This window comes from Flavobacterium sp. NG2 (assembly GCF_034119845.1).
Taxonomy (GTDB): domain Bacteria; phylum Bacteroidota; class Bacteroidia; order Flavobacteriales; family Flavobacteriaceae; genus Flavobacterium.
This window is the reverse complement of the sequence record NZ_CP139420.1, coordinates 1481788-1539458: the sequence shown is the minus strand read 5'-3', so window position 1 is coordinate 1539458 and position 57671 is coordinate 1481788. Positions and strand designations below refer to the sequence as shown.

At 35.0% G+C, this 57671-nt stretch carries 50 protein-coding genes and 4 tRNA genes (2 of these 54 only partly in view); 26 read left to right on the top strand and 28 right to left on the bottom strand.

Going from position 1 to position 57671, the window contains the following annotated elements; all coding sequences use genetic code 11:
• Nucleotides 1–1219, bottom strand: partial view of a ribosome biogenesis GTPase Der gene (gene der / locus SLW70_RS06580; RefSeq protein WP_320891278.1) — the 5' portion only. The gene continues 92 nt to the left of window position 1, outside the view; the window shows 1219 of its 1311 coding nt (coding positions 1–1219); it begins with the start codon at nucleotides 1217–1219; its stop codon lies off the left edge, out of view.
• 249 nt (nucleotides 1220–1468) lie between these two features.
• Nucleotides 1469–2350 (bottom strand): GTPase Era, encoded by an 882-nt coding sequence (era, locus tag SLW70_RS06575; protein WP_320891277.1) that lies wholly within the window; start codon nucleotides 2348–2350, stop codon nucleotides 1469–1471.
• Between the two features lie 118 nt (nucleotides 2351–2468).
• On the opposite strand from era, the gene SLW70_RS06570 reads away from it, so the two are divergent.
• The 4 genes from SLW70_RS06570 to SLW70_RS06555 all read left to right on the top strand — a co-directional run bounded on the left by SLW70_RS06570 (nucleotide 2469) and on the right by SLW70_RS06555 (nucleotide 3989).
• A tRNA-Met gene (locus SLW70_RS06570) sits at nucleotides 2469–2541 on the top strand.
• Nucleotides 2542–2658: 117 nt separating this feature from the next.
• Nucleotides 2659–2731 (top strand) — tRNA-Met (locus SLW70_RS06565).
• 135 nt (nucleotides 2732–2866) lie between these two features.
• Nucleotides 2867–3565: a pseudouridine synthase gene (locus tag SLW70_RS06560; protein WP_320891275.1), complete on the top strand. Its 699-nt coding sequence runs from the start codon at nucleotides 2867–2869 to the stop codon at nucleotides 3563–3565.
• 196 nt (nucleotides 3566–3761) lie between these two features.
• Nucleotides 3762–3989 (top strand): (4Fe-4S)-binding protein, encoded by a 228-nt coding sequence (locus SLW70_RS06555; protein ID WP_320891274.1) that lies wholly within the window; start codon nucleotides 3762–3764, stop codon nucleotides 3987–3989.
• 83 nt (nucleotides 3990–4072) lie between these two features.
• Here the strand turns inward: SLW70_RS06555 and SLW70_RS06550 are convergent, their stop codons facing one another.
• Nucleotides 4073–5230, bottom strand: a complete 1158-nt coding sequence (locus SLW70_RS06550; RefSeq protein WP_320890227.1) for an IS110 family transposase — start codon at nucleotides 5228–5230, stop codon at nucleotides 4073–4075.
• A gap of 450 nt (nucleotides 5231–5680) precedes the next feature.
• Between SLW70_RS06550 and fabD the strand changes: the two genes are divergently transcribed.
• The 3 genes from fabD (at nucleotide 5681) to SLW70_RS06535 (ending at nucleotide 8739) form a co-directional block, all read left to right on the top strand.
• Nucleotides 5681–6556 (top strand): ACP S-malonyltransferase, encoded by an 876-nt coding sequence (gene fabD, locus SLW70_RS06545; RefSeq protein ID WP_320891273.1) that lies wholly within the window; start codon nucleotides 5681–5683, stop codon nucleotides 6554–6556.
• Nucleotides 6557–6751: 195 nt separating this feature from the next.
• On the top strand, nucleotides 6752–7642 hold the full coding sequence (locus SLW70_RS06540; RefSeq protein ID WP_320891272.1) for an alpha/beta hydrolase: 891 nt from the start codon (nucleotides 6752–6754) through the stop codon (nucleotides 7640–7642).
• Between the two features lie 2 nt (nucleotides 7643–7644).
• Nucleotides 7645–8739 (top strand): T9SS type A sorting domain-containing protein, encoded by a 1095-nt coding sequence (locus tag SLW70_RS06535; RefSeq protein ID WP_320891271.1) that lies wholly within the window; start codon nucleotides 7645–7647, stop codon nucleotides 8737–8739.
• A 60-nt stretch (nucleotides 8740–8799) separates the two neighbouring features.
• Here the strand turns inward: SLW70_RS06535 and SLW70_RS06530 are convergent, their stop codons facing one another.
• Nucleotides 8800–9930, bottom strand: coding sequence for a DegT/DnrJ/EryC1/StrS family aminotransferase (locus SLW70_RS06530; RefSeq protein WP_320891270.1), 1131 nt, complete (start codon nucleotides 9928–9930; stop codon nucleotides 8800–8802).
• A 152-nt stretch (nucleotides 9931–10082) separates the two neighbouring features.
• On the opposite strand from SLW70_RS06530, the gene SLW70_RS06525 reads away from it, so the two are divergent.
• Nucleotides 10083–11324, top strand: a complete 1242-nt coding sequence (locus SLW70_RS06525) for a 3-deoxy-D-manno-octulosonic acid transferase (RefSeq protein WP_320891269.1) — start codon at nucleotides 10083–10085, stop codon at nucleotides 11322–11324.
• Nucleotides 11325–11706: 382 nt separating this feature from the next.
• Nucleotides 11707–11910 (top strand): hypothetical protein, encoded by a 204-nt coding sequence (locus SLW70_RS06520; protein WP_320891268.1) that lies wholly within the window; start codon nucleotides 11707–11709, stop codon nucleotides 11908–11910.
• 150 nt (nucleotides 11911–12060) lie between these two features.
• On the opposite strand, the gene SLW70_RS06515 is transcribed toward SLW70_RS06520, so the two are convergent.
• The 4 genes from SLW70_RS06515 to mutS all read right to left on the bottom strand — a co-directional run bounded on the left by SLW70_RS06515 (nucleotide 12061) and on the right by mutS (nucleotide 15564).
• Nucleotides 12061–12408, bottom strand: coding sequence for a DUF1508 domain-containing protein (locus SLW70_RS06515; RefSeq protein WP_320891267.1), 348 nt, complete (start codon nucleotides 12406–12408; stop codon nucleotides 12061–12063).
• Between the two features lie 113 nt (nucleotides 12409–12521).
• Nucleotides 12522–12607 (bottom strand) — tRNA-Leu (locus SLW70_RS06510).
• Between the two features lie 132 nt (nucleotides 12608–12739).
• Nucleotides 12740–12812: transfer RNA gene (locus tag SLW70_RS06505), tRNA-Gly, on the bottom strand.
• Nucleotides 12813–12957: 145 nt separating this feature from the next.
• On the bottom strand, nucleotides 12958–15564 hold the full coding sequence (mutS, locus tag SLW70_RS06500; RefSeq protein WP_320891265.1) for a DNA mismatch repair protein MutS: 2607 nt from the start codon (nucleotides 15562–15564) through the stop codon (nucleotides 12958–12960).
• 165 nt (nucleotides 15565–15729) lie between these two features.
• Here mutS and SLW70_RS06495 point away from each other — a divergent pair, with 165 nt between their 5' ends.
• Both SLW70_RS06495 and SLW70_RS06490 read left to right on the top strand, forming a co-directional pair.
• The gene (locus SLW70_RS06495; protein WP_320891263.1) at nucleotides 15730–16185 is read left to right on the top strand and encodes a DUF1573 domain-containing protein; all 456 of its coding nucleotides are present in this window, start codon (nucleotides 15730–15732) and stop codon (nucleotides 16183–16185) included.
• 68 nt (nucleotides 16186–16253) lie between these two features.
• The gene (locus SLW70_RS06490; RefSeq protein ID WP_320891262.1) at nucleotides 16254–16790 is read left to right on the top strand and encodes an RNA methyltransferase; all 537 of its coding nucleotides are present in this window, start codon (nucleotides 16254–16256) and stop codon (nucleotides 16788–16790) included.
• On the opposite strand, the gene folK is transcribed toward SLW70_RS06490, so the two are convergent.
• Nucleotides 16787–17296: a 2-amino-4-hydroxy-6-hydroxymethyldihydropteridine diphosphokinase gene (folK, locus tag SLW70_RS06485; RefSeq protein ID WP_320891261.1), complete on the bottom strand. Its 510-nt coding sequence runs from the start codon at nucleotides 17294–17296 to the stop codon at nucleotides 16787–16789. The genes SLW70_RS06490 and folK overlap by 4 nt on opposite strands.
• A 117-nt stretch (nucleotides 17297–17413) precedes the next feature.
• Here folK and sppA point away from each other — a divergent pair, with 117 nt between their 5' ends.
• Both sppA and SLW70_RS06475 read left to right on the top strand, forming a co-directional pair.
• Nucleotides 17414–19174 carry a signal peptide peptidase SppA gene (gene sppA, locus SLW70_RS06480; RefSeq protein WP_320891260.1) on the top strand — a complete coding sequence of 587 codons (1761 nt, stop codon included), beginning with the start codon at nucleotides 17414–17416 and terminating at the stop codon, nucleotides 19172–19174.
• Between the two features lie 333 nt (nucleotides 19175–19507).
• Entirely contained in the window at nucleotides 19508–22141 is a 2634-nt protein-coding gene (locus SLW70_RS06475) for an AsmA-like C-terminal region-containing protein (RefSeq protein WP_320891259.1), read from the top strand.
• Between the two features lie 48 nt (nucleotides 22142–22189).
• Here SLW70_RS06475 and SLW70_RS06470 read toward each other — a convergent pair whose 3' ends face one another.
• Nucleotides 22190–22984 (bottom strand): DUF2797 domain-containing protein, encoded by a 795-nt coding sequence (locus SLW70_RS06470; protein WP_320891764.1) that lies wholly within the window; start codon nucleotides 22982–22984, stop codon nucleotides 22190–22192.
• A gap of 86 nt (nucleotides 22985–23070) precedes the next feature.
• On the opposite strand from SLW70_RS06470, the gene SLW70_RS06465 reads away from it, so the two are divergent.
• Both SLW70_RS06465 and SLW70_RS06460 read left to right on the top strand, forming a co-directional pair.
• A complete protein-coding gene (locus tag SLW70_RS06465; RefSeq protein WP_320891258.1) occupies nucleotides 23071–24597 on the top strand; it encodes a GH3 auxin-responsive promoter family protein in 1527 nt (508 codons plus the stop codon).
• Entirely contained in the window at nucleotides 24597–24737 is a 141-nt protein-coding gene (locus SLW70_RS06460; protein WP_320891256.1) for a hypothetical protein, read from the top strand. The genes SLW70_RS06465 and SLW70_RS06460 overlap by 1 nt, the downstream gene beginning before the upstream one ends.
• A 92-nt stretch (nucleotides 24738–24829) precedes the next feature.
• On the opposite strand, the gene serB is transcribed toward SLW70_RS06460, so the two are convergent.
• A complete protein-coding gene (gene serB / locus SLW70_RS06455) occupies nucleotides 24830–26068 on the bottom strand; it encodes a phosphoserine phosphatase SerB (protein ID WP_320891254.1) in 1239 nt (412 codons plus the stop codon).
• A gap of 361 nt (nucleotides 26069–26429) precedes the next feature.
• On the opposite strand from serB, the gene SLW70_RS06450 reads away from it, so the two are divergent.
• On the top strand, nucleotides 26430–27245 hold the full coding sequence (locus tag SLW70_RS06450) for a KilA-N domain-containing protein (protein WP_320891253.1): 816 nt from the start codon (nucleotides 26430–26432) through the stop codon (nucleotides 27243–27245).
• Nucleotides 27246–27378: 133 nt separating this feature from the next.
• Here SLW70_RS06450 and clpX read toward each other — a convergent pair whose 3' ends face one another.
• The 3 genes from clpX to SLW70_RS06435 all read right to left on the bottom strand — a co-directional run bounded on the left by clpX (nucleotide 27379) and on the right by SLW70_RS06435 (nucleotide 30926).
• A complete protein-coding gene (clpX, locus tag SLW70_RS06445) occupies nucleotides 27379–28611 on the bottom strand; it encodes an ATP-dependent Clp protease ATP-binding subunit ClpX (protein WP_320891252.1) in 1233 nt (410 codons plus the stop codon).
• 84 nt (nucleotides 28612–28695) lie between these two features.
• Entirely contained in the window at nucleotides 28696–29370 is a 675-nt protein-coding gene (gene clpP, locus SLW70_RS06440; RefSeq protein ID WP_320891251.1) for an ATP-dependent Clp endopeptidase proteolytic subunit ClpP, read from the bottom strand.
• Between the two features lie 230 nt (nucleotides 29371–29600).
• A complete protein-coding gene (locus SLW70_RS06435; protein WP_320891250.1) occupies nucleotides 29601–30926 on the bottom strand; it encodes a trigger factor in 1326 nt (441 codons plus the stop codon).
• A 496-nt stretch (nucleotides 30927–31422) separates the two neighbouring features.
• On the opposite strand from SLW70_RS06435, the gene SLW70_RS06430 reads away from it, so the two are divergent.
• Nucleotides 31423–33834 (top strand): PAS domain S-box protein, encoded by a 2412-nt coding sequence (locus SLW70_RS06430; RefSeq protein WP_320891249.1) that lies wholly within the window; start codon nucleotides 31423–31425, stop codon nucleotides 33832–33834.
• Nucleotides 33821–34219: a response regulator gene (locus SLW70_RS06425; RefSeq protein WP_320891247.1), complete on the top strand. Its 399-nt coding sequence runs from the start codon at nucleotides 33821–33823 to the stop codon at nucleotides 34217–34219. The genes SLW70_RS06430 and SLW70_RS06425 overlap by 14 nt, the downstream gene beginning before the upstream one ends.
• Nucleotides 34220–34234: 15 nt before the next feature.
• Here SLW70_RS06425 and SLW70_RS06420 read toward each other — a convergent pair whose 3' ends face one another.
• The 14 genes from SLW70_RS06420 to SLW70_RS06355 all read right to left on the bottom strand — a co-directional run bounded on the left by SLW70_RS06420 (nucleotide 34235) and on the right by SLW70_RS06355 (nucleotide 48986).
• Nucleotides 34235–35071, bottom strand: a complete 837-nt coding sequence (locus SLW70_RS06420) for an MOSC domain-containing protein (protein WP_320891246.1) — start codon at nucleotides 35069–35071, stop codon at nucleotides 34235–34237.
• 133 nt (nucleotides 35072–35204) lie between these two features.
• A complete protein-coding gene (locus SLW70_RS06415; protein WP_320891763.1) occupies nucleotides 35205–37739 on the bottom strand; it encodes a heavy metal translocating P-type ATPase in 2535 nt (844 codons plus the stop codon).
• Between the two features lie 290 nt (nucleotides 37740–38029).
• Nucleotides 38030–38590, bottom strand: a complete 561-nt coding sequence (locus SLW70_RS06410) for an AraC family transcriptional regulator (RefSeq protein ID WP_320891244.1) — start codon at nucleotides 38588–38590, stop codon at nucleotides 38030–38032.
• A gap of 6 nt (nucleotides 38591–38596) precedes the next feature.
• The gene (locus SLW70_RS06405) at nucleotides 38597–39814 is read right to left on the bottom strand and encodes an efflux RND transporter periplasmic adaptor subunit (protein ID WP_320891243.1); all 1218 of its coding nucleotides are present in this window, start codon (nucleotides 39812–39814) and stop codon (nucleotides 38597–38599) included.
• A 144-nt stretch (nucleotides 39815–39958) separates the two neighbouring features.
• Entirely contained in the window at nucleotides 39959–41326 is a 1368-nt protein-coding gene (locus tag SLW70_RS06400) for an efflux RND transporter periplasmic adaptor subunit (RefSeq protein WP_320891241.1), read from the bottom strand.
• 2 nt (nucleotides 41327–41328) lie between these two features.
• Complete coding sequence (locus SLW70_RS06395) at nucleotides 41329–42582, bottom strand: TolC family protein (protein WP_320891240.1); 1254 nt, start codon at nucleotides 42580–42582, stop codon at nucleotides 41329–41331.
• On the bottom strand, nucleotides 42569–44506 hold the full coding sequence (locus tag SLW70_RS06390) for an efflux RND transporter permease subunit (RefSeq protein ID WP_320891239.1): 1938 nt from the start codon (nucleotides 44504–44506) through the stop codon (nucleotides 42569–42571). The genes SLW70_RS06395 and SLW70_RS06390 overlap by 14 nt, the downstream gene beginning before the upstream one ends.
• Nucleotides 44503–45795 carry an efflux RND transporter permease subunit gene (locus tag SLW70_RS06385; protein ID WP_320891238.1) on the bottom strand — a complete coding sequence of 431 codons (1293 nt, stop codon included), beginning with the start codon at nucleotides 45793–45795 and terminating at the stop codon, nucleotides 44503–44505. The genes SLW70_RS06390 and SLW70_RS06385 overlap by 4 nt, the downstream gene beginning before the upstream one ends.
• A 6-nt stretch (nucleotides 45796–45801) precedes the next feature.
• Nucleotides 45802–46008 (bottom strand): heavy metal-binding domain-containing protein, encoded by a 207-nt coding sequence (locus SLW70_RS06380; RefSeq protein ID WP_320891237.1) that lies wholly within the window; start codon nucleotides 46006–46008, stop codon nucleotides 45802–45804.
• 19 nt (nucleotides 46009–46027) lie between these two features.
• Nucleotides 46028–46387, bottom strand: coding sequence for a heavy-metal-associated domain-containing protein (locus SLW70_RS06375; protein WP_320891235.1), 360 nt, complete (start codon nucleotides 46385–46387; stop codon nucleotides 46028–46030).
• A 150-nt stretch (nucleotides 46388–46537) separates the two neighbouring features.
• Nucleotides 46538–46912, bottom strand: coding sequence for a hypothetical protein (locus tag SLW70_RS06370; protein WP_320891234.1), 375 nt, complete (start codon nucleotides 46910–46912; stop codon nucleotides 46538–46540).
• A 71-nt stretch (nucleotides 46913–46983) separates the two neighbouring features.
• Nucleotides 46984–47325: a phage holin family protein gene (locus tag SLW70_RS06365; protein WP_320891233.1), complete on the bottom strand. Its 342-nt coding sequence runs from the start codon at nucleotides 47323–47325 to the stop codon at nucleotides 46984–46986.
• A 46-nt stretch (nucleotides 47326–47371) separates the two neighbouring features.
• Nucleotides 47372–48136: an alpha/beta fold hydrolase gene (locus SLW70_RS06360; RefSeq protein WP_320891232.1), complete on the bottom strand. Its 765-nt coding sequence runs from the start codon at nucleotides 48134–48136 to the stop codon at nucleotides 47372–47374.
• Nucleotides 48137–48272: 136 nt separating this feature from the next.
• On the bottom strand, nucleotides 48273–48986 hold the full coding sequence (locus SLW70_RS06355; RefSeq protein WP_320891231.1) for a pyridoxine 5'-phosphate synthase: 714 nt from the start codon (nucleotides 48984–48986) through the stop codon (nucleotides 48273–48275).
• A 118-nt stretch (nucleotides 48987–49104) separates the two neighbouring features.
• Here SLW70_RS06355 and SLW70_RS06350 point away from each other — a divergent pair, with 118 nt between their 5' ends.
• The 8 genes from SLW70_RS06350 to murI all read left to right on the top strand — a co-directional run.
• Nucleotides 49105–49761 (top strand): CBS domain-containing protein, encoded by a 657-nt coding sequence (locus SLW70_RS06350; protein WP_320891230.1) that lies wholly within the window; start codon nucleotides 49105–49107, stop codon nucleotides 49759–49761.
• A 53-nt stretch (nucleotides 49762–49814) separates the two neighbouring features.
• Nucleotides 49815–50699 (top strand): NAD kinase, encoded by an 885-nt coding sequence (locus SLW70_RS06345; RefSeq protein ID WP_320891229.1) that lies wholly within the window; start codon nucleotides 49815–49817, stop codon nucleotides 50697–50699.
• 83 nt (nucleotides 50700–50782) lie between these two features.
• The gene (locus SLW70_RS06340) at nucleotides 50783–51562 is read left to right on the top strand and encodes a DUF6089 family protein (protein WP_320891228.1); all 780 of its coding nucleotides are present in this window, start codon (nucleotides 50783–50785) and stop codon (nucleotides 51560–51562) included.
• A gap of 6 nt (nucleotides 51563–51568) precedes the next feature.
• Nucleotides 51569–52309, top strand: coding sequence for an isoprenyl transferase (locus SLW70_RS06335; RefSeq protein WP_320891227.1), 741 nt, complete (start codon nucleotides 51569–51571; stop codon nucleotides 52307–52309).
• The gene (locus SLW70_RS06330) at nucleotides 52242–54974 is read left to right on the top strand and encodes an outer membrane protein assembly factor (protein WP_320891226.1); all 2733 of its coding nucleotides are present in this window, start codon (nucleotides 52242–52244) and stop codon (nucleotides 54972–54974) included. The genes SLW70_RS06335 and SLW70_RS06330 overlap by 68 nt, the downstream gene beginning before the upstream one ends.
• Before the next feature lie 33 nt (nucleotides 54975–55007).
• Nucleotides 55008–56408 carry an OmpH family outer membrane protein gene (locus tag SLW70_RS06325; RefSeq protein WP_320891225.1) on the top strand — a complete coding sequence of 467 codons (1401 nt, stop codon included), beginning with the start codon at nucleotides 55008–55010 and terminating at the stop codon, nucleotides 56406–56408.
• 25 nt (nucleotides 56409–56433) lie between these two features.
• A complete protein-coding gene (locus SLW70_RS06320) occupies nucleotides 56434–56934 on the top strand; it encodes an OmpH family outer membrane protein (protein WP_320891224.1) in 501 nt (166 codons plus the stop codon).
• Between the two features lie 113 nt (nucleotides 56935–57047).
• Nucleotides 57048–57671, top strand: partial view of a glutamate racemase gene (gene murI, locus SLW70_RS06315; protein ID WP_320891223.1) — the 5' portion only. It continues 153 nt past the right edge of the window; the window shows 624 of its 777 coding nt (coding positions 1–624); its start codon is at nucleotides 57048–57050; its stop codon lies beyond the right edge, outside the window.

Sequence of the window (57671 nt, the reverse complement as noted above, 5' to 3'; positions counted from 1 at the left end):
TAACATACTGCGGCAAGTTGGCAAAAAACACAAACTGAGGTGTTGGTGATGGCAATTGCATACAATATTTTATTTTCACATACTTCCCTTTAGTCGCTGGCGGCGGATAAGCTTCTATTATTTTCAACATATACTCATTGAATTTTGAAGTTGCAATACGCTGTTGACGGTTTTCATATACTTTTACTGTAGCCTCAAGCGCTTTCAATAAACGTTGTTTGGTTAATGCCGAAACAAACAAAATAGGCACATCGGTAAAAGGCATCAATTCTTTTCGGATTTTCTCTTCGTAATCACGTGTTGACATGGTGTCTTTTTCGACCAAATCCCATTTGTTTACCAAAATCACTACTCCTTTTCGGTTTTTTTCGGCCAACCAAAAAATACTTTGATCCTGTCCTTCAAAACCACGAGTCGCATCGATAATCAAAATACAAATATCCGCATGCTCAATAGCACGCACAGAACGCATCACCGAGTAAAACTCTAAGTCTTCTTTTACCTTAGCCTTACGACGAATTCCCGCTGTATCCACTAAGTTAAATTCAAACCCAAAACGGTCAAACTTTGTATCAATCGCATCACGAGTTGTTCCTGCAATATCAGTAACAATATATCTGTCTTTACCAATCAATGCATTGATAAAACTAGATTTCCCAGCATTCGGACGTCCTACAACGGCAAAACGTGGCAAGTCTGACACATCTTCTACCTCTGGTTTTTCAGGAAAAGCTTCGATTAAAGCATCTAATAAATCCCCTGTTCCACTTCCTGAAATACTCGCAAAAGTGTAATATTCACCTAAACCAAGATTATAAAATTCTACCGCGTCTTTTTCACGCATCGCATTATCTACTTTGTTCACGGCTAACAACACTGGCTTGGTTACTTTACGCAACAACTTCGCTACAGCATCATCCATTGGAGTAATTCCTTCCTCAACATCCACCACAAAAATAATCACATCAGCTTCGTCAATGGCCAATTCTACCTGCTTGCGAATCTCTCCTTCAAACACATCGTCAGAACCACGTACATATCCACCCGTATCAATTACAGAGAATTCCTTTCCGTTCCACTCACTTTTTCCGTAATTTCTATCACGTGTAACCCCCGAAACCGAGTCAACAATCGCCTCTCTTCTTTGAATCAAACGATTAAAAAGAGTCGATTTCCCTACATTTGGTCTTCCTACTATGGCAACAATATTATTTGTCATGCTTATTTTAACTTTTTGCAAAGGTAGTCAAAAAAGTGGCTAAGTCACTAAGCTACGCAATTGCTAGATTTTTTAAATTTATTTTGGAGCTAATCCTGCTATCCGCTCTATCTTTTATGTTCGCTAAGGCGAAACATAAAAGGATGCCGCTTCTATCAGGGCTAGGGCATTTCGTTACAAATCCCATCTGTACGGACAGGTCGCATTTTTCATCTGTACGGACAGGTCGCGACCTGTCCCTACGGCAAATTATTGATTATACCCAAAACGCTTCAACATATTCGCGTTACTTCTCCAGTTTTTATTCACTTTCACATACAATTCGATGTGAATTTGTTTACCAAAGAATTTTTCTAAATCCTCACGAGCCTCCATTCCTACTTTTTTCAAAGCCGCTCCTTTATGTCCAATGATGATTCCTTTTTGGGTATCGCGCTCTACCATAATAAGAGAACGAATACGGATAATCGCATCTGTTTCTACAAATTCCTCAGTTACAATCTCTACTGCATACGGAATCTCTTTACTGTAGTTCAATAAGATTTTCTCACGAATGGTTTCATTAACAAAAAAACGTTCTGGTTTATCTGTCAACTGGTCTTTAGGATAATAAGGAGGTGATTCAGGCAACAATTCCAAAATACGTCCAAAAACTTCTGGCACATTGAAATTCTTTAAGGCTGATATTGGGAAAATCTCGGCATTAGGCACTTTTTCAGCCCAAAAAGCCACTTGCTCTTCTAACTGTTCTTGATTTGAATTATCAATTTTATTCAACAATAACAACACAGGAATTTTAGCATAGATGATTTTATTAAAAAAAGCTTCGTCTTTCAAATCCTGCTCCCCTATTTCCACCATATAGATTAAAACGTCAGCATCCTCAAAAGCCGATTTGACAAAGTTCATCATCGATTCTTGCATCTCATAAGCAGGTTTGATGATTCCAGGAGTATCAGACAATACCATCTGAAAATCTTCTCCATTGACAATTCCAAGGATTCTATGACGAGTTGTTTGTGCTTTAGAGGTGATAATAGACAACCTTTCCCCCACAAAGGCATTCATCAATGTTGATTTCCCAACATTCGGATTCCCAATAATATTTACAAAACCTGCTTTATGTGACATTTACTTTAATTTTAATGCCGCAAAGGTAGTCATATCAAGTGAATAGACGAAATAAAACATTTTTTAAAATTACGTATTGTAAATCTAAGATTTATGTGTATCTTTGCACCCGAAACAACGCGGGATAGAGCAGTAGGCAGCTCGTCGGGCTCATAACCCGAAGGTCACAGGTTCGAGTCCTGTTCCCGCTACTAAGTTAATTCTATTGAGATTACAAACGCACATCGCGGGATAGAGCAGTAGGCAGCTCGTCGGGCTCATATCCGCCACGGCGGACACAGGTTCAACCAAGATTGCAAAACACACAGCGCGGGATAGAGCAGTAGGCAGCTCGTCGGGCTCATAACCCGAAGGTCACAGGTTCGAGTCCTGTTCCCGCTACTAAGAAAGCTTCAGAGAAATCTGGAGCTTTTTTTTTGCTATGCAGTTAGGACTTTTATGGATCAATTTATAAAGTTGAGGATTATATAAAAAAAGAATACAATTAATTGTTAACGTATCTTTTACTTTTGCCAAATGTTAGAAATTCTATACCAAGACGAATATATTATTGCCATTAATAAACCAAGCGGATTATTGGTTCACAAATCATTTTATGCGCGCGACGCCAAAGTGTATGCCATCCAAGAATTGAGAAATCAAATAGGTGGACAACACGTATACCCTATTCATCGGTTAGATCGCAAAACATCTGGTGTTTTGTTATTTGCATTGGATAAAGAGGTTTTAAAAATTATGAATGATCGTTTTGCCACACGCGAAGTCGAAAAAAAGTATTTAGCCATTTTACGTGGTTGGTCACCCGAAGAACTAACGATAGATTATGATCTAACCAATGATGATGATATTAAACAAAATGCAATAACCTACTTTCATCGTTTGCAAAATACTGAAATCGAACTAGAATTCAACAGCAAACCAACGTCACGATATTGTTTGGTAGAAGCGATTCCTGAAACAGGTCGTATGCATCAATTACGGAAACATTTCAAACATATTTTTCATCCTATTCTAGGAAGTCGCCCACATGGTTGCAACAAACAAAATAAATTATGGCTGGAGAATTATGACCTAAAAGGAATGATGCTTCATGCACATCAGTTAATTTTTAACCATCCTATAAATAACGAACAACTCATCTTGAATGCAAAGATTAATGAAGAGTTTAGCAGAGTAGGCACTATTCTTAATCTAGATTTGAGCACATATAAATAGAATAATAATCCTCAAAAAAGAAGGTAGTTATTTCAACATCTCCCGCCACTAGAAAAGCTTCATAGAAATATGGAGCTTTTTTTATGGATTTATTTTTCGCCTAGCGACACCAAAACTTGCAATTCTTATTTTATATCCCGAACTTAGTTTGCGCTTAAAACGCTAAAAAACAAACCATTAACCAAAACTACAAATCATGAATTCAAAAGACATTAAAAAAGAATATACCAACGGAGAAGTAACCGTCGTATGGCAATCTGGGAAATGCATTCACTCTGGGAATTGTGTCCGCAACAATCCTGACGTTTTCCAACCTAAAGAAACTCCTTGGATTAAAATCAATGCTTCGGCAACCGAAAAAATCATTGAAACGGTGCAAAAATGCCCTTCAGGAGCACTTTCATTTTACAAAAACGATAAATAATTTTCTTTAAAATACCACTCGTGATTCATAGGTACTATCTTTAAAACCTAATTTATTTTGATTAATTTTTCAATATATTTGTTTTAGCAGAGAGGAAGCATACTGCGATTTTTCGTTGAATGTTTACCTTGTTTAGCCTCAACTTGTTTGGGGCTAATTTTTTTATCCATTTTTGCGTTTGTGCCTTTTTCAAAGGCAAGCAGAGAAGAAAGCTCCTGTTCCTTTTCTTGAATATTTATTCGATAATTAGTATCGTATCGTTTATTTTTCTTCCACAAATGATAGACCATTACTAATAATTTTTTCTGTACCGCTACATAACTTTTCATTTTTATGGCGTGTTTTTCAAAAGTCCTATTATACAAATCTAAAAACGGTTTTTCTTTACATGTTATAACTATTAAAGACGGCATATGAAGAGCTCTTCTTATTCTTGAATTCCCTTTTTTAGATATCTTAGTCTTTCCAACCCTAGTTCCTGATTGAGCTTCAACAACATCATAACCAGCATAAGAAACTAATTGCTTATAGTTTTTAAATAGCTCAAAACCATTAGTTTCTGCTATTAGAGTTGCTATAGTTAAGTATCCTATTCCTTTAATTGCCAAGATATTTAAGCATTTATTATAAACTACAGCATCAGATTTAAGATGTAATTTCATTTTTTTATCTAATTCTTTCAACTGAGCATCAAACAGAGTTATAGTGCTTTTAAGTTGATCAATCAATAAATCGGAACGATACATCGAGTGTTCTAATGCATGGATTTGATTACTTATGACCGTTTTTAATTCTTGTATATTTTGATGCTGTCTGGTGTAGTGACGTAATTCATAATAGTAGCGTCCTAATGGCTCCCAAAGGCTTAAGCATTGTTCAGCTCCCATTTGTGCCAATCCTCTAGCGTCAATACTATCATTCTTAGATTTTAAACCCAAACATTCTAAGTATTTCTTTGCCTTATTAGGTAAAACTATAGATAGTTTATATCCTTTTTCAAATAAATATAACGCACAATTTTCATGATAGACACCTGTGGCTTCCATACAAACAACCAAAGGCAAATCCATCTCTTTATGCCATTTTGTTATCCAAGAGTCTAAACTTTCAAAACCAGAAACAGTGTTGTTAAAGGTTATTTTAGACTTAAACTGAACTTGTTGGTTCTCATCAATGACACAAATTGATCCATCAATTTTGCTACTAGAAACATCTAATCCCACAGAATACTTTAAAATCATAACTTTTTGATTTTTAGATAAACAAAAAACTACATGGGTCTTGGCTCATTAGTTATACTGCATCTAAATTAAAAACCTAGTGCTTAAGTACTATTGCGACTTGAAATGTAATTAAAATGAAGTTGATTAACCTAGCTTACAATATCGTATTAAACGTATCTGGCCCCGATAGAATTTTGCAACTTCATTTTGTTTATCAATTATTACTATTTTAAAGATACGTATTTTATCATTTTGTAACTATAACAAAGATATGAGCCCCGATGGAGCCGATATCCTCGTAGCGGAGCGAAGAGATAAAGGCGAGAGCGGGACGAGGCGTTATTAAATGTACTAGGTTTATGCTCCTAAACCCAATTTTAGTTACTATTAAAAAAAATAGTATTTTTGCCCACGGTTTTACATTCAAACAATTCAGAATTTAAAATCTTAAACTTTAAACTTTAAAAGATGAAGGCATACGTATTTCCTGGTCAAGGAGCACAATTTACAGGTATGGGAAAAGACTTGTACGAGAACTCGGCTTTGGCCAAAGATTTATTCGAAAAAGCAAATGAAATATTGGGTTTCAGAATCACAGACATCATGTTTGAGGGTACTGCTGAGGAATTGAAAGAAACCAAAGTTACCCAACCAGCAGTGTTCTTGCATTCGGTAATATTAGCCAAAACACTAGGTGACGACTTTAAACCAGAAATGGTGGCAGGTCACTCATTAGGAGAATTCTCTGCTTTAGTAGCCAATGGTGCTTTGAGTTTTGAAGACGGCTTGAAACTAGTCTCACAACGTGCTTTAGCCATGCAAAAAGCCTGCGAAATCAAGCCATCAACGATGGCTGCTGTTTTAGGGTTAGCAGACAACATTGTGGAGGAGGTTTGTGCTTCAGTTGACGGAGTTGTTGTTGCAGCAAACTACAACTGCCCTGGTCAATTAGTAATTTCAGGAGAATTTAAAGCGGTAGAATTAGCTTGTGAAAAAATGAAAGAAGCGGGTGCCAAACGCGCTTTATTACTACCGGTTGGTGGTGCTTTTCACTCGCCTATGATGGAACCTGCACGGGAGGAATTAGCAGCTGCAATAGAAGCGACTACCTTTTCTACTCCTATTTGCCCAGTATATCAAAACGTGACAGCATCGGCAGTGTCTGACGCTAACGAAATCAAGAAAAACTTAATCATTCAGTTGACGGCTCCAGTAAAATGGACACAATCCGTTCAACAAATGATTGCTGATGGAGCGACTTTATTTACTGAAGTAGGTCCTGGAAAAGTTTTGGCTGGATTAATTGGAAAAATTAATAAAGAGGCAGCGACCGCGAATGCATAATTAGTATTCCGTTTCAAGTCGCAGTTTTCAGTTGTAACAACAAATAGAGTCCTCATAAACAAGTTGTTTATGAGGACTTTTTCTTATCTAAACTTCTCGTTTTTAAGATATTTCGGTTGAAATTATTTATATCCTAAAAAAGTAATTATATTTGGTTTCCCAATTTGGTTTTCCAAATAATAAAAATTCACTATTATGAATAAATTGATTTTAACTATAATATTTCTATGCTTAACTCTGACTGGATTCTCACAAACAGACGAAAGCACCACTTACAAACCAGTTGAGTATCCTAAAACGCATACTGCAAAAATTGACGTTATCTACACCAAAGTAGGCGACTGGGAAGGTAGAGCTGATTTATACTTTAACCTTAATACACCAAAACCCACACCTATTGTCATTAATATTCACGGTGGTGGATGGAACAAAGGCGTCAAAGAATCTCAAACAGGCTACAATACATTTTTTAAAGCAGGTTTTGCCGTAGCCAATATGGAATACCGCTTATCCCAACAAGCCACTGCACCCGCTGCTGTCGAAGATACCCGATGCATGCTTATTTATCTAATTCAACACGCCAAAGAACTCAACATCGACACCGACAAAATTGTTATCATGGGTGGAAGTGCTGGTGGACATTTGGCATTAATGGGTGGACTCTTAGCAAATGACTCCCGTTTTGACACCAATTGCAAAGGAACTCCCAATGTAAAAGTAGCCGCTATCATTGACAAATACGGAATTACAGATGTATCCGATTGGTCTTTTGGAAAGCTAAAAAGCAAATCGGCCTTACAATGGCTAGGGGATAAAGTAACTGATAAAAGTTTCATACAATCCGTTTCACCAATTCACTATGTTACTAAAAACAGCCCTCCTACTTTTATAGTTCATGGTGATGCCGACCCAACCGTTCCTTACCAACAATCTGTTGACTTATATAAAAAACTACAAGAAATGGGAGTGAAATCCGAATTCATAACCGTACCAGGCGGTGTTCATGGCAAATTTGAAAAAGAAAAAAATGATGAGATTTATAAAGCCATGATAAAATTCTTGACTGATATCAATATAATTAATTAACAATGAAAACCACACCAACTATAAAAACTGTTCTAACTCTACTTTTAAGTTTTCCTATTCTTAGTTATGGACAAACCGTACTCAGTGCCGACACGTCCAAAGACACCTATGCTCATATCAATAGTGTTTTGGCCCCTGGAAATGACGCCATAGAAGTACCCGATGCTATTCATAACAATATGCGTCATATTACTCAAAAATTTGACTCACAACTAAACAAAGATGTTTTTGAATTTAGCATTCACGTCACTCCCGACAATGATATTTCAACAACATCAACAGATCGTCAACGTAACGAAATTAAAACTTACAGTCCCTCACCTGCGAATCTAAAAGGCACATTAGGTGAAATTGTACAATACAAATGGAAGTTTAGAATCCCTGTAGGGTTTCAACCTTCCTCAAATTTCACTCATATCCACCAGATAAAAGCTGTGGGCGGCGATGAAAGCAATCCCATTTTTGCTATTACCTTACGAAAAGCAACCAGCTCAGGAGCGACAAGCAAATTAGAACTTAATTATTACCCCCCAGCAACCTCCTCCGCTACTAAACTCTTAAATTTAGAAATGGCTGCTTTTGAAGGGCATTGGGTCGAAGCAACCGAAACAATAACTTATGGATCGGCCGCTACAAGTACTTACGACTTTGTAATAAAAAAAATAAGTGATAATTCTATTTTGGCAACTTATAGTGACAACACACTGATCACCTTCAGACCAGACAATACTTTTGCAAGACCTAAATGGGGTATTTATAGAAGTATTGCGACACAATCTGCATTACGTGATGAAAGCATGTTATTCGCAGATTTTAGCATTCAAGAACTACCATCATTAGGCGTAGATGAATTTGAAAATGCATTTAAGAATGTAAATATATTTCCAAATCCTGTTAATGAATATTTATCTTTCACAGAATCAATACTCAATAAACTGGATGCCTATAAAATTATTGAACCTACTGGAAAAGTATTAATTTATGAAAAAATAAAAATGGACAAAGTTGATGTTTCTTTTCTAAAACCAGGATCTTACTTCATTCAATTATACCAAGGAAAGGTAAAAGCAAAAACAATTCAATTCCTGAAAAAATAACAAAAGCCTCGAAAACAACATTAGTTAATTTCGAGGCTTTTAATTTATATTAAAATCTTTTTATTTCAAGAACTCCAATACACTATCTGTAATAAACTGGATTTGTTCATCTTCTAGTTCCGTATGCATAGGCAAAGCAATAACTTCGTTTACCAACTGATTCGTAACTGGAAAATCTTCCTCTTTGTACCTTGAATCCAAATATGCTTTTTGAGAGTGTAACGGAATTGGATAATAGATTGCACATGGTATCCCTTTGTCTAGCAAATGTTTCATTAATCCATCTCTGTCAGCATTAATAATACGCAACACATATTGATGAAAAACATGATTATTTTGGTCAAAATCAAATGAAGGAGTAACAATCTTTGTATGTGCCGAAAGTGCAGTATTGTATTTAGCTGCTGCTTCACGACGCGCATGGTTATACTCATTCAACAAAGGTAATTTTGCATTTAAAACAGCCGCTTGAACACTATCCAAACGAGAATTCACCCCTACCACATCATGGTGGTAACGCTCGTACATTCCGTGATTTACTATTCCACGAATAGTATGTGCTAGAGCATCATCATTAGTAAAAATAGCACCACCATCACCATAACAACCTAAATTTTTTGATGGAAAGAAAGAGGTAGCCCCCACATGACCAATTGTTCCTACTTTACTTTTGGCACCCGTAGTTGAAATAAAATCGGCCCCAATAGCTTGTGCATTGTCTTCAATAACAAACAAATTATGAGCTGCCGCTAATTCCATTATCGCATCCATATTGGCCGCACGACCAAATAAATGCACTGGGACAATAGCCTTGGTCTTTGGAGTAATTGCTTGTTTTATCCTTTCGATAGAAATATTCATATTATGCATATCCACATCCACTAAAACTGGAGTCAACTGCAACAAAGCAATTACCTCAACTGTAGCTGCAAAAGTAAAATCAGCAGTGATAACTTCATCACCAGGCTTTAAACCTAATCCCATCATGGCGATTTGCAAAGCATCAGTTCCATTAGCACAAGGAATAACATGTTTTACTCCCAAATAATCTTCTAATGATTTTTGAAATTGATGCACTTGAGGCCCGTTTATATAGGTGTTTGTATCCAAAACTTCTTGAATAGAAGCATTAACTGTTGTAGCGATTTTATCGTATTGACTTTTTAAGTCAACCATTTGAATTTTCTTCATTTATCCAGAAATTTATAATTAGAAAGATGTCGATTATTTGTTGCTCATAAAGACGCTTCTTTCATAAAAAGAAAACAAAAATAGGTATTATTGGTTTCAAACCAACACATTTAAACCAAAGAAAATGTATTTTAGCCCCAAAAAACAGACCGATGCGCTTTCTATACAATTTCACCCTTTATCTAGCTGAATTTATTCTAAAACTTATCGCCCTATTTAATCCTAAAATAAAACTTTTTGTATCAGGAAGGACAACCGTTTTTGATACACTTTCTAAAAATATAAAATCCTCAGATAAAACCATTTGGTTCCACGCCGCTTCTTTAGGTGAATACGAACAAGGACTACCTGTGATGGAAAAAATAAAATCAGAATTCCCATCTCATAAAATAATCCTAACGTTCTTCTCTCCTTCTGGTTTTGAAGTTCGAAAAAACAATACCGTTGCCGACATCACTGTTTATCTACCTTTGGATACTAAAAAAAATGCGAAACGTTTTATCGCTTTAACGCATCCTGAAATGGTGTTTTTTATTAAATATGAATTTTGGATTAATTATTTAGCCGTTTTAAAGATGAATAACACCCCAACCTATTTAATATCTGGCATCTTTCGTGAGAACCAATTATTCTTTAAATGGTATGGTGAATTTTACAGAAAAGCACTAAATACCTTCACTTATTTCTTCGTTCAAAACGAAAAATCTAAAGAACTTGTTCAACAATTAGAAAAAACAAATGTAATTGTTTCGGGAGATACACGTTTTGATCGAGTAGTCGCTATTTTAGAAAAAAACAATACTTTGGATTTTATAGCACAATTTAAAAACAATACTACAACCATTGTAATAGGCAGTTCTTGGCCCAAAGACGAAGAATTACTTGTTAACTACATTAATACAACCAATCAAAAGATTAAATTCATCATTGCACCACACAACATAAAACCCGAACAAATAGCACAATTGAAAAATGGATTATCGAAGAAAACCGTTTTGTTTTCAGAGATGGAAGGCAAAACCCTAGCCGATTATGATGTTTTCATTATCGACACGATTGGAATTCTAACTAAAATATATAGCTATGCTAACATTGCATACGTGGGTGGTGGCTTTGGAAACCCAGGTGTTCATAATATTTTAGAACCAGCTACTTTTGGTGTCCCTATAGTAATTGGAAGCAACTATTCACACTTTGCAGAAGCAACAACATTAGTTGATTTAGGAGGATGTATCTCTATTTCAAACCTAGTAGAACTAGAAACAACTTTTGACAATCTCATAACAAACTCCAATTCGCAAAAAGAAAAAGGACTAATTTGTAGTGACTTTGTGTTCACAAATAAAGGAGCCACAAATACTATTATGGAACATATTTTAAAAGGCACAAATTAAAGAAGTATCGACTAGTAATTATCTTAAGTCTATTATATATGTTTTTACCAAATAATCCGTAAATAGAAAACAGATTTAGTAGTTTTCATTTAAAAGTTACCACACCTTTCTCTGCCCAAAAAACAACAAATAAAGGGAAAAACATTCAAAAGCTAGCTTTATTTAAAAACCACACAATGCTTTTAATATCAAACGATTAAAAATCTAAAAAAAATAATATTCTTCAAAAGCCTTATCAACACTACCTATCTACCCCCTATAAATACTGACAAAAACATAAATCGAATAATATTTTTAAAAAAAAATTGAAAAAATAATTTACATATCAAAAATTTTATATCTTTGCTCCGAATTAATAATTAACCTTTTATATTAAAGTAAGATGAAAAAAGTATTTTTAAGTTTAGCTGTAGTTGCTGTTTTAACTGTTGTATCTTGTAAAAAAGCTGACGCTGCTGCTGAAGAAGTTGTAGCTGTTGATTCAACTGCTGTTGCTGTTGATACTGTAGCTGTTGATACTGCTGCTGTAGCTGTTGATTCTGCTGCTGCTGAAGCTCCTGCTGCTGAAGCTCCTGCTGCTCACTAATCAAGAATTTATTCTAGACAAAATCAAAGCCATCCTTAGGATGGCTTTTTTTATACCTTATCTTTTTTTTACCTCAACCCAAAATTGCACAAAAAAAGCCTTAACATTTTCACATCAAGACCTTAATCGTTTTTAGCAAGAATCACCAAGCTAATCATCAAAAATAACCTCACTAGCGGCAAAGTCTAATATCTCTGCCCTAGAGCCATATTTTACAATTTCATCAATTCCTTTTTGCGTCATCAACGCAGTAGAATACTTTCTACTAGTAGCCACTACAGCATCATTCAATACTACCCTAAAAAAGAACTTCCCTTTTGAAGTCTTAAACTTCACAAAAGAACACTTATCAAACAACGAACGCAACAACTCCGCATCCGCTTCGCAATCCATTCGTAATTCATACGTATTACTCGTGAAAATAGGCTTTCCCTTCCTAGAAGTATATTCAAACTTATAATCACCACTAAATCGCTTACTAATCACAAAAGATCCCATATCTCTATATTCCTATTTAAAAATTTAAAAATACAATCTTTAACAATTTTCACCATACGAAAAACCATATAGTTATAAACAAAAAAAAGCCTCTTCAAAAGAAGAGGCTTTAGTACTCAGAGCGGGACTTGAACCCGCACGAACATTGCTGTTCACTGGATTTTAAGTCCAGCGTGTCTACCAATTTCACCATCCGAGCGTTACGCTTTAAAAGAATGATTTTTAAATTTTTATAAAAAATTAATTAAACCAAACCCATACGAGCGTTATATTTTTCAAAGATACTGTTTAATTTTAAAAAACAAAATCTTTCGAGCTTTTTACGCTTTTGAGCGAAAAACGGGGCTCGAACCCGCGACCTCGACCTTGGCAAGGTCGCGCTCTACCAACTGAGCTATTTTCGCATTTTCAATTCTTAAAAAGAACCGCGATACTTGTTCTGTATTGCGGATGCAAATTTAGGACATTTATTGAATAAAACAAGGGCTTTTTGAAACTTTTTTTGAATTATTTTATAACCTTCTGATAACCTAAACTTTAAATATAAAATTATTTTCGAGTCAGCATTCTTTTTATCTCATTTAGCTTCATCAAAGCCTCCACAGGGGTTACCGTATTAATATCTAAATTTAATATTTCCTCTTTTATTTCTTCTAACAATGGATCATCAAGATTGAAAAAACTCATTTGCATCTCATCTTTCTCTGATTTTATTCCGTTTAAAGCATCGCTTGAATGATCTTTTTCTAGCTTCTTTAAGAGTTTCTGTGCTTTTTGAATCACAATTTGAGGCATCCCAGCCATTTTCGCCACATGAATTCCAAAACTATGCGCACTTCCTCCTTTAACTAGCTTTCGAATAAACAACACAGAATCCTTCAACTCCTTTACCGAAACATTGTAATTTTGAATTCTTGGCAACAATTCATTCATCTCATTCAACTCATGATAATGGGTTGCAAAAAGCGTTTTAGTCTTGGACGGATGTTCGTGCAAATATTCTGCTATAGCCCAAGCAATCGAAATTCCATCATAAGTACTCGTACCACGTCCAATTTCATCCAACAACACCAAACTCCTATCTGATAAATTATTCAAGATTGAAGCCGTTTCATTCATCTCAACCATAAAAGTCGATTCTCCCATCGAGATATTATCACTCGCTCCTACTCTAGTAAAGATTTTATCGATAATTCCCATTCGAACGCTATCTGCCGGAACAAAACTCCCCATTTGAGCCAATAACACAATCAAAGCCGTTTGACGTAAAATAGCCGACTTACCAGACATGTTAGGACCAGTAATCATAATCAATTGTTGCGTTTCTCTATCTAAGAACACATCATTAGCGATATAAGGTGTCCCAACCGGCAATTGTTTTTCAATTACAGGATGTCTTCCATTTTGAATTTCAAGTTCGAAACTTTCGTCTAATTGTGGACAAACATATTTATTCTCGATCGCTAATTGTGTAAACGAACACAAACAATCCAGTTGCGCTACCAAATTAGCATTCAACTGCACTGGTTTTATATAGGTAGTAATCCAAGCCACTAATTGCTCAAACAGTTCCGATTCGATTTTTTGAATCTTTTCTTCAGCTCCTAAAATCTTAGATTCGTATTCTTTTAACTCTTCTGTAATATAACGTTCCGCATTCACTAAAGTTTGCTTACGAATCCACTCTGCAGGTACTTTATCTTTATGCGTATTTCGAACTTCGATATAATATCCAAAAACATTATTAAAGGATATTTTCAACGACGTAATTCCCGTGCGCTGAGATTCCCTTGCCTCAATTCCTTCCAAGAATTCTTTTCCAGAAGTTGATATAGCACGCAACTCATCTAATTCTGCACTTACCCCTTTAGCAATCGCATTTCCTTTTGAAATAGCAACTGGTGCATCTTGATTTAATGTTGATTTTATCTTTTCACGCAACAACTCGCAACTATGAAAGCTGTCACCAATAACTTTTACAGCTTCTTGTGGACTTTCTAATGCTAATGTTTTTATTGGAATAATAGCATCCAATGATTCTTTTAAATACACCACTTCACGAGGTGATACTTTACCTGCTGCAATTTTAGAAATTAATCGCTCCAAATCAGATATTTGTTTGATTTGGTACTGCATTTTCTGCAAGACTTCTTGATTATCTCTCAAATAAGACACCACCTGATGACGGTTTCTAATTTTATTGGCATCCTTTAAAGGCAAAGCCAACCAACGTTTTAGCAAACGACCTCCCATTGGCGAAAGCGTGCGATCAATAACATCCAAAAGGGTCACCGCATTTGGATTGTAACTGTGATATAATTCTAAATTTCTAATTGTAAAACGATCCATCCACACATAGGCATCTTCGGCTATACGTTGAATTGAAGTTATATGCTGAACTCTATTATGTTGGGTTTCGGACAAATAATATAAAATTGCACCTGAAGCAATAATCCCTTCTTTTAAATCTTCGACACCAAATCCTTTTAAGGAAACGGTTTGAAAATGCTTGGTTAAGGTTTCAAAAGCATAATCTTCTTTGTAAATCCAATCTTCGAGATAAAAACAATGAAAGTCATTCCCGAAATTCTCTTTAAAATCATTCTTATTGTTTTTTTGAATTAAAACTTCCGAAGGATTGAAATTTTGCAGCAACTTATCTATGTATTCAGCATTTCCTTGAGCGGTCAAAAACTCTCCTGTTGAAACATCCAAAAAGGACACACCAATCATCTTATTGGTAAAATAAACCGATGCCAAGAAATTATTGGATTTCGAATTCAAAACCTCATCATTCATCGAAACTCCAGGCGTCACTAGCTCAGTCACCCCTCTTTTAACAATGGTTTTGGTCATCTTAGGGTCTTCCAATTGATCACAAATAGCTACTCGCAATCCTGCTTTGACCAATTTAGGCAAATAGGTATTTATCGAATGATGCGGAAAACCTGCCAATGCAGTTTCACTATCAGAACCTGCACCGCGTTTGGTCAAGGTAATCCCTAAAATTTTTGAAGCTCTAATCGCATCCTCACCAAAAGTTTCGTAAAAATCACCTACCCTAAACAACAAACAAGCATCAGGATATTTCCTTTTGATTTCGTTGTACTGCTTCATTAACGGGGTTTCTTTTACTACTTTTTCTTTTGCTGCCAAAATATATTTGTTTATTTTATGAATAATTGGAAATTAGAGCGAATTTATAGATTTAAAAGCGAAAATGGAATTAGTTAAAAAAATAAAAGTCAGTTTTAAGGAAATTTTATGGTATTGGCATGATTTTTTCTTTAGTTTTGTTAATCAATTTAAAAATGGGAAAAAATGAAAAAAATAATTTTACTTGCCGCATTAACTGTGTTTGGAATTACTACTTCTAACGCACAAGAAACTTCAAAAAAATTAAAAGCTGCTAAAACAGCTGTTACTTCAAAACTTCCTAAAGTTGAAGGAGCTGGAATGGTTTTTGAAAATGAAACTATTGATTATGGAACAATTGCACATAATTCAGATGGAAATCGCCAATTCGTATTTACAAATAACGGTACAAAACCATTAATCATCACAAACACTCAAGGATCATGTGGTTGTACGGTTCCTACTACACCTAAAGAACCTATTGCACCTGGAGCAAAAGGAGTGATTGGAGTAAAATATGCTACTGACAGAGTAGGTCCTTTTACAAAAACGGTTACGGTTACTTCAAATGCGGAAGGACAAGCTACTAAAACATTAACTATCAAAGGTACTGTTTTAGCTGATGATGCAAAAAAGAGCTAAAATTTTATATTCAATTAAAAAGCTTCCTTTATTTTGGAAGCTTTTTTTTTACGATTAATCCCCAACGAATGAGAAAGCTAGAAAACAGCGAACTAGAAAGAAAATCCATTGAAGATTTTAAAAAATCCGAGAAAACACCTTTAATTTTAATCTTGGACGACATCCGAAGTTTACATAATATTGGTTCAGTATTTAGAACAGCCGATGCTTTTTTGATTGAAAAAATCTATTTGTGTGGAATAACTGCAACACCGCCCAACAAAGAAATACACAAAACAGCCTTGGGCGCTACCGAAACCGTTAGTTGGGAACACCATGAAAATGTATTGGAAGTCATTAGTCAATTAAAAAAAGAAAACATCACAACACTTGCTATTGAACAAGTTGAAAGTGCCACTTTTCTTCAAGATTTTCAAGTAGAAAAAGGTCAAAAATATGCACTTGTTTTTGGGAATGAAGTTTTCGGAGTTTCACAAGAAGCCGTTGCCCTTTGTGATGGATGCATCGAAATTCCGCAATTAGGAACCAAACATTCATTGAATATCTCAGTCAGTGCTGGAATTGTAGTATGGGATTTATTTCAAAAACTACATTGGCCTAGTTAATGTATAACAATATCCTGAACCACCACACAATTACTATCATCAGAACAGTTTTCTAATAAATCAGCCATTGTTTGATTTAAAATAGGATGTCTCCAAGGAATATCTAAATCCAAAAGAGGCATTAAAACAAACTTTCGTTCCTGTAATAATGGGTGTGGAATTTGTAAGGTATCGGTATCTAATATTTTGTCTTCAAAGAAAATCAAATCGATATCAATACTACGAGCTTGATATCCTAGCTGCTCTTTCCTGATACGCCCCATTTCTTGCTCTATCATTAAAGCCAATTCTAAAACATGAGTTGGCTCATGAGTCGTAAGTACTGATAAGGCACAATTATAAAAAGGATCACTTTCAAAACCCCAAGAAGGTGTTTGATACAACTTAGAAACCTGAATAACTACTCCTATTCTTTCAGTGATTAACTGAATACAATGCAAAATGTTTTCAAGTTTATCTCCTTGATTGGTGCCTAACGACAAAATAACTTGGTACTGTTGTTTCATATTAAGCACAAATTAACTAAAACAATTTTAGAATTAAGAATATATTTGCATAAAGTATGCCTGCCAAACCGTAACATTGTATGTTTTTATTTATTAGGTATTAAAAAATTTATAAGTATGAAATTTTTAGGAAATGTAGTTGCCACTATAGTAGGATTATTTATTTTTTGCCTATTGTTTATTTTAGGAATCTTTCTTATTGCAGGAGTCTTTGGTGGCGAATCTGAGATTGGTAGTATTGAAAAGAATTCGGTTATTGAATTAGACTTGTCTGAAATTGAATATGATTATGCTGGTAAATATAAAGACCCATGGGTATCCATTTTCTCTGATGACAATGGAGTAGGTTTAAGCGATATCATCGATGCAATTGAAGCTGCAAAAACAGATGATAAAATCAAAGGAATTTCTATCTTAAACAACCATTCAAATTTAGGAATGGCTCAAAGTAAAGAAGTACGTGATGCTTTGGAAAACTTCAAAGAATCTGGGAAATTTGTGATGGCCTATGCAGATACTTATTCGCAAAAAGAATATTATTTAAATTCGGTTGCTAATAAAATTTACCTAAACCCTGTTGGAGATATGGACTTTAAGGGATTATCTTCTGAAATCATGTTCTTCAAAGACTTACAAGAAAAAACAGGAGTAAAGATGGAAGTCATTCGCCATGGCAAATACAAAAGTGCCGTAGAACCCTTTTTAGAAAATAAAATGAGTGATGCCAATAGGGAACAAATCACAGCTTTACTTCAGTCTGTTTGGAATTCTGTAATTACTGATATAGCCAAAAGCAGAAACATTTCAGCAACCAAGCTAAATGAAATTGCCAACGGACTTTTAGCACGCACACCAGCAATGGCTAAACAACATAAATTAGTTGATTTTGTTGCTTATGAAGATCAATACCATGAGGCTATTAAAAAATTACTTCAAGTAAAAGAAGACAAAGAATACAAAACTATTTCTATCGTTGATTATACCCGAAAGTTACTCTTAGATAATGAATTTATTCAAGCCGATAATCAAATTGCGGTGATTTACGCTCAAGGCGAAATTCAATCTGGTGAGGGAGACGTCAATACCATTGGTGAAGGCTCCATAAAACGCTCTTTAAAAGAAGCTCGAAAAGACAAAAAAATCAAAGCCATAGTATTGCGTATTGACAGTCCGGGTGGAAATGCTTTAACCTCTGATTTGATTTGGAGAGAAGTTGAGCTGACTAAAAAAGTAAAACCAGTCGTGGTCTCTATGGGGAATTATGCCGCTTCTGGCGGATATTACATTGCTTGTAATGCCAATCAAATTTTTGCAGAGAAAAATACGATAACGGGCTCGATTGGAGTATTTGGAATCTTACCTAATTTCAGCCAGTTAACTTCAAAAATAGGCATCAACGTTGAACAAGTGAAAACGCATGAAAACGCTCCAAACTACAGTCCATTTGTCCCTATTGACGAGAACTTTAAAGCCGTGACGCTAGAAAGTGTTGAACATATTTACAAAACCTTTGTAACGAATGTAGCACAAGGACGTAAAATGACTTTTGCACAGGTAGATTCCATTGCGCAAGGTCGTGTTTGGACTGGCTCTGAAGCCCTAAAAATTGGATTAGTTGATAAAATTGGAAACTTAAACGACGCTATCAAAGCGGCAGCACAACTTGCAAAGACAAATGACTATTCAACAAAAAACTTCCCTGTCTATGAGAAAAATTTTGATGACCTATTAGCTAAAATCCCTTTCGGACAAACTAAAGCCGCTTTAATAAAAGAAGAAATAGGGATTGAAAATTATAAAATCATCGAACAAGTCAAACGACTTCAAGCACGTAAAGGCATTCAAGCTATTATGCCTTATGAAATTGATATTCGATAAAATATGAATACTAGATTCTACCACAAATTACACTAATTAGCACAAATTAATTGGCGAAAATAATTTCACTATTTTGTTAAAAACCAACTATTACCAACATTAAGTATTGGCTCATTTCAACGCATAGGTTTAATTAAAAGATTTGTGTTAATTTGTGTAATTCGTGGTAAAAAAAATCACAGTAAAAAGAAATACAACATCGGTTTGAATAAATTTCAAACCGATTTTTTTTATAAAAACTTTACAATTTAACTGTTTGATAAAATTGTATTTTTACACAACCATAACGGCAACATTTTTGCTGTTATTTCTTAATAATTTAAACTAGAATTTATGATAAAGAAAATCGGACTTATATTCGGAGGACTATTATTGCTCCTTACAGGAAGTTTATTTGCCATTCCTTATTTTTTTAAAGATCAAATAAAAGCTAAAATTGCACAAGCGATCAACGAAAAAGTGGATGCTAAAGTAAGTTTTAAAGATGCAGATTTAAGTTTATTTAAAAGTTTCCCTAATGCTACTGTGACTTTAGACTCTCTTGTCATTATTAACAAAGCACCATTTGAGGGCGACACTCTTGTGGCTTTGGGTGAATTGAACTTAAAAATGTCTGTCAAAGAACTTTTTAAAGAAAAAAACGAGTCGATTGCTATTCAAGGTATCACTTCCAAAAACGGTTTAATCAACATCATCTTCAACAAAGACGGTATAGGCAACTACGATATTGCTTTGAAAGACGACAAACCCAAGGACGATAGTAAAAGCGAGCCTTTGGCACTAAAAATTCAAGAATACAAAATAGAAAATTTCCAATTTCGCTATACCGACCAAGCTTCGAAAATTAAAATGGTAATTGACAGTTTGAATCATGAAGGAACAGGAGATTTTGCTGCCTCTAAATTAGATTTAGATACCAAATCAACGGCCAAAATATCGCTAGACATGGACAAAGTGAACTACATGAAAAATGTAGCTTTGACTTTGGATGCTGTTCTGGGAATTGATTTAGACCAAAGCAAATACACTTTTAAAGAAAACAAAGCCTTAATCAACCAGTTGCCTTTAGAATTTGATGGTTATATCCAAATGGTAGAAGCTGGACAAGAATATGACTTGAAATTCAAAACACCTACCTCTTCTTTCAAAAACTTCTTAGGCCTGATTCCTGCTGCCTATTCCTCAAGTCTTGACAATGTAAAAACAACTGGTGATTTTAGCGTGGTAGGTTTTGCAAAAGGAACTTATACCGATACTACCGTTCCTAAATTCAATATCGAAATCGCATCCAATAATGCTTCTTTTCAATATCCTAACTTACCTAAGTCAGTTCAAAACATTATTATTGACACCAAAATCATCAACGAAACTGGGATTTTGAATGACACCTATGTCAACTTAGACAAACTCTCTTTCAGAATAGACCAAGATGTTTTCAATGCTAAAGCGAATATTCGAAACGTTACCCAAAATGCTTTGGTAAATGCCGATTTAAAAGGAACCATCAACTTAGGAAATCTGTCCAAAGCGTATCCTATCAAATTAGACAAACCTTTATCGGGAATCTTAAAGGCTGATGTCACCACTAAATTCGATATGGAGTCGGTAGAAAAAAGCGAATACCAAAACATTTACAATGCTGGTAGTATGAGTCTTTCTGGATTCAACTATACGGATGAAAATGGTAAAGCACTGAAAATTGCTATGGCAATGGTACAATTTAATCCAAGTCAAGTGAATTTGAAGCAATTTAATGCTTCGACTGGAAAAAGCGACATTAGCGTAACTGGGGTTTTAGATAACTTCTATGGTTTTATCTTTAAAAACCAAGAGCTAAAAGGTAACTTTAGTTTAAACTCGAATCAGTTAGCGATTAGTGATTTTATGACTGCTGAAGAACCAGCAAAAACAGCAACCGAGAACAAGAAACCAGCGGATGCTATGAAGATTCCTGCTTTCTTAAATTGTACGCTTACCGCCAAAGCCAATACGGTTTTGTATGATAATTTAACACTAAAAGATGTTTCGGGAAAACTAATCGTCAAAGATGAAAAAGTAACCATGGAGAATGTTAAAACTTCGATTTTTGGAGGAAATATTGGATTGAACGGTTCAGTATCTACCAAAGGAAAAACTCCTGTATTTGACATGAATTTAGGCTTGAATCAAGTTGACATCGCTCAATCGTTTACGCAACTGGAGATGTTGAAAAAAATCGCTCCTATTGCTGGAATTATCAACGGAAAATTGAACTCAACTATTAAATTAAACGGAAATTTAACGGACGAAATGAGTCCTGATTTGAAAACACTAACAGGAGACTTACTAGGACAGTTACTTTCGACGACTGTTAATTCTAAGAATTCTACTTTGTTAACTGCTCTTACTACAAATCTTAACTTTTTAGATCTAAGCAAGATTAATTTGAATGATTTGAAAGCTGCAATTAGTTTTGATAATGGTAAAGTAAACGTAAAACCTTTTGATATCAAATACCAAGACATTAAAGCAACCATAGGTGGTTCACATGGTTTTGACCAAAGTATGAACTATACCTTAAAATTTGATGTGCCAGCAAAATATCTTGGCACACAAGCTAATGCCTTAATAGCCAAATTAACGCCTGCCGATGCCGCCAAACTAGAAAGCATTCCGATTAATGCTGTGATGACAGGTAATTTTTCGAATCCTAAAATATCAACCGATATGAAAACGGCAGTAAGTAATTTGACCAATCAACTCGTTCAACAACAAAAAGAAAAACTAATCAGCCAAGGAACTTCTAAATTGACGGATTTAATCAATAAAAATAAAAAACATGGAGACACTACCAAAACCGTTATTCCAGTTACAAAAGAAGAAGTAAAAGAAAAGGCAAAAGAGGAAGTAAAAGCCAAAGCAACCGACTTACTAAAAGGGTTCTTAAATAAGAAAAAGCCAGCAGAAGAAACCAAACCTGCTGAATAACATAAAAGACAAAGCCTAAAAGCAAATCACTTTTAGGCTTTGTTATTTTTAAACAGTAATCTGAACAATATATCCTTCAGACCCTCGAATATTAAAAACAGTATTATCTTCAAAAATGAGATACTGCCCTTTTACCCCCATCAGCTTTCCTCGAAAGGAAGGGGTTTTATCCAAATTTAAACTCTTCACTTTCGTTGGATACTCTAGCACTGGATAAATCATTTGGTACAAGTCATTTTTATCCAAAATAAAATAGTCCCGAACTTCATCTGGTATTAAACTTTCTAATTTTAAACGTTCAGCAATTAAATCGATAGGCTCAATAGAATTAGTTAGCATTTTGCGCCAATTGGTTTTATCTGCATAATGATTTTTAAGGGCTACCTCTGTTATCCCTGCTAGATAACGATTAGGAACTTCTACAATCGTAATTGCCTCATTAGCTCCTTGATCAATCCAACGCGTTGGGACTTGCGTTTTACGAGTCACTCCCACTTTGATCTCACTTGACAAGGCTAAATAGACAATATGGGGTTGTAACTGTACTTTTTGTTCGTATTCTAAATCCCTATCGGCAATACCTAAATGAGCCGTACTTAATTCGGGTCTCATAATCCAATCCCCTACTGCGGCACTGGAATAAAAACATTCATAACAAAAGCCTTGACGATAAATCGTCTTCTTTTTTTGACAATTAAGACATTGATACCCAACAAAATCAATCGTAATTTCATTTCCTACCATCTGATTCACATTCAAGAAACTATCTTCAAAAACCAAATAATATTGTATTGGATTTCCAAATTCAGTTTGCATTTTTGTGAGCACTCCTTCGTATTGCATTCGTTTAATGTTTGATGTTTGACATTTTTTGCTATTTTTGGTAAAGTTATCATTCATAATGCATAATTCATAATTACTATTACATAATGCCACTAACCATTATTAATTCATTTGCTTCATGGGTTCTCAAACAACGAATCCATCAAATTGAACTTTTCTTGAAATACCCTAATGAGGTTCAAGAGGAGTTACTTATGAATTTGATTCAATCGGCAAAATATACGAGTCTTGGCAGACAATATGATTTTGATTCCATCCTTTCATATAACAGTTTTTGCAACCGAGTTCCAATTACTAGTTATGAAGAAATTCAACCAATGATAGAAAGGACTCGTAATGGAGAGCAAAATTTATTTTGGAACAGCCCAATCAAATGGTTTGCAAAATCTAGCGGTACAACTAATGCTAAAAGTAAATTTATTCCTGTCAGTAACGAGGCCCTAGAAGATTGTCATTATAAAGGCAGCAAAGATTTGTTATGTATGTATTTGAACAATAACGAAAACTCTGAAATGTTTTTAGGCAAAAGCCTTCGATTAGGAGGAAGTTCTCAAATATACGAAGACAACAATAGTTACTTTGGAGACCTATCCGCTATTTTGATTGAAAATATGCCGATTTGGGCAGAATTTAGTAGCACCCCTAATAACCGTATCTCCTTGATGAGTCATTGGGAATCAAAAATTGCAGCCATCATCAATGAAACAAAAAGAGAAAATGTCACTAGCTTTGCAGGAGTCCCTTCTTGGATGTTGGTGTTGATGAATAAAATGCTCGAAGAAACTGGCAAAGGAAACTTACTTGAAATCTGGCCTAATCTCGAAGTCTATTTTCATGGTGGTGTGAGTTTTGAACCTTATCGTGAACAATACAAAAACATTTTACCTCAAAAAGATTTTAAATACTACGAAATATACAACGCTTCTGAAGGCTTTTTTGCCATTCAGGATTTGAATTATTCTGATGATTTACTATTGATGCTAGATTACGGCATCTTTTATGAATTTATTCCAATGGATACTTTTGGAACCGAGAATCAAAAAGCCATTCGTTTAGCTGATGTTGAATTAGACAAAAATTACGCTATTGTAATCACTACTAATTCAGGATTATGGCGTTATTTGATAGGCGACACCGTTCGTTTTACTTCATTAAACCCGTACCGAATTAGAGTTACAGGAAGAACGAAACATCACATCAATGTTTTTGGCGAGGAGTTAATGATTGAAAACACCGACAAAGCACTTGCTGAAGCTTGCAAGCTTACAAATTCTGAAATCATCGATTATACAGTAGCTCCTATTTTTATGAAAGATAAAGAAAAAGGGGCTCACGAATGGATGATTGAATTTAAAACACTTCCTTATGACATGGAGTTGTTCCGTAAGATTCTAGACGAAACTTTACAATCAATCAATTCAGATTACGAAGCCAAACGTCATAACAATATGACTTTGAATCCGCTTATTATCAATGTGGCACGTCCTAATTTATTTTATGACTGGCTTAAAGACCGTGACAAACTAGGTGGACAACACAAAATTCCAAGACTATCTAACAGCAGGGATTATTTAGAGCAATTGAAAACCATGCAGATTAAAATTACTGCCTAATGAAAATTATTATCTTTAGTGTTCTTGTTTTATTATTACAATCCTGTGCGGTTAACGGTAGAGTTTGTGGTGGCTCAGGAGGAAAACGTTGTGTGGAAATTCAAGAACAAGTTGCCAAACTCAATCTTAAAAACGTTTGAAACATTAATAGTTTTCAAATAATGACTAACGATTTTTGATTTTGATTGGCGTTCAATCTGCAATCAAAAATCGTTAATCAAAAATCTTAAATCTATATTTCGTCCATCATATCGATGTGTCTATCGTGATAGCCTAAAAGATATAAAACTCCGTCCAGACCCAGACTAGAAATAGAAGTCGACGCACTTTCTTTCACCTTTGGCTTAGCGTGAAATGCAATTCCAAGACCTGCCAAATTCAACATTGGTAAATCATTAGCTCCATCACCAACTGCAATAGTTTGATTAATATGTATGCCTTCTTTATCTGCAATGGCTTTTAGATGTTCGGCTTTCTTTTGACCATCTACAATATCACCTAAATACTTCCCAGTTAATTTACCGTCTTTAATTTCTAATTGGTTCGCGTGAACGTAATCAATACCTAATTCTTTTTGTAAATACTCTCCAAAATAGGTAAATCCACCTGATAAAATAGCGGTTTTATAACCATAATATTTCAAAGCTTTCATTAAACGGTGTGCCCCTTTAGTGATTGGCAAATTAACAGCTACATTATGCAACACCTCTTCACTAAGCCCTTCCAATAAAGCCATGCGTTGTTTGAAACTTTCGTTGAAATCAATCTCACCATTCATCGCTGATTCGGTAATTGCTCGAACTTGTTCCCCAACACCATTCAACTCCGCCAATTCATCGATAACTTCGGTTTGAATCAAGGTCGAATCCATATCAAAACACACTAAACGACGGTTTCGACGATACATATTGTCTTCTTGAAAAGAGATATCAACATCTAACGTTCTTGAAATTTCCATAAAACTAGCCGTCATTAGTGTTTTATCATCAATTTCACCCGTTACAGATAACTGAACACAAGAACGAGGGTATTCTTCTTTTTCCACTACCGAAGTACGTCCCGTTAAACGTACAATTGAATCAATATTCAAATTTTGGTTCGACATTATTTTGGTCACCGCAGATAATTGAGCTGCAGTTAAATGCTCCCCTAAAATATTGATGATATAACGTTGCTTTGATTGTGCCTTTACCCAAGTTTCATAATCTTCAATTGAAATAGGAATAAACTTCACTTTAATCCCTAACTCATAGGCTTTGAACAATAAATCCTTTAAAACAGGTGCCGACAAAGAACCTCTTTTTATTTCGAATAAAATACCTAAAGATAAAGTATCGTGAATATCAGCCTGTCCTATATCTAAAATCAAGGCATCATAGGTAGCCAATATGGAAGTCAATCCTGCGGTTACCCCTGGTTTATCCTGACCCGAAACTTTTAATAAAATGATTTCTTTATCTTCTATTGCCATATTGTTTTTATGTTGGTTTTCAGTGGGCAAAAATCGGTAATCTAATGTTGATATAAAAGAATAATGAAGATTTTTTTATAAAGTAGAGATTCCCGTTTTTTTTTTTAATATATAAGTCATTTAAACTTCACATCGTGACATTGTCTACTAGGATAACTATATTGCCTTTTACCACATTAAAGTTGTCCTACTACAATATTGATGAATAATAAAAGAATAACTTCAAACAAATGATATTTTACTACATTTATATTTCAGAAAAAACAATGAGCATTTCTGAACTATTGGAAGCTTTATTTCACTGTAGTTCTCAAATAAAAATTGAGACACCATTCTAGAATAGGATTAATATAAACAAATAATGGCAAAAAACAAGAAAATAGAAGTTCAAGGCAAAGAGATAAGAATCATTGTCGATAATGAAAACGAATTTATTTCAATAACTGATATGCTTAAAGCAAAAGATGGTGATTTTTTTGTTTCTGATTGGTTACGAAACAGAAATACGGTAGAATATCTCGGGATTTGGGAATCAGTTTACAATCCTAATTTTAATTATGGCGAATTTGCCATAATTAAAAGTCAAGCTGGACTTAACAGTTACAAATTAAGCGTAAAAGATTGGGTTGAAAAAACAAATGCCATTGGATTAAAAGCAACTACAGGTCGATATGGTGGTACTTTTGCTCATCCAGATATTGCTTTTGAATTTGGAATGTGGATTAGTCCTCAATTTAAAATTTACCTAATCAAAGAATTTCAAAGATTAAAAGCAGACGAAAACAATCGCCTTCAATTAGAATGGAACTTACAACGTACTATTTCAAAAATCAATTACCGAATTCACACTGATGCTATTAAAGAAAATTTAATCCCTAAAGAAATCACAAATCACCAATCGAACTTGGTCTATGCCAATGAAGCAGACCTATTAAATGTAGCACTATTTGGCATTACTGCAAAAGAATGGAGAGAAGCCAATAGTGAAAAAAAAGGAAACATTAGAGACTTTACAAGCCTAGAACAACTAGTAGTATTAAGCAACCTAGAAAGTATAAATGCTTTGCTTATTCAGCAAGGTTTATCACAATCAGACCGACTATTACAATTAAACAAAGTCGCCATTGCTCAAATGAAATCACTCATCGAAAGTAGTAGCATCAAAAAGCTTAAATAACTAAAGCATATCATTCAAGCACTATTTCATAAACCTAAAGACTTTATAGAACCTAAGAACAAACAATGTTCGACATAAAAAAACCTGTCCAAATCAATGAACAGGTTGCTAATTATTTAAAAATACCGAAACGTTACGAAGCAATCTCCAAACGTTTCAATAAGTTTTTATTCAAAGTTTCTTGGGCGTATTCTTTGTCAATTTCCAATACTTTATCATCAGAACTTGGCAATTCATACATCGCATCAGTCAAAATTGCTTCGCATAACGAACGCAATCCACGTGCACCCAATTTGTATTCTAAGGCTTTATCAACAATAAAATCCAAAGCTTCATTGGTTATAGTGAATTCAACATCATCCATTAGGAATAACTTTTGATATTGCTTGATTAATGCATTTTTAGGTTGCGTTAAAATTGCTCTTAACGTTTCTCTATCCAATGGATCCATATGCGTCAATACAGGCAAACGACCGATGATTTCAGGAATCAATCCAAAATCTTTGATATCTTTTGGGATAATGTACTGTAATAAATTTTCTTTATCTATGTTATCCGCATTTTTAGAAGTCGAATACCCTACAGCTTGACGGTTCAAACGTTTCGAAATCACTTTTTCAATTCCGTCAAAAGCACCACCAGCGATAAATAAAATATTTTGCGTATTTACCTCTACAAATTTTTGGTCTGGATGTTTACGTCCTCCTTTTGGTGGAACGTTTACCACTGTTCCTTCCAATAATTTCAACAAGGCCTGTTGTACTCCTTCACCAGATACATCACGCGTAATCGATGGATTGTCACTTTTACGAGCAATTTTATCAATCTCATCAATAAAAACGATTCCTCTTTCTGCTTTAGTAACATCGTAATCTGCAGCTTGTAAAAGACGTGTCAAAATACTTTCCACATCTTCTCCTACATAACCTGCTTCTGTAAGCACCGTTGCATCAACGATAGCCAAAGGCACATCTAACATCTTCGCAATAGTTTTAGCTACTAATGTTTTTCCTGTACCTGTTTGCCCCACCATAATGATGTTACTTTTTTCAATCTCAACATCATCGTCTTCTTGCTGCTGCATCAAACGTTTGTAGTGATTGTAAACCGCCACTGACATTACTTTTTTAGTTTGATCCTGTCCAATAACGTATTGGTCTAAGAACGCTCTAATTTCTTTGGGTTTCTGCAAAATCAAATCCCCTACTACATTTGGTCCTTTACTTGATTTTATTTCCTCAAGAACAATACCATGTGCCTGCTCGATACATTTATCGCATATATGCGCATCAATACCTGCAATTAGCAAATTGGTGTCTGGTTTCTTGCGTCCACAAAATGAACATTCTAACTTTTCTTTTGCCATTATTTTTTGTTTAAAGTTTAAATGGTTTAAAGTTTCAAGTTACGTACGCAACTTGAAACTTTAAACATTAAACTTGGAACTAATTTAACTTCTTCTCAACACTTCATCAATCATTCCGTATTCCTTTGCTTCATCAGCAATCATCCAATAATCACGCTCACTATCTAGGTGCACTTTATCAAATGTTTGTCCTGAATGATGCGAAATGATTTTATACAATTCGTCTTTTAATTTCAACATCTCTCTCAAGTTGATTTCCATATCAGTAGCGACTCCTTGTGCACCTCCTGATGGTTGGTGAATCATTACTCTTGAATGTGGTAATGCCGAACGTTTTCCTGCCGCACCTGCACATAATAAAACTGCTCCCATCGAAGCTGCCATTCCTGTACAAATTGTCGCTACATCTGGTTTGATGTATTGCATCGTATCATAAATCCCTAAACCTGCATAAACACTACCTCCTGGAGAGTTAATGTAAATTTGAATATCCTTAGAAGCATCAGCGCTTTCTAAGAACAACAATTGTGCTTGAACGATATTTGCAATTTGGTCATCAATTCCTGTACCTAGGAAAATAATACGATCCATCATTAATCTCGAAAAAACATCTAATTGTGATACATTTAACTGACGCTCTTCAATAATATAAGGAGTCATATTCGTAGGATTCATAGCCGATACGATTTTATCGTAATACATAGCATTTACTCCCTGGTGCTTTGTAGCAAATTTTTTAAATTCTTTACCGTAATTCATTCTGTTTTATAGTTTAAGGTTTAAAATTTAAAGCTTAAGGACGTTCAACAAGGAACTCTGAACCTTAAACATTTAAAAATAAAGAGCGTCAAAAAAAACTTTTTGACGCTCAAATATAACTATTATTTATCATTTAGCCTTGGTAATAAAATCATAAAGTTATTGATTATATTGTTTTAGAACAATTGACTTTCACTCCTAACTTCTTACCTCCAACCGCTAACTTCAAATTATTCTCCGTAAGAAGCAGCAATAAATTCTTCGTAAGTTACCTCTTTAGTTGTTGGGTTTGCTTTTTCTTTAAAAAGCTCCAATAACTTCTCAGCTACAACTTGCTCAGAAAGTCTTTTTACTTCGTCTTGGTTAGACAACACTCTAGCTACAATTTTTTGAACTTCTTCATCCGAAGCATTTCCTTGTCCAAATTGCGCCATTTGTTGACGGATATTTTTAGTTGTAAATGCTTTTAAGTCTTCAAAAGTGATTTTGATATCAGATTGAGCCATAGCCTTACCTTCAATCAATTGGTAACGCAATCCTTTTTCAGAACGTGCGTATTCAACTTCTGCTTCCTCTGCAGATAATTTTTTCTCACCTACAGTTTGCAACCATTTTTTAAGGAACGCTTCAGGTAATTCGAATTTTGTGTTTTCGATTAAAAACTCAGTAACATCACCTAATAATTTTTGATCAGCTTGTTGAGCAAATTGAGACTCAGCATCTTCTTTAATCTTCGCTTTCAATTCGTCAAGAGACGCTACAGCACCTTCACCAAACAATTTATCAAACAATTCTTGGTTCAATTCAGCTGGCTCAGAAGCATTGATAGCTTCAATTGTAAAGTCAACATCAATTGCCAAATCATGTACATTATCATGACCTACTTTAAGGTAGTCCATTAATTGGTGATCATCTTGAAACAATCCTTTAGTATTAACAGTAACAACATCACCTACTTTTTTACCAATGAATTTATCTGCAGTCGCTTGGTCTTTAAAAATAGACAAAGTGATTGTAGTTGTATTTCCAATTCCTTCGGCTTCGTTTGTAAAAATTCCTTTAATATCAGAATCTGCAGTTACCTCTTCTTGAGGAATAGCTTTTCCAAATTGTTTTTGGATACGCTCTACTTGACCATCAATTAACTTATCATCAGCAGTAACAATGTACTTTACGATATCATTCTTAGCATCCAAATCAATTTCAAAATTTGGCACTAAACCAATTTCAAATTCAAAAGTCAATTCTTCTGCATCCCAGTCTAAACCTTCGTTAACAACAGGAAGTGGAGTACCTAAAAGGTTCAATCTTTCAGACTGAATGTAACGCTCTAAAGCCAAATCAACCACTTTCTTAACCTCTTCTTGCTTAATTCCTTTACCGTATTGTTTAACAACAAGTTCTTTAGGCACAGCCCCTTTTCTAAAACCTTTAACTTGTGCCAAAGGCATTTTTTCGTTGATTCTTTTGGCTACTTGACCTTTATAATCCATGTGAACTACATTCATCACAATCTTCTCAGTCACAGCGTCTATTGCTACTCTTTTAATATCCATCTTCTTCTTTAATTTACATAATAAAATTGGGTTGCAAAATTATAAAATTTTTACAACCCAAACAAGCTTTTTTTTCCGAACCTTTAGGATTGAATTTCAAGTACTTCAATCCACCTAAGACATAGCTATTTTCAATGAATTATTTGGGCGTGCCCCTCCGTAAAAACTACGGGTCAGGCTGTACGCTCCCGCTTTTTATAGCCTGCCAAAAAAGCAGGCTATAAAAGAGCTCCGCTTCCATCCTTCACGCAGGATTCAGAACAAAACACAACACTATTCCAAAAAGAAAACTTAAAAATTCATCCAAATCTACAATAGCAATTTTCAGCCCTTTTTAGGACTTGATATTTAAAAAACCACAAATTTAAAAAGCATTAACTTTTTCTTATTAAAATAAATTTTGATTGACAAATCATCATTCTTATCTTTATAACTTTAAAAGCTGTAAATGCCACAAAATCAAAAAACAGCTTTCCCCAAATAACAATTCATAAATATGAAGAAACCTCAAATTCCATTAAACGAAGAAGAAAGAATCGCCGAGCTTAATTCTTACAACATAATAGGCGAACTTGAAAGTGAAGATTACGATTTCCTAACCCAAATGGCGGCACAAATCTGTGACACTAAAATATCCTTAATCAGTTTAATTACCGAAGACAAACAATGGTTCTTATCTCATTATGGATTAAAAGAACGTGAAACACCAAAAGAACTAGCTTTTTGTGCGCACGCCATCAACCAACCAAAAGATGTTTTCATCATTGAGGACGCTACTATCGACGAACGTTTTCACGACAACCCTTTAGTTACAGAGTACCCTAAAGTGATTTTTTATGCAGGTATGCCATTGGTTACAGAAAACGGTTTACCTCTAGGAACACTATGCGTGATTGACGATAATCCCAAAAAACTTTCCGAAAAACAAATTACTTCTTTGAAATTATTAGGGAATCAAGTCGTTAAGCTGTTAGAACTTCGTAAAAAAACTTTTGAACTAAATGAACAAAATAACGAACTACAAAAGGTATCTATTTTGTTCAATGAAAGCCAAAGAATTAATAAAATTGGCGCCTGGGATTTAGACCTTGCAACCAACAAAAGTTTTTGGACAGACGAAGTTTACAACATCCATGAAGTCCCTAACGACATGGTTTACGACAAATCAAAAGGAATTGAATTTTATCATCCTGAAGACAGACATATTATTTTGGATGCTATAGACCACACTATTGCTACCGGTGAAGATTTTGATGTCGTATGTCGTTTTATAACTGCCAAAAACAATTTCAAATGGGTTCGTTCCTCAGGTAAAGCATGGAAAGAAAACGGCAAAATCACTAAACTAATTGGAACTTTTCAAGATATAACAGAAAGAAAAGAAAGCCTAGAAAAACTCCGTATCAATGAGGAAGCTTTCAGAGGTAATTTTGAACACGCCGCCATTGGTATGGCACTACTCAATGAAAAAGGACAATGGTTAAAAGTAAACAAACGATTGTGTGAAATTCTAGGCTATACAGAAGAAGAATTTTTAAAACTGACCTTTCAAGACATCACACATCCTGAAGACCTTTCGGCCGACTTAAAATTACTTAAAGAAACCATCCAAGGTAAGCGAGAAAGCTACACCATGGAAAAAAGATACATCCACAAAAACGGCAAACCTATCTACATCATCCTAGCAGTTTCATTGGTAAAAAACAGCGAAGGAGGTATCCTCTATTTAATTTCTCAAATCGTTGATATTACCGCACAAAAGGTTTCGGAAATGCAATTAGCCAACACTATCGCCTATAACGAAGCCATAATGGAAGCTAGTACGCAAGTAGCCATAATTGGAACCGATATCAACGGAATTATTACCACCTTCAACGAAGGAGCAGAACAATTACTAGGCTACGATGCCACCGAACTTATTAAAAAAGAAACACCTCAAATCATCCACATTCAAGAAGAAATAGAAAAAGCTTCCAAAGCACTTTTTGAAGAAACTGGAAAAAAAATTGAAGGCATTGAAGTCTTTGTATACAAAGTCCGAACAGGAAAAGCAGAAACAAAAGAATGGACTTACAAACGAAAAGATGGAACCACATTTCCGGTCTTACTTTCAATGTCAGCAATTAGAGAAAATAACGAGATTACTGGTTTCTTAGGAATAGCTACCGACATTACACAAATGAAACAAGTAGAAAACGAAATCCTAACGCTACTTGAAATTGCAGAAACTCAAAACGAAAGATTAAAAAACTTTGCTTATATCGTTTCTCATAACTTACGTTCGCATTCTGGAGGTATTAGTTCCTTAATTGACTTGATAGAATCTGAATTCCCGGATTTTAGTCAAACAGAATATTTTAGTTATCTGAAAAAATCTTCAATTAACCTTTCTGAAACCATCAAACACTTAACAGAAGTAGTCCAAATAAATTTATCTGCTAAAGAAAAATTACAAACAGTTTCATTAAATCCAGTGATTGAAAACAATATCAGCAGTCTAATTACTCAAGCCAGAAACCAAAACATCACCATAATAAATGAAGTCGAACAAAATACCTCCATCAGAGCCATTCCTGCTTATTTAGATAGTGTTATAATGAATTTTATTACCAATGCTATAAAATATAGTTCTAACGAAAGAGATAGCTTTTTAAAAATCCAAACAGATAAAACAGATAAATATGTAGTTTTGAAATTTATCGACAACGGTTTGGGAATTGATTTAAAAAAACATGGTAACAAACTATTTGGCATGTACAAAACCTTTCATAATCACGCAGACTCTAGAGGAATTGGTTTATTTATAACCAAAAACCAAATTGAATCTATGAATGGTAAAATTGAAGTCGAAAGTAAAGTAAATATTGGCACTACTTTTAAAATATATTTAGAACATGAAAAAAATTGATATTGTATGCATCGTTGAAGATGACCCTACGCATTTATTCATAACCAAGAAATACATCGAGCTTTCTGGCTTAGTTGAAAACATCATGGTTTACAAGGACGGAAAAGAAGCTTATGATAAATTGAAAGCTATTTTTTTAGCTAGTCAAAAACTACCTCAAATCATCTTATTGGATTTAAATATGCCCATTTGGGATGGCTGGCATTTTCTTGAAGAATTTACAAAAATACCTATTGAAACTAAAGTTAATATCTTTATTCTAACCAGTTCAGATAGCGAAACAGACAAAGAACACGCTGCCAAATATAATTTAAACAGTAACTATTTAGTCAAACCCATTACACTAGGTGAAATAAAAACAATACTTGCCGAAATTCAAAGTTAAACAGAAAAACCCAATCTAACCGACAACTGGCTTAGATTGGGTTCTTTTTTGAACATCAATACTAACACCAATACTCAAATATCCTTCTTGTTTCGCAATCACATTTTGTCCAAAGATTACTTTCTTACCTACTTTTTTATACTTTGATAACGTAAACAACGGTTCTTTACCCGAAAAAATTCCTTTTTCAAAATCAACTGTTGTGATAACACAACGCCCAGAAGGTTTTACACCGTAAAAAGTATGATTATCTATGGTAAATTCCGTCCAATTTTCCTCCTCATAAGCTGAACCACCAGTGAACACAAAATTTGGTCGGAATCGTTGGATTGAAATAGGATTTTCTAACCGAGCATTCAAATCATCTAGCGAAGCTTGCCCAATAATCAAAAAAGGAAATCCGTCTGAAAACGACGTAATATCTTCTGAACTTACGGCATAATTAGCATCAACTTTTCGGTGGCTTTCTTCAGACATGAAGACTAAACGAACCGTAAATCCTAAAATTTGTGAAAACCAAGCCGAAATATCCGAATCTACTTCCTGTGCTGCCACAATATCTTCCCAAACAGTCACCTCCATTTTTGGGCTGTTGTTCTTTTGCGAAAGCGAAAATCGCACACTCCCCTTTGCCGAATCTCGATGACAAATAACAAGACTATCGTTTTCTATGCTGGGCTGAAATAAAGCCAACTCGGGATACTCTCTTTGGGTGATGAAAGTACCTTTTTCATCTACCAACATCCAGCGACGGTCGTATTCCAATCCGCGAAGGGTTACTTTAGCATGAGACAAGGCAATACCGCCCAATGATTTTACAGGATAAATCCAGATTTCTGAAAGCTGAAGCATTATATTTTTTTCTCAAAAATAAGAAAGTTTAATTTAACACAAAGAACGCCAAGGTAGCACGAAGTTCACAAAGATATTTTTTATAAAATATGGAATATCTAGTAAAAAGACTTAAATAGCATTCAAGAATTATTTACAACTTCAAATTTCGTAATCGCAACGCATTTGCAATTACGGAAACCGAGCTAAAACTCATTGCCAAGGCGGCAATCATAGGCGACAACAACAAGCCGAAAAACGGATACAAAACTCCGGCAGCAATAGGCACTCCCAATACATTGTAAAAGAAAGCAAAAAATAAATTTTCCTTAATGTTTTTCATCACGGCATGACTCAGCTGTTTGGCTTTTACAATGCCTTGCAAATCGCCTTTGACTAAAGTGATTTTAGCACTTTCAATCGCTACATCGGTTCCTGTTCCCATGGCAATTCCAATATCAGCTTGTGCTAATGCAGGCGCATCATTAATTCCGTCACCGGCCATGGCTACAATTTCGCCTTTGGCTTGCAAACGTTTAATTTCTTCTAATTTATCTTGAGGCAAACAACCTGCTTTATAGGAACTCAAATTCAACTCTTGGGCGACTGCTTTGGCGGTGTTTTCATTATCACCCGTCATCATCATCACTTCAACACCTTGTCGTTTCAATTCTTGAATAGCCTCAGAACTGCTTTTTTTAATAGCATCGGTAATCGTAATATAACCAACAGCCTGATTGTTTATGGCAACATAAGAAACAGTTTTTCCTAATTTTTGTTCGTCAATAACTTCTTGTTCTAGAGCTAAAAAATCCTGAATCCCTTCATGTTCCAATAACTTTTTGTTACCCAAACTTATTTTCTTTTCACCTACAAAACCTATCACTCCTTTTCCTGTAACCGATTCAAATTTTTCTACTTTTGATAAAGCTATGTTTTTCGCTTTCGCAAAAGTGACTACGGCTGTCGCCAAAGGGTGTTCGCTACTTTGATTCACCGAAGCAATTTTACTTAAAACATCATTCTCATCTCCATTTTTTACAACTATTTTCTCAACCGACGGCTTTCCCTCGGTAATTGTTCCCGTTTTATCGGTAATCAAAACGGTGATTTTGTTCATGTTTTCTAACGCTTCGGCATTTTTAATCAAAACACCTGATTGTGCGCCTTTCCCAACACCTACCATGACCGACATGGGCGTTGCCAATCCCAAAGCACAAGGACAAGCAATAATCAACACGGCAATTGCATTGACAAACCCATAAATCAAAGCGGGCTCTGGCCCCCAATTTGCCCAAACAAAAAAAGTTATCACGGAAACACCAACCACAATGGGCACAAAATATTTAGCAATACTATCGGCTAATTTTTGAATAGGCGCTCTAGAACGACTGGCATCATTGACCATTTGTACAATTTGCGAAAGCAAGGTTTCAGAACCCACTTTTTCAGCTTCCATCGTAAAGGATTGCGTTCCATTTATCGTTCCTGCTATTACGGCTTCCTCTGGTTTTTTATCCACAGGAATGGGTTCGCCCGAAATCATCGACTCGTCAAGGGTGGTGTTTCCTTCGATAATTTTTCCATCAACTGGAATTTTATCACCGGGTTTCACTCGCAATACATCGCCTTTTTTAATATCATGAATCGAGATTCTTTTATCTTCTCCGTCTTTTACTAAGGTCGCTTCGGTTGGTGCTAATTTCATCAATTCTTTAATCGCACCACTGGTTTGGCTGTGCGCTCTGGCTTCTAACAATTGCCCTAACAAAACCAAGGTCAAAATCACCGTAGCAGCTTCAAAATACAAACCTACCTCTCCCGAATGCGTTTTGAACTCCGCTGGAAAGATTTCTGGAAAAAACAAGCCCACCATACTAAACAAAAAAGCAACCCCTGCACCAATACCTATAAGCGTAAACATATTAAGATTCCAAGTCACCACTGATTTCCAAGCTCGTTTAAAAAACATCCAACAAGCATAAAAAACTACAGGAAGAGACAAACCAAATTGCACCCAATTCCAAGTTCCATAATCCAGTATTTTAAGTAAAGGATTATTCGGAATCATATCGGACATGGCGATGATAAAAATAGGAACTGTAAACAGCACTGCTATTTTTATTTTAAACAATAAATCATCATATACTTTTGACTCTTCACTAATATCAGGAGTCATAGGAACCAAATCCATACCGCATTTAGGACAAGAACCTGGACTGTCTTGTACCACTTCAGGATGCATCGGACAGGTATATTGTGTGCGCTGATTCATAACCGGCTGTTGCACTAAATCCATTCCACATACCGGACAATTACCAGGAGCATCATATTCTTTATCTCCTTCACAATGCATAGGACAATAATATTTACCCGCAGTTACAGAATGAGAATGCTCTTTTTTAGGCTCATGTGTTCCTCCCACACTGCAACACGATTTTTTAGCTTCGGTAGTATCGGCAGTCGAGTCCATTTTATGCCCGCCTTCCATCTCAATTGTATATTTACCTACAGCCGTTAACGCTTCTTGCATAACTTCCGTAGCAACATGTTCCTTCATTGTAATAGTGGCTTGTGGCGGAGACAAAGTTACTTTCGCCTCAAGTCCATCTACTGCATTTAATGTTCTCTCTACTTTAGCTCTACAACCATCGCAAGACATTCCTGTTATTTTATAAGTATGTTTCATCATTAAGCTATTTAAAAGTATTATTACAAATTTCCGAATGATAGCATTGTTATGTATTGCAGAATTATGGAAAAGATTTGCATGATTTAGATTCTGTGATAAATCGGGATGCTATAATTTTCACGAATATTTCCCAGATTCTCGCAGAATATTGGCTAAAATATTTTTATCAATCTCTCCTTTAAAAGTCCCAAACCCAGTTTCTTGAAATTTATTCCTTTTAATCAGTGACTATTTTTTACAAGCTAAAAATCAACATTTAAAATTGTGAATTAGCGGTGCTTTTAAATTCATAATTCATCAATTTGCTTCCTTTTATTATCCTTCAAGTTCTTAAAATAGGTTGGCGTAAACCCAGTCACTTTTTTAAACTGATTGCTCAAATGCGCCACACTACTATAATTCAACTGAAAAGCTATTTCACTCAAAGTTAACTCATTATAAACCAATAACTCTTTGACGCGTTCAATTTTTTGAAGAATATAATAATGCTCAATCGTGATGCCCTCCGTTTCTGAAAACAACTTACTCAAAGAACTATAGTCTTGATGTAACGCCTCAACTAGATAGTCAGACAGATTTACTTTGAGTTTCTCCTGATTATAATGTACATTTTCAATAATCAAGGTTTTGATTCGTTCCATTAGCCTAGTTGTTTTGTCATTCAATAATTCAAAACCTAGCTTCTTTAATTCCTCGGACAATTGTTGTTTCTGACTCTCTGTAAGTGAACGAAGGATTGTCACCTCACCTAATTGAATATGAGAAAATAAAATTCCCTGCTGTTCCAAAAGCGTTTTTACAGCAGCAATACAACGATTACAAACCATATTTTTGATATAAATCTTCATCTTTATTTACATTTTGTGTCCTTCCATAGGATTGCTTCCTTTTCTGAATTTGTATTCACTATTGATGCCGTAAGCACCAGTGATTACAATCTTTTCATCGACATCGATGGGGGTTTTTATTTCAATTTTCCCGTTGCGTTCTAATCCCGTTTCAATCATTCTATTTTCATAAACCCCTTTTGCTTTTTCTAACCAAATATAAGCGCCTTTTTCTTCGCGAATAACAGCATCCGTTGGCACAAACAATCCTTTCACTTTCGATTGTGTTATTTGTACCAAAGCTTGCATTCCGGGTTTTAACTGTCCGTCGACATTTGCAACTTCCATTCGTACAGCTAATAATCTAGAATCGGGATTTATCTCAGGATTAATAAAACTGACTTTGGCATCCAAAATTCTGGTTGGATAATCCACAAAACTAACGCGAGCTGTTTGACCTAGTTTTAAACTTATAGCATACTGAACGGGAACCTGTGTTTCTAGCCAAAGCAAACTTAAATTAGCCAATTCTACAATTCCCATTCCCTCCATCAGATAACTACCTTCGGTTACTTTTATTTGCGAAATCACTCCACTAATCGGACTGTAAAAAGTGGTATAAGGCGAGACATCAGCTGTTTTTTTAATCGCATCAATTTGAGTAGCTGATAATCCGTAAAACATTAATTTTTGCTGGGCAGCCTGCACTAATGTTTTGGCATTTTTACCAAAATCTCCCGGCATGCCCAATTGTTTGTATGCCGTATAATAATCTTGTTTGGCAATCGCCAAATCTTCGCTATACAATTGATACAAGGGTTGATTCTTATGCACAATATCACCTTCGGTTTTAAAATACAATTTCTCTAATCGTCCCATGGCCCGAGCCGAAATGGTTTTGAGTGTTTCTTGATTATAGCTCAAAACTGCCGTGTATTGTTCTGCGACACTATTTTCTGTTTCGCTTAGCTTTTGCGTAGTAATATTTCCCAATTGTACTTGCTGTTCGCTCAACGTAATTTCGTTGCTATTACCAGATGCTTTTTTCATAGGAGTCAGCTCCATATGACAAATAGGGCATTTACCGGGCTTGTCTTCTTTCACCTGCGGATCCATCGAGCAGGTGTAATAAATTCCTTCTTCGGTCTGGTGTTTGTGTTCCTCCTGATTGCCTTCTTTTTTATCATTACAAGCCAATGCCACGAAAAGCAACATTACAAAACCTATATTTCTTAGTATTTTCATCTTTTTGTTTTTAACCGAAAAAATCAACTAATTCGGCATAAATTCAACAGTATTTTTTTTTTAAACCATTAAGAAATTAAGTAAATTAAGAAGCTAGACTAAATGAAACTTAATTTCTTAATGGTTCAATTTTCAAGAACAATTCTATTCTCTTTGAGTTGTTTTAATAAAAGCTTCACTATCCATCAAATATTGTGCATTTTGAATTACTTCATCTTGAGTAGAAATTCCATCAATAATTTGGATAAAACCACCCACTTCAACTCCAGTGTATAGCGAATGCGCTTGGAAACCTTTGGTTGTTTTTACAAAGGCTACTTTTTTAGTTCCCACAGAAACCAAAGCTTGTTTTGGAAGCCAAATTCCTTTTATCGAATGTGTCTCAATTCGCCCTTCCAATCGCAAACCAACAGGCAATCGTCCGTTTTCATTCTTCAAATACACTCGGATTCTATTGGTTCTTTCGGAAGGATTTAACTGTGTTTCCACAAAATTTACTTTAGCGACCATTTCAGTGTCATCTAATTCGGTTTTGATTCGAATAGGCTGATTCACTTTGACCAAACTACTTTGGCCTTGCCCCACATTAAAAACACCCCAAACTTTGGTCGTATTCACCAACTTAAAAACTTGTTCATTTTTTTGAATATAATCCCCTTCTTTAATGGGCAATGGAGAAGTTGTTGTAGCTGAAGCATTCATTCCAGCAGAACTATTCTCTGTCATTTCCTCTGCTGCTTGCACCAAACCGTTTTCAGGACTAAAAATCGTGACCACAGGATTTACTTTTTTGGCTACAGCCAAAGCATTAATTTGTGAAAGCGTCATTCCGTAAAGCGCTAATTTTTGTCGAGAAGCTTTTATAATCGAATGATTCTGGGCATCATTTGTCAATACATAAATGAAATTTTGTTGGGCTGTGGCCAATTCTGGACTGTAGATATCAAAAAGTTTTTGTCCTTTGACAACTTTTTGAAATTTATAATTCACATACATTTTTTCGATTCGCCCACCGATTCTTGCAGCAATACTTACTGTAGCGTTGGAATCATATATCACAATTCCAGGCAGCTTAATTTGAGTGCTTATAGCCGTGTCTTTCGGATGAATCACAGGATAATCTCCCACCACAAATTCATTGGTGTTTTGCAATAAGTAATCGATAGAATGATTTTCGCTTTTTTTGGCAACAGTGATTTTTTGAACCAATGTCATACCGCAAATGGGACAATTTCCAGGCTCGTGTTGCTCAATTTCAGGATGCATCGAACAGGTGTAAATCGCAGCTGAAGCCGTAGTTTCTTCTTTCGGTTCCTTTCCAACTGGAATTAATTTCATTCCACATTTAGGACAATCGCCAGGTTTGTCACTAAAAACAGAATCCTGAGGCATGGGACAGGTATAAACGGTCTCTGCCTTAGAAAATGAAATTTTCTTATTGACCATAAAAAGACTAATTCCCACCAACAAGAACCCTAAAAACAACAAACTATATTTTAATTTCTTGTTCATCTTTAATTGTTTTCTAGTTGTTTTTCGATTTCCACTTGGGTACTTAAAATAGCTTGCAATTTATCCAAAGCATCAAGTTGCGCCATATTCAAGGCTTCCCAAGCGTCGAGTACTGCAAACAAATCTCCAGTGTTGTTTTGCCATGCCAAAACAGAAGTGTCATAATTTCTTTTTAAAGCCGGAATAATACTTTTATCGGCGATTTCGTATTGTTTTTTCAAATTAATTAACTCCGTGTTCATTCCCGAAATCATTCCGGTGGCTTCATTCAAAATCATTTGCTTTTGCCAAGCGAGACTTTCGTTTTTAATTTTCAAACTTTCAATAGTTGCTTTGTTCATCTTCGTGGACCAAGGCATCGGAATAGTCACCATCCCCATCAATGAAAACTGCTGTGGTTGTTGCCCTAATCCTATCATGTGATCGTATTTTACACCAAATTCGGGCGCTAATTTTGCTTTTTCAATGGCTACTTTCATTTGGTTTAACTCCATTGTTTTCTCAATGGCTTTTAAATCGGAACGCTGTTGCGTTAAACTAGCGCTATCTTTTTGAATCGCATTAAAATCTTTCAATTGGTAATTTACATCCCATTCAAAATCCGTGTTTTTATCCCTAGCCATCAAGGTATTGAGTACGATTCTTTTTTGATTGCTATCATTTTGTAACATCACAATCATACTTTCTAGCACACTCCATTGGGATTTGGCTTTATAATAAGTAGGCAGTTTATCCATATTGTATTGGTATCTGATTTCCATACTTTTAATCATATAATTCAAAAGGGACAAATTCTCTTTGGCTACTTTCAATTTTTTCTCCAAAACCACCCCTTGATAATAATTGGTCTTCGCCATCGCATAGAGTTGGTTCAACGTATAATTTTTATTCTCCTTTTCAACGGAAGACATGGCGTTCATATAATCTGCATCGGCTTTTAATTTTGCCCCATTGGGAAACATCTGGCTTATCCCAATCATATACATCCCCATTCCCGAATTCATTTCGTCCCCTTTCCACATCTTGGAATTATAGGGCGTCATAAAAAAACCTGTACTCACTTGTGGTGCCATCCAACTTTTAGCTCCAACAGCGGCGGCGTCCATACTTTGAATATCGGCCTCATACATTTTTAACTGTGGATTATTGTCTTTGATGGCATTCAAAACAGCATCCAAAGACAGTGTTTGCGAGACCCCTTGGGCAATCCCAAGCAACAAACCACATACAACGAGTATATATCTATTCTTTAACATCTATCAATTCAATTTTACCTTTTGTTTTTAATTCATGAAGTTTGGTCATTTCAAAAACAATTGGGGTTACAAATAATACATAAATCACTGAGGTTATCGTTCCTCCAATCAATGGAACCGTAATGGGAATCATCACATCGGCACCTGTTCCTGTAGACCAAAGAATGGGCACTAAACCGAACAACGAAACCGATACGGTCATCAATTTAGGACGCAACCTCTTGGCTGAACCTTCAATAACGTAGTCTCTAATAATGGATTCGTTAAGTGTTTTACTAGTATTTCCATGTTTGGCGACCATTTTATTCATCGCTTCGTTAAGGTATATCGTCATGATCATGGCTGTTTCAATGGCCATTCCAAACAAAGCAATAAAACCTACTGCCACAGCCACTGAGACATTTATCCCATAAAAATAAACCATAAAAATACCGCCAATCAAGGCAAAAGGAACGGTAATCATTGTAATCAGCGCTTCTTTTAACGAATGATACGTAAAAAACAAAATCAAGAAAATAATCAGCACTACAATAGGCAAAATTAAGCTCAAGGTTTTATTGGCTCTAATTTGGTTTTCCCATTGCCCACTCCATTCTATATAATAACCTTTAGGCATTTGCGACATCATAGCGTTTAATTTTTCCTGAGCCTCTTTAACCGTACTGCCTAAATCTCTGTCCCGTACATTAAAAAGTACACTTCCTCTTAACATCGCATTTTCGCTGTTAATCATCGGTGGGCCATCGCTGATTTTTATATCGGCAACCGCTTCTAAAGGAATAGGACCAAACTCCATAGTTTGTACCTGCAATTTTTTCAAGGCCTCAATGCTGTTACGGTATTCTTGTGCGTACCGTGCATTAACCGAAAATCGCTGCCTTCCTTCGATAGTGGTGGTCAAAGTCATGCCTCCAATAGCTGTTTCCACTACTGAATTAACATCATCAACTGAAAGGCCATATCTTCCGATAGCTTCACGCTTGGCTACAATATCAATATATTTACCACCCGTAATAGGTTCTGCATATAAATCTTTCACTCCCGAAGTTCCTTCGAGGGTTTGTTTTATTTTTTGTGCCAATGCGTTAATCGTATCCAAACTCGCTCCGTAGATTTTGACCCCAACATCGGTGCGAATACCTGTAGCCAACATATTTATTCGGTTGATAATAGGCTGGGTAAAACCATTGGTTACCCCTGGAATTTGAAGTTTTGTATTGATTTCGGATACGATATCATTTTTGGTTTTTCCGTCACGCCATTCGTGTTGTGGTTTTAGTAATACGATGGTTTCAATCATGCTAATCGGGCTATTGTCAGTAGCTGTATTGGCACGACCCGCTTTCCCTAAAACATGAGAGACTTCGGGAATTGATGTAATCAACTTGTCTTGGACTTGCAAAATCCTTTTTACTTCCGAATTGGAAACATCAGGCAAAGTCACAGGCATAAACAAAACCGAGCCTTCATCCAAAGGAGGCATAAACTCAGAACCCAAACGGGTGTACATTGTTAATCCTACCACCAACGCAATCAAGTTGATTCCTAAAATAGTTTTACGCCAGTTTAAACAAAATTCTAAAACGGGAGTATAAACACTTTCTAACTTTCTATTAATTGGGTTTTTATTTTCGGGTCTTAATTTTCCTTTTAGCAAATAACTAATTAAAACTGGCGTTAGGGTTATCGCTAAAAAGGCATCGACAATAAGAATAAATGATTTGGTCCAAGCCAATGGACTAAACAACTTACCTTCCATACCTGTTAATAGAAAAACAGGTAAAAAAGAAGCTATGACAATTAAGGTCGAATAAAAAACCCCCGGCCCAACCAGTTTGGAAGAAGATGAAATCAATTTCATTCTTTCTTCAGCAGACAATAGGTCTTTTTCTTTTTTGAATATATTTTGAATTATTTTTTTCATGAGGCTTCTTCTTGAGTTGACGATAATTCTTCTTGCTTTTCGGAAATCGTTCGATAGGCATTTTCGACCATTACAATTCCGTCATCTACTACCACTCCAATCGCCAATGCAATTCCGGTAAGCGACATAATATTGGAGGAAATCCCAAAAGCTTCCAACAGAATAAACCCAATGGCAACCGATATAGGTAACTGAATTAAAATAATCAAAGCACTGCGCCAATGAAAAAGAAAAAGTAAAACCACCATCGAAACTGCAATCATTTCTTCGATTAAAGTTCCTTTAACTGACTCGATAGCTTTTTCAATCAATTCACTTCTGTCATAAGAGGTTTTAAAAGTCACACCAGCAGGTAAACCTTTGGCAACCTCCTTCATTTTTAATTTGACGGCATCAACAACTTCGCTAGCATTTTCACCGTAGCGCATCACTACAATACCCCCTACGACTTCGCCGTTACCATCAGCATCAAAAATACCTAATCGTAAATCACCACCCATTTGTACCGTACCAATATCTTTGACTGTTACAGGAACTGAATTGTAGTTTTTGACCGCTATGGCTTCGATATCTTGTATACTTTTCAAATAGCCCAAGCCTCTCACTACGTAAGCCATATCGCTCATTTCAAATTTTCGTCCTCCTACATCATTGTTAGATGATTTCACTGCGTCCATAACTTCCATGATACTGACATTGTAATACTGCATTTTCAGTGGGTCAAGTACCAACTGGTATTGCTTTTCGAAACCACCAAAAGAAGCGACTTCTGCCACACCTGGTACCGTTTGCAAAGCAAACTTGATGTACCAATCTTGCAAGGCACGTTGCTCGCCCAAATCCATTCCTTTAGCATCCAGATGATACCAAAAGACGTGGCCTACTCCTGTTCCATCAGGCCCTAATGTGGGCACTACATTTTGCGGCAATAAGCGTTGCGCATAATTAAGTCGTTCCAAAACACGGGTTCTAGCCCAATACGCATCTACCTCATCTTCAAAAATGATGTACACAAAGCTCATCCCAAACATCGAAGAGGCTCGAATGTTCTTAATCTTTGGAATCCCCTGTAAGTTGGACACCAACGGATAAGTCACTTGGTCCTCAATAACCTGCGGACTTCTTCCCATCCACTCTGTGAAAACAATAATTTGATTTTCGGACAAATCGGGAATGGCATCAATGGGATTTTGTTGAACACTATAAACTCCCCATCCAAACAAAGCAGCAGACACCAGCAATATTACCAAGCGGTTTTTGAGTGAGAATGTTATTAATTTTTCTACCATTTCACCTTATTTAACTTCTTGTGTTAATTTCATCCCACATTTAGAACAATCATCATCTTGTTTACCTGTTACTTCAGGGTGCATCGGGCAGGAATAGAGTTTTTCTTCAATATTTTCAGTGGCATCCATTGCTTTAGTTTCAGTGGTATTGTCTTTGCATGAAGCAAAAGAAATCAAAACCATTACTACAAGTATTTTTATACTATTTTTCATTTTGTACGTTTTATATATTTTACTTAATTACTTTTTTTACCGCTCTATCGTACTGACAACATTTGGGCAATTGATTGTAAGCTGCATTAGTTGCTGGAAACTTATCGCTATCGTATCCCGCATTTGCAATTCGTTTTAGGATTTCATCTTGATTGGTTTTGGTAGAATCATAACTAAGAGTTGCCATTTTAGTATCAACATCCCAGCTCACAGTTGCCACTCCTTTGACAGTAGCTGCTTTCTCGATGGTTTTTTTACACATACCACAGTTTCCGTAAATTTTTACGGTTTCGGTTTTAGCGTTTTTTATTTGCGCGCTAACAAAAGTTACTGATAACAATACAGTCATTGCCATCAACATATTTCTAAGTGATTTCATTTTGTTGTTTTTTAAAAAAATTGAATAAATGGTCAAAAGCATCTATTAATAGACATCGCTAGTAACAAACAATTTATTAACCGAAAAAAAGTAATTATAAAGCCTCTAGGACTTAGAAACTTGACATAATTAGGGCTGTCAAGAGTAGTTTTAGCCTATTTTAGGAATAAGCCAAATAGAAGAATAACCATCAGAAGTAAAGCTAACTGATGGATAGAATTTTTGTTTTTCAATTGAAAAATCAAAAACATTAATAAGTGATTCAAAACTTGAATTCATCAAAAAACTCAAACTAACGGAACTAGTAGTACATAAAGAATGTCCACATTTTCCGTCACAGGATTTTTGTTTTTCATTTTTAGAACACGATTTTGTTCCGCAACAGCTTTTCTTTGAATCCGACTTAGAAGTCATTTCCATTGAACAACTTCCATTTGAATCATTTGATTTTCCACAAGCCAAAACAGCATTAGGCATCAAAAAGAGGCCTAATAACAGGATAATATAGATGTGGATTTTTTTCATTGAAAACCAGTATTTGAAACAAAATTAACAAAAACATTTTGTTTCACATGAAAAGTTATGTTAAAAAGAGATTAGTTCTTCCCTAATATAGCAAACATAAGTGACTGTGAAACAGATAAAATAATACTAAATAGTAGTGCTATCAAAAACCCATCTACATAGAAGCCTCCAACAATTGCTGAACATAACAATATCATTATTGCATTAATACACAATAAAAAAAGTCCCAATGTAAGTACAGTTATAGGAAGTGTAAAGATTAAGATAACAGGTTTTACAAAAACATTGAGCAAACTTAAAACGAAAGCCACAATTAGCGCCGTGGTAAAGCCAGCAACATGAACCCCTTTCATAACATGTGACAAAATCACTACCAATATCGCAGTGATAAACATTCTAATCAGTAATTTCATAATATTCTATTTACAGTAACAAATATAATTCTTTTATAATTTGTATTTATTGTTTCAAAAAGGAACTTACCAATTGATGAAAAAGTTTTGGATTTTCGGCATGAAGCCAATGCCCTGCGTTAGGAATTGTTTCTAATTGCATTTGTGGAAAATGAATGTTGATATTCTCGATATCGTTATCCAAGATATAATTAGAATTTCCTCCTCGAATAAAAAGCGTTGGTTTATCAAACTGAGCTTCATCTGGCAGTGCTACTCCTATTTCGCTAATCTTTTCATTGAAAACAGCCAAATTAAAACGAAATGCTAATTGCCCCGGCTCTTTCCAATACAAACTTTTCATCAAGAATTGACGGGTTCCAAAATCGGTGATAAAATTACCTATAATTTCTTCGACTTCGCTACGGCTTGGTTTTTTTGAAAAATCTACAGCATTTAATCCAGCCAAAATCGTTTGGTGATGCTGTGGATAAAATTTAGGACCAATGTCTGCTACGATTAACTTATTAACCATTTCAGGATAAGTAGCAGCAAAAAGCATCGCTGTTTTTCCTCCCATCGAATGACCGATAATATCAACTTCTGTCAAATTATTTCCCTGACAATAATCATAGATATCTTGCACCATGAAGTCATAGCTAAAATCCTCGGACTGTAAACTTCGTCCGTGGTTGCGCATGTCTAACATATGAACTTGACAACCATCGGCTGCAAATTGAGTTCCAAGAGTTTTCCAGTTGTCGGACATTCCTAGAAATCCGTGTAGAATTAAAAGCGGCTTTCCTTCACCTTCTATTTTTGAATAAAGCATAATTATATTTTTAAAAAATATTTCACAAAGTCTCGCAAAGTGATCACGGAGTTACACCAAGATTTTATAGTTTACTCTTTATACTTTTCTTTATGACTCTCTGAGAAATCTTTAGAGAATCCCTGTGAAACAACTATTATTTTAATTTTTGCAAATACATATTGACCACATTGTCAAGTCCTAAATACAAGGCTTCCGCAATTAAGGCGTGACCAATGGAAACTTCCAATAAGCCTGGAATATTTTGTTTAAAAAACTGAATATTATCCAAACTCAAATCGTGACCCGCATTGATTCCTAATCCCAATTCATTAGCTAAAACCGCTGATTGTATATAAGGCTCAATACCTTTTTCGTTTCCTAAAGCGTATTGGTGTGCAAAAGCTTCGGTGTATAATTCAATTCTGTCAGTTCCTGTTTTCTTAGCACCTTCAATCATATCCAACACAGGGTCAACAAAGATAGAAGTGCGAATCCCATGACGTTGAAATTCTTGAATCATTTCAGTCAAATAGGCTTGGTTTTTTACCGTATCCCATCCTGCTGACGATGTAATAGCACCAATAGCATCTGGCACTAAAGTAACTTGCTCCGGTTTACATTCCAATACCAAATCAATAAAATTATGTTGTGGATTTCCTTCAATATTAAACTCTGTATGTACAATCGAACGCAAATCTCGAGCGTCTTGATAACGGATGTGACGCTCATCAGGTCGAGGGTGAATAGTGATTCCCTGACCTCCAAATTTTTGAATATCAGTCGCTACTTTCAACAAATCAGGAACATTTCCTCCACGTGCGTTACGTAAAGTTGCTATTTTATTAATATTTACACTTAACTTTGTCATTGGAATACTTTTTGTTTGTATAGAATTACACCATATTTGCGACAAAAATACAAAGTAAAAGGTAGGTGTTTTTGCCTTTTTTTGATTATTTTGCATAAAATTAGAGGATTTATTTACGATGAAAATTACAGACTACATAAACACGGACTATAAAGCCATTGATTGTCAAGAAACTATCGAGACAGTAAAAGGCTTTTTTGCGGATTTACATTACTCGCATTTTCCCGTTGTGGAAGAAGGTATTTACATCGGCTGTATTGCATCTGATGACATCGAAACCTTTGACGATGACAAAAAAATTATCGATTACAAATACACGCTAGAAGTATTTTTCACAAGAACCAACTCGATATGGCTTGAGGTTCTTGAAATATTTGCTAAGAATCATAGTAATCTAATTCCCGTTTTAAATGAAGAAAATAAATATGTTGGCTATTATGAAATAGAAGACATTATGAGTTTTTTTCATGAAACTCCATTTTTGAAAGAACAAGGACGTATCATCAAAGTAAAAAAAGGAATCTTAGATTATTCGATGAGCCAAATTACCCAAATTGTAGAAAGCAATAATGGAAAATTATTAGGCCTATTTATTTCAGAGGCCGAAGTGGATTCTGTCGAAGTAACACTAAAAATTAGTCTTGGGGCTATCAATGAAATTGTTCAATCATTCAGAAGGTACAATTATGAAATCACCTCTGAACATATTGAGGATAATTATATCAATAATTTAAAAGAGCGATCTGATTATTTAGACAAATATTTAAATATCTAAATTTCGCCACAACACTCAATACACTCAAACACAAATAAACGACTAGCCAACTAATGAAAGTAGCCATTTACGGTCAATATTATCAAGACAGCACAGATCCAATAATCAAAGAAATTTTAGACTTTTTTTCTGAAAACGAAATAGAAATGATTTTTGAGTCAAATTATTTCAACATGCTTCTTGAAAAAAACATTGTTAGCAAGAAATACAAGACTTTCTCCACTTATTCGGATATTGATTCGAGTTTTTATATGTTAGTTAGCATTGGTGGTGACGGCACGATTCTGAGAGCAGCAACTTTTATTAGAAATTCAGGAGTACCTATCCTAGGGATTAATGCTGGGAGGTTAGGATTTTTGGCCACTGTACAACAAGAAAACATTACGGATTTCTTAAAAATTGTAATTGAAAATAAACACAGCCTTTCCAAAAGAACACTGTTAAGTTTATCTTGCACACCTGCAAATGAGAGTCTAGAGGATATTAATTTTGCCATGAACGAAGTTTCTGTGAGTCGAAAAGACACTACTTCAATGATTACCATTGACACTTATTTGAATGGCGAATATTTAAATTCATATTGGGCAGACGGTTTAATTATCTCTACTCCTACTGGTTCTACAGGATACAACTTAAGTTGCGGAGGACCTATTTTGACGCCTGACGCTAACAGCCTCGTTATTACACCAATCTCTCCACACAATCTTAACGCACGACCACTAGTGATTCCTGATGAAACAGAAATCAGGCTTAAAGTATCGGGTAGAGAAGAGAATTATTTAGTGTCTTTGGATTCAAGGATTACATCTGTAGGTAACGAATCGGTATTAACCATCAAAAAAACACCTTTTCAAATCAATATGATTGAAATTCCAGACGAAACATTCCTAAAAACACTTCGTTCCAAATTACTTTGGGGAGAAGATAAAAGGAATTAAAAATTCTGTTTAAAACAACCTCATACGAATCTCCTTTATTTTTCGTTTTTCATTATAAATGAATTCAGAAAAAACAAGGAAAAATGCCTAACAATCAAATAATAGACAGATTTAATCTATTCGATATTGTATCGAATCGATTATTATTATATTTGCACGCTATTTCAATTAAAATGATACAAAAAATCAGCTTAATCCTGTGCTTTTTCCTAAGTACTACACTCTTTTCACAGATACATGAGATAGGTGCATTTTTGGGAGGAAGCAACTATATTGGAGATGTAGGCCCAACTACCTATATTGATCCAAATCAGTTAGCTTTGGGCGTAGTGTACAAATGGAATAAAAGTCCGAGACATGCTTACAGGATTTCCTATATGCAATCGAATCTCAACTCAAATGACCTAGATTCAAAGGAAGCAAGCCGTAGCGGAAGGGGCTATTATTTTGAAAATAACATAAAAGAACTATCTTTAGGCCTTGAATTTAATTTTTTTGATTTCAACCTCCATCAATTGGAAAACAAAACGACTCCTTATGTCCATAGTGGCGTAAGCTATATTAGATACAGCAGTTTGTATTTTACAAATGGAAACAATGAAGCACAAACTGATTCTAGGCGAGGAACGATAGCGATACCAATGACCGTTGGAATTAAAACTAAATTAAACCGACAGTTCATTTTAGGACTCGAAATAGGTGCAAGATATACGTTTGCAGATGACATTGATGGCAGCAAAGCCGCAAATGAGAATCTCAGTCAATTTAATTTTGGAAATTTAAATAATAATGATTGGTTTGTTTTTTCAGGGGTTACAATAACCTATACCTTTGGCGAAAAACCTTGCTATTGTGCAGAATAAAAAATAATGAATTTAGTAGACTCCATAGATAAAGAAAGATTACCAAACCACCTAGCCATTATTATGGATGGGAACGGACGATGGGCTAAAAAACAAGGATTCCTTAGGGCATTTGGGCATGAAAGAGGCAGCGAATCAGTTAAGGAAATTATCAGAACTTGTATCCAATTAGGTATACAGAACTTAACACTATATGCCTTTTCTACTGAAAATTGGAATCGTCCAAAACTAGAGGTCGACACTTTAATGAAAATACTGGTAAAGTCATTAAGAAAAGAACTAGCGACTCTCGAAGAAAAAAAAATCAGATTAAACACTATTGGCAACTTTGAAAAACTACCGAGCTCAGCACAAAAAGAACTCAGCTCAGTTATTGAAAGAACTAAAAACAACGACAAGATGACTCTTACACTAGCCTTGAGCTATGGTTCAAGAGAGGAAATCGTAAATGCAGTGAAGACCATTAGTGATAAAGTTAAAAATAATATAATTTCAATTGACTCTATTGACGATTCGATTATAAATGAGCATCTTTACACGCACAATTTACCTGATGTAGATTTATTAATTCGTACTAGTGGAGAACACCGTATAAGTAATTTCTTGCTGTGGCAAATAGCCTATGCTGAATTATACTTTACTGACATACTATGGCCCGACTTTAAAGAACATGATTTATATGAGGCTATCATTAGTTATCAAAAAAGAGAACGCAGATTTGGAAAAACAAGTGAACAAATTAAATAATTTTTTAGTGTTAAATAAAAAAATAAAAGCAGTACTAACTTTTCTATTTCTGGTAAGTTTTTCACTAGTCAAAGCTCAAGAAAGAGTACCTTTTGATCAAGGAGAAAAATACATTATCGCAAAAGTTTCACTTACAAACAAAATAAGTTTTAACGAGCAAACCGTAATTACTTTTGCCGGTTTAGAAAAAGGACAAACAATTACTGTTCCTGGAGAAGAAATCAGTAGTGCCATCAAAAAACTAGGAAAACTAGGTCTTTTTGATGAGATTTCATTCTATATCAACAAAATTGAAAACGACAGTATCTATCTTGATTTAGACATCAAAGAACTTCCGAAACTAAACGAAGTAAAATTTGTAGGAGTAAAAAAGAACAAAGTTGACGGTTTAATCAAAGACAACAGCCTTACACAAGGCAAAGTTGTGAATGAAAATTTGATTACAACTACTAAAAACTACATTGAAAACAAGTATAAAAAAGATGGTTACTTCAATACAAAAGTAAACATCAACACTGTTGTTGACACTTCTGCCGTCAATCAAGTAAATATGCTTGTAAAAATTGACAAAGGTGAGAAAGTAAAGATTCATGAAATTGACTTCATAGGCAATACTAAAGTATCTGACAAAACCTTACGCAAGGCAATGAAAGATACGAAACAGAAAAACCCTATTCGAATTTTCAAAGCCTCTAAATTCATTAAATCTAAGTACAAAGAAGACTTAGACAAAGTAATTGCTTCTTATAAAGAAAAAGGATATCGTGATGCTAGAATCGTATCTGATTCTGTAACATTCAACAAGGAGAAAAATGCCTTATCCATCAAAATAAATGTTGAAGAAGGTAATAAATACTACTTTGGAGACATTAAATTCCTTGGTAACACAGTATACCCTGATCATTTCTTAAACAGAATAATTGGTGTCAAAAAAGGAGAAACCTACAATGGTGTACTTCTAGAAAAGAGAATTGCTGACAAATCAAAACCAGACGGAGAAGACATTACCAATTTATACCAAAACAATGGTTATTTATTTTCAAGCATCAATGCAGTAGAAGTAAAAACGGCTAATGACACTATTGATTTTGAAATAAGAGTTACAGAAGGTCCTTTGGCATACTTTAACAAAATTACAGTAGTCGGGAACGATAAGACAAACGACCGTGTTATCTACAGAGAACTTAGAACAAAACCAGGTGAAAAATATAGTAAAGAATTATTAGTTCGTACCATTCGTGAAATTGGACAATTAGGATTCTTTGACCCTGAAGCCATCGACCCTAAATTTAAAAATGTTGATGCCGGAGCAGGAACTGTTGACATTGAATACAACTTAGTCGAAAAAGGATCTAGCCAAATTGAACTCCAAGGAGGTTATGGTGGTGGTGGATTCATCGGTACCTTAGGACTTTCTTTCAACAACTTTTCTGCAAGGAATTTATTAAACAAAGAAGCCTATAAACCACTTCCTATGGGAGATGGTCAAAAAGTAGCCCTTCGTTTGCAAGCGAGTACTTATTTTCAAACTTATAGCTTATCATTTTCAGAGCCATGGTTTGGACAAAAAAAACCAGTACAATTCAGTACTTCATTATCTTACAGTAAGCAATTCTTAAGTAATTATTTTACTGGTAGTGCCAATTCTGTAGATAAGAGTAAAAGTTTCAACATTCTTACTTTATCAGTAGGTCTAGCAAAAAGATTGACTGTACCAGATGACTTTTTTGTACTATCACAAAGTATCAGTTACCAACACTATGATTTAAATAATTATAACACTGGACTATTCACCTTTGGAAATGGTACCTCTAGAAATGCAGCTTACACCATAGGAATTACACGTAACAATAAAGGGGTAAACCCTATATTCCCTACTTATGGCTCGGAGTTTAGTCTTACTGGTAAATTCTCGCTTCCTTACTCATTATTCAATGGAGTTGATTATGCAACATTAGGAGATAAAGAAGAATATAAACTAAAAAGCACTACTGATGTTTATGACGCTAATGGAAACATAACGATACCTGCAGGTTCTTACTTGGACGCAAGTGGTAATAAGGTTTCAACTTATGAAGAGGCTACTGCTGATGTTTCAAAAGTCGACCAAAAGAAATTTAATTGGCTAGAATATTACAAAATAAAGTTCAAAGCTGATTGGTACACCAAAATTTATGGTAAATTAGTATTGCGAACATTAACTGAATTTGGATTCTTAGGAGCATACAACCAAGACAGAGGCTTAATTCCTTTTGAAAGATTTTATGTTGGTGGAGACGGATTAGCAAACTATTCCATGGATGGTAGAGAGACAATTCAGTTGAGAGGTTACCAAAATAACTCCTTAACACCGATTAATAGTTCTGGAGAACAAATTGGAGGAACTGTATACAATAAATTCTCTATGGAATTGCGTTATCCTATAACCTTAAAAGCAGCTGCATCAATTTATGCACTTGGATTTTTGGAGGCTGGTAATTCATTTGCTAATTTTAACACCTATAACCCGTTCTCGTTAAAGCGTTCAGCAGGTGTTGGATTACGTGTATTCATGCCAGCGTTTGGATTATTAGGTATCGATTTTGGACATGGATTTGATGCTGCAACTGGTCAGATAGATAAAAGTGGATGGCAAACTCACTTCATTATTGGACAACAATTTTAAAAAAATAACTTAATATTTCTAATATTTTAAGCTATGAGAAAACATTTTTTACTTTTATTTCTAGTTGCAATCACTACTAGCATCTATTCCCAAACAAGAGGAACAAAGATTGGCTATATCGATATGGAATACATATTGCAAAATGTACCCAACTACATCGAAGCAAATAACCAACTAGAACAGAAAGCTCAAAAATGGAAACAAGAAATTGATGTTAAAAAAAATCATGTCAATAAAATAAAAGAAGAATTAAAAATAGAAAAAGCACTTCTCACAAAAAGCCTTATTGAAGAAAGGGAGAATGAAATAAAATTTCTAGAAAATGAAATGCTAGAATTACAGCAATTACGATTTGGCCCAAACGGAAATCTGATGACTCAAAAATCAGATTTAATAAAACCCGTTCAAGACCAAGTTTTTACTGCCATTCAAGATATTGCTGAAACCCAAAAATACGATTTCATTTTTGACAAAACCTCTGATATGACGATGCTTTTTGCAGCGAAAAGATATGATATCAGCGACTTAGTATTACGTGTAATAAATCGCGCAGACAAAAGAGAGCAACTTTCAAAAAAACAACTTCAAGCCGAATTAGAAAAAGAGAAAAAAGAAGATGCTGTTGATGTAAACCCTAATTTAGTCGAAAGACAAAAGTTATTAGAAGATAGAAAAGCGGCAAGAGAAAAAGCATTAGAAGACCGAAAAATTGCTGCCGAACAAAAGAAAAAAGAAGCAGAAGAAAAACGAGCACAATTGCTTTTAGAAAGAGAAGCTAAAAAAACTGGCTCCACAACAACACCTGCTGCCAACGTTGACAACTCTAAAGACACAGCAAAAATAAAAGCTGAAGAAGCGAAGCAAAATCAAATTGACGCTAATGCAAAAGCGCTAGATGATAGAAAAAAACTAGCTGAAGACAGAAAAGCAGAATTAGAAGAAAAAAGAAAACAAGTTCTTGAAGAAAGAGCTGCTAAAAAAAGTAGTTCCACAACAACACCTGCTGCTAACGTTGATAACTCTAAAGACACAGCTAAAATAAAAGCTGAGGAAGCGAAGCAAAATCAAATTGACGCTAATGCAAAAGCGCTAGAGGATAGAAAAAAACTAGCTGAAGACAGAAAAGCAGAATTAGAAGAAAAGAGAAAACAAGTTCTTGAAGAAAGAGCTGCTAAAAAAACTGGCACGGTTTCTGAAACAACTAAGACAGAAGAAGTAAAAACAACGACACAAAAACCAAGTTCAACAGACACAAAAAAAACAGTTGAAAAGGAAGTTATCGAAACTGAACCAGTAGACGCTAGAGCAAAGACCCTAGAGGAACGAAACAGAATCATTGAGGAACGTAAAAAAGCTTTAGAAGAAAAAAGAGAAAAAGCATTACAAGTTAGAGACTCAATTAAAAAAGCAAGAGAATTACAATTAAAACAATAAATAATTACTTAATATTTTAAACCAGATGAAACAAATCAAAACTCTATTAATTGCTGCAATATTTATTTTAGGAGCAACTCAAACAATCTCAGCTCAAGCAAAATCTGCTCATGTTGATGTTAGTGAAATCATGTCAAAAATGCCTGCAATGCTTGATGCTCAAAAACAACTTGAAAAACTAAGCGGAACTTATGATGCTGACTATAAAAAAATGGTTGAAGAATACCAATCAAAATTAAAAAAGTACGAAGCTGAATCTGCAACTGTTACTGATGCTGTAAACGGAGAACGTTCTAAAGAAGTACAAGACATGCAAAAAAGAATTGTGGACTTTAGAGACAATGCTCAAAAAGAATTACAACAAAAAGAATCTGACATCGTAAAACCATTAATGGAAAAAGTAAGAGCTTCAATCCAAAAAGTAGGTAAAGCAAAAGGATTCCAATACATCCTTGACGGATCTACTCTTTTATTAGCTGATGGTCCAAACTTGACTGCTGATGTGAAAAAAGATTTAGGATTCTAAAAAATACCATTCTAAAACAACTAAACCGTTTTATTTCTATTCATGAAATAAAACGGTTTTTTTTATAAAATAATTTTTAGGAAAATTAAGCAAGAGCACTTAACTTTGTTTTGATGGACAACAACAAACCTATAGGCATTTTTGATTCCGGAATAGGAGGAACTTCTATATGGAGAGAAATACATCAGCTATTACCAGCTGAAAAAACTATCTATCTAGCTGACAGCAAAAACGCTCCTTATGGACAAAAAACAAAACAGGAGATTATTGCACTTTGCATGAAAAACACCGATTTGTTGTTACAAATGGACTGCAAATTGATTGTCGTAGCCTGCAATACCGCAACTACAAACGCCATCAAAGAATTAAGAGACAAATACGCCATTCCTTTTATTGGAATTGAACCCGCTATTAAACCTGCAGCTCTAAATTCTAAAACACAAAAAATTGGAATTCTCGCTACTCAAGGCACACTCATTAGTGAACTATTCAATAAAACTGCCGAGAAATTTCAAACGACTAAAATCATTGAACAAGTGGGTCATGGTTTGGTTCAACTAATCGAAGGCGGCGAAATCAATTCGTCTGAAATGACAGAACTTTTAAAATCATATTTGCAGCCTATGATAGATGCCGACATAGATCATCTAGTATTAGGATGTAGTCATTACCCCTATCTTATCCCACAAATAAAAAAAATACTTCCTGAGCATATCCAAATAATTGACTCAGGACAG

Bases quoted from the DNA above. Each gene is read 5' to 3' on its own strand.
- SLW70_RS06465 (WP_320891258.1), top strand. From the start codon at position 23,071: ATGCCACTAACCATTATTAATTCATTTGCTTCATGGGTTCTCAAACAA.
- SLW70_RS06470 (WP_320891764.1), bottom strand. From the start codon at position 22,984: ATGCAATACGAAGGAGTGCTCACAAAAATGCAAACTGAATTTGGAAAT.
- SLW70_RS06450 (WP_320891253.1), top strand. From the start codon at position 26,430: ATGGCAAAAAACAAGAAAATAGAAGTTCAAGGCAAAGAGATAAGAATC.
- SLW70_RS06550 (WP_320890227.1), bottom strand. From the start codon at position 5,230: ATGATTTTAAAGTATTCTGTGGGATTAGATGTTTCTAGTAGCAAAATT.
- folK (WP_320891261.1), bottom strand. From the start codon at position 17,296: ATGAAACAACAGTACCAAGTTATTTTGTCGTTAGGCACCAATCAAGGA.
- SLW70_RS06525 (WP_320891269.1), top strand. From the start codon at position 10,083: ATGCGCTTTCTATACAATTTCACCCTTTATCTAGCTGAATTTATTCTA.
- SLW70_RS06460 (WP_320891256.1), top strand. From the start codon at position 24,597: ATGAAAATTATTATCTTTAGTGTTCTTGTTTTATTATTACAATCCTGT.
- clpX (WP_320891252.1), bottom strand. From the start codon at position 28,611: ATGGCAAAAGAAAAGTTAGAATGTTCATTTTGTGGACGCAAGAAACCA.
- SLW70_RS06395 (WP_320891240.1), bottom strand. From the start codon at position 42,582: ATGTTAAAGAATAGATATATACTCGTTGTATGTGGTTTGTTGCTTGGG.
- SLW70_RS06380 (WP_320891237.1), bottom strand. From the start codon at position 46,008: ATGAAAAATAGTATAAAAATACTTGTAGTAATGGTTTTGATTTCTTTT.
- SLW70_RS06360 (WP_320891232.1), bottom strand. From the start codon at position 48,136: ATGCTTTATTCAAAAATAGAAGGTGAAGGAAAGCCGCTTTTAATTCTA.
- SLW70_RS06320 (WP_320891224.1), top strand. From the start codon at position 56,434: ATGAAACAAATCAAAACTCTATTAATTGCTGCAATATTTATTTTAGGA.
- SLW70_RS06520 (WP_320891268.1), top strand. From the start codon at position 11,707: ATGAAAAAAGTATTTTTAAGTTTAGCTGTAGTTGCTGTTTTAACTGTT.
- SLW70_RS06515 (WP_320891267.1), bottom strand. From the start codon at position 12,408: ATGGGATCTTTTGTGATTAGTAAGCGATTTAGTGGTGATTATAAGTTT.
- SLW70_RS06555 (WP_320891274.1), top strand. From the start codon at position 3,762: ATGAATTCAAAAGACATTAAAAAAGAATATACCAACGGAGAAGTAACC.
- SLW70_RS06420 (WP_320891246.1), bottom strand. From the start codon at position 35,071: ATGCTTCAGCTTTCAGAAATCTGGATTTATCCTGTAAAATCATTGGGC.
- SLW70_RS06540 (WP_320891272.1), top strand. From the start codon at position 6,752: ATGAATAAATTGATTTTAACTATAATATTTCTATGCTTAACTCTGACT.
- SLW70_RS06385 (WP_320891238.1), bottom strand. From the start codon at position 45,795: ATGGTAGAAAAATTAATAACATTCTCACTCAAAAACCGCTTGGTAATA.
- SLW70_RS06495 (WP_320891263.1), top strand. From the start codon at position 15,730: ATGAAAAAAATAATTTTACTTGCCGCATTAACTGTGTTTGGAATTACT.
- SLW70_RS06365 (WP_320891233.1), bottom strand. From the start codon at position 47,325: ATGAAATTACTGATTAGAATGTTTATCACTGCGATATTGGTAGTGATT.
- SLW70_RS06405 (WP_320891243.1), bottom strand. From the start codon at position 39,814: ATGAAAATACTAAGAAATATAGGTTTTGTAATGTTGCTTTTCGTGGCA.
- SLW70_RS06400 (WP_320891241.1), bottom strand. From the start codon at position 41,326: ATGAACAAGAAATTAAAATATAGTTTGTTGTTTTTAGGGTTCTTGTTG.
- SLW70_RS06325 (WP_320891225.1), top strand. From the start codon at position 55,008: ATGAGAAAACATTTTTTACTTTTATTTCTAGTTGCAATCACTACTAGC.
- clpP (WP_320891251.1), bottom strand. From the start codon at position 29,370: ATGAATTACGGTAAAGAATTTAAAAAATTTGCTACAAAGCACCAGGGA.
- era (WP_320891277.1), bottom strand. From the start codon at position 2,350: ATGTCACATAAAGCAGGTTTTGTAAATATTATTGGGAATCCGAATGTT.
- SLW70_RS06415 (WP_320891763.1), bottom strand. From the start codon at position 37,739: ATGAAACATACTTATAAAATAACAGGAATGTCTTGCGATGGTTGTAGA.
- SLW70_RS06375 (WP_320891235.1), bottom strand. From the start codon at position 46,387: ATGAAATCACTTAGAAATATGTTGATGGCAATGACTGTATTGTTATCA.
- SLW70_RS06335 (WP_320891227.1), top strand. From the start codon at position 51,569: ATGAATTTAGTAGACTCCATAGATAAAGAAAGATTACCAAACCACCTA.
- SLW70_RS06390 (WP_320891239.1), bottom strand. From the start codon at position 44,506: ATGAAAAAAATAATTCAAAATATATTCAAAAAAGAAAAAGACCTATTG.
- SLW70_RS06340 (WP_320891228.1), top strand. From the start codon at position 50,783: ATGCCTAACAATCAAATAATAGACAGATTTAATCTATTCGATATTGTA.
- SLW70_RS06530 (WP_320891270.1), bottom strand. From the start codon at position 9,930: ATGAAGAAAATTCAAATGGTTGACTTAAAAAGTCAATACGATAAAATC.
- SLW70_RS06370 (WP_320891234.1), bottom strand. From the start codon at position 46,912: ATGAAAAAAATCCACATCTATATTATCCTGTTATTAGGCCTCTTTTTG.
- sppA (WP_320891260.1), top strand. From the start codon at position 17,414: ATGAAATTTTTAGGAAATGTAGTTGCCACTATAGTAGGATTATTTATT.
- serB (WP_320891254.1), bottom strand. From the start codon at position 26,068: ATGGCAATAGAAGATAAAGAAATCATTTTATTAAAAGTTTCGGGTCAG.
- SLW70_RS06425 (WP_320891247.1), top strand. From the start codon at position 33,821: ATGAAAAAAATTGATATTGTATGCATCGTTGAAGATGACCCTACGCAT.
- SLW70_RS06430 (WP_320891249.1), top strand. From the start codon at position 31,423: ATGAAGAAACCTCAAATTCCATTAAACGAAGAAGAAAGAATCGCCGAG.
- SLW70_RS06410 (WP_320891244.1), bottom strand. From the start codon at position 38,590: ATGAAGATTTATATCAAAAATATGGTTTGTAATCGTTGTATTGCTGCT.
- SLW70_RS06435 (WP_320891250.1), bottom strand. From the start codon at position 30,926: ATGGATATTAAAAGAGTAGCAATAGACGCTGTGACTGAGAAGATTGTG.
- SLW70_RS06330 (WP_320891226.1), top strand. From the start codon at position 52,242: ATGAGGCTATCATTAGTTATCAAAAAAGAGAACGCAGATTTGGAAAAA.
- SLW70_RS06560 (WP_320891275.1), top strand. From the start codon at position 2,867: ATGTTAGAAATTCTATACCAAGACGAATATATTATTGCCATTAATAAA.
- SLW70_RS06350 (WP_320891230.1), top strand. From the start codon at position 49,105: ATGAAAATTACAGACTACATAAACACGGACTATAAAGCCATTGATTGT.
- SLW70_RS06345 (WP_320891229.1), top strand. From the start codon at position 49,815: ATGAAAGTAGCCATTTACGGTCAATATTATCAAGACAGCACAGATCCA.
- SLW70_RS06355 (WP_320891231.1), bottom strand. From the start codon at position 48,986: ATGACAAAGTTAAGTGTAAATATTAATAAAATAGCAACTTTACGTAAC.
- SLW70_RS06535 (WP_320891271.1), top strand. From the start codon at position 7,645: ATGAAAACCACACCAACTATAAAAACTGTTCTAACTCTACTTTTAAGT.
- SLW70_RS06490 (WP_320891262.1), top strand. From the start codon at position 16,254: ATGAGAAAGCTAGAAAACAGCGAACTAGAAAGAAAATCCATTGAAGAT.
- SLW70_RS06475 (WP_320891259.1), top strand. From the start codon at position 19,508: ATGATAAAGAAAATCGGACTTATATTCGGAGGACTATTATTGCTCCTT.
- fabD (WP_320891273.1), top strand. From the start codon at position 5,681: ATGAAGGCATACGTATTTCCTGGTCAAGGAGCACAATTTACAGGTATG.